The following is a 57,671-nucleotide window of genomic DNA, read 5'->3' as shown; positions in this document are numbered from 1 at the left end:
ATCGTGACCGTCGCGGGGCTCGTCCTCTGGGGAGTGCAGCTTTCGGGCGGCATGGTTCAGACCGGCATGCGCAACCTCGACTCGTGGGGGCTCTACATCACCATGTTCATGTTCCTCGTGGGCCTGTCCGCGGGCGGCCTCATCATCTCGTCGGTGCCCAAGGCGCTCGGGCTTCCGGGCTTCGGCGGCATCTCGAAGGTGGCCGTGTGGACCTCGATCTGCTGCACGGTGCTCGCCATCGGCTTCGTGGTCGTAGACCTCGGCCAGCCCCTGCGCCTGTGGGAGCTCTTCGCATACTCGAACCTGAGCTCCCCGCTCATGTGGGACATCGCGGTTATCGCGACCTACCTGGTTCTGTCGGTCGTCTACCTCTGGGCGACGCTTCGCCACGAGGCGGGCAAGGTGTCCGCCAAGGCGCTCCGCGTCGTCTCGGTCATCGCGCTCGTTACCGCCGTGCTCGTGCACAGCGTGACGGCGTGGATCTTCGCCCTGAATGCGGGTCGCGAGATGTGGCACACCGCGCTCATGGCGCCCTGGTTCGTCTCGTCGGCGCTCGTGTGCGGCACCGCGCTCGTGCTCGTCGTGGTGATCGCGCTGCGCCGCGCGGGCTACATGGAACTCGACCAGTCGAACGTCGTGAAGATGCTCAAGATGCTCGGCGCGTTCGTCCTCGTCGACCTGTACTTCTTCGGCTGCGACCTTCTCACCGAGGGCTTCCCGGGAGGTTCCGGCGCCGAAGTGGTCGCGATGCTCACCTCCGGTCCGCTCGCTCCGTTCTTCTGGGCGGAGGTCGTGCTCTGCGTATTCGCTGCGGTCGTGGCGTTCGTGCCCGCGCTGCGCAGGAACGAGCTGATCGTCGTTGCTTCGCTCGCCGTGATCGTCGCGATCTTCTGCAAGCGCGTCCAGCTTCTGGTCGGCGGCTTCCAGGTCGTCAACATCGATCTGCCCGGTCCTGTAACCTCCATGACGGTCACGAACTGGGAGTCCGGCATGGCGGGCGCCTACCAGGGCATGGTCTACTGGCCGACCCCGATCGAGTTCGGGATCGCGCTCGGCGTGTTCGGCCTCGGCGCTCTCATCCTGCTCCTCGGCCTCAAGTTCCTGCCTTTGAAGCCTACGGANTCTTCGCCGTCGACGCCGTCGCCCTGGCCGTCTACCTCGCGGCCGCGACCCCCGCGCTGACGGGCGTCGCCGTGCACGAGTGGCTCGGGATAGGCGTGTTCGTTGTGTTCTTCGTCCACGCCGTCCAGCACGCCGGCTGGGTCGCCGACACCGTGCGCACGGCTCTCAGCTCTCCCGCGCCCGCGCGCGTCGCGAACCTCGCGCTCGACGCGCTCGTCCTGGCCGCCTTCATGGTCGTGACCGTGTCGGGGCTGCTGATATCGGGCGCGGTGCTGCCCGCGCTCGGCCTCTACGCCGACGGCTACTACTTCTGGGACCCCCTGCACGCGATCTCGGCTAAAGCACTTTTGGCGTTGCTTCTCGTTCACGTGGTCGTTCATTGGAAATGGCTGTACAATTTCGTTAAGAAGCAAAACGAAGCCGCGCACGGTAGGCGCGGCGATACAGGAGGAACCGATGACTGAAACCGAGTCGAACCCGATTGATTGGCAGACCCAGGCGACGGCTTACGAGCTGCTCGCGTTCACCTTCCGCTACCCGGGACCCGAGCTTGCCGAGGCCGTGGCTTCGGGTGAGTGGGCCGACGCCGCCCGCGAAGTGGTGGAGGCCCTCGCGCTCGGGCTGCCCGAAGGGTGGGGCGAAGGGCTCGTCGGATACGAGGGGCGCGACGCTGACGAGCTGCTTCATGCGCTGCGAGCCGAGGCGACCCGCCTGTTCGTAGGCGCGCCCGAGCCGGCCGTGAGCCCCTACGAGGGCGTGTGGCGCGCCGCCGACGACGGGGTGCAGGCGCTTCTGTTCGTGAATCCCCACTCGATGGAGGTCGAGCGTTTCATGAAGTCGTGCGGGGTGGGGCGCCCCGAGGGCACCAACGAGCCTTTGGACCGCGCCGACACCGAACTCGAGTTCCTGCAGTACCTGTGCATGCTCGAGACGGGGCTCGCCGAGGCGCCCGAGGGTGTACGTGTCCCCGAGGACGGCTGGGCCGGCGCTCGCGCCCGCTTCCTCGAAGAGCATGCGCTCGCCTGGATGCCCCGCTTCGCCGAACGCGTCGCGGAGGAGTCCCGCGAGTCGTTCTACCGCGCCGCGGGCGAGCTTCTGGCTGAGGTGCTCGGAGATTCCTCGGTTTCCTCCTAAACCCCGAACCTTACACCAGCCTTACATTAGTGAAGATATTATCCCAGTTCGAATGCTGCGTGGGGGACGGGTGGGCCGACCCCCTATACTGACGGAAGCCGAATTCGGCAGAGGGGGTTCCGTGCGGGGCTCGCCTCGAAAGCCAAGGATGAGAGGCACGCAAAGAGCGCCTGTCCTCGGATGCCGAAATACGCGGGCACGTTCGGAAGGGCGGTGCTCCATTCGACGGGAAAGGGCGTGGGCCAGTGGCGATTGAACGTGTGCGAGCGGTTGCGCGCATCGTGGCGACTGCCTGCTTGTGCCTTGCGCTCGTCTCCCTCTTCTCCGTGCAGATGCGCTACAATGCGGCGCTCGTCGGTTTTTTGCCCGTGCCCCAGGCGAACGCATACGAAGAGGAATCTGCACAGCAGATGCAGGCGGGGGGTAGGGCTACGGTGCTCGCCTCGTACTGCAGCGAAGTGGTTGCCGCAAACGATGCCCAGAACAAATCGGGGCTTACCTCGACGGCGCTCACATTCGACGATGCCTGGTTTGCAAACAGCTCGCACGAATACAACCACGGCCTTGCCACGGCCTGCGCGATCCTGAGCGCGGTGTGCAATTCGGAATCGCAGTTTTACGGCAGCATAGACGGTGCGGTTCCCTATGCCGAGAAAACGCTTGGAGCGCTCGGGTTCGAAAACGTGCGCACCGAATCGTATGCGCTGAGAAGCCATCCGCTCGATCAGGTTGGTGCGTTTTTTGCGGGTTCCCATGACGTCGCCGCCTACGCCTTCGCCTCGAAAACGCTCCCAGGCGAGGGTGTCCAGCCCGATCAAACACTCGTTTTCGTCGGCATTCGCGGAAGCTATGGAATCGAATGGCTCAGCAATTTCAAGCTAGTTGGAGATGCGGGCGCGGGATCGGATCACTGGGGCTTCAAGATGGCCGAAAGCGAGGTCATGAATTCGCTTGAATCGTATGTCGATGAAATCGGAGCCGATCCCGCTCATACGAAGATTCTCGTTGCGGGGCATAGCCGGGGCGGCGCGATTGCGAATCTGCTCGCCGCCGAGCTCGACGACAGGAGCGAAACCGACGCTTCGCTCGCTTCTGCGGATTCGGTTTTCACGTACACGTTCGCTTCGCCGAGTTCGACGCAAGCGGAGGGACGTGCGAACTCGGCGTACGGAAACATCTTCAACATCGTGAACCCCTCCGATGTGGTGCCTGCTCTCCCATCGTTTTCCTGGGGATTCGGTCACTACGGAACAACGGTTGCGCTTCCCGACCCCGCCGACGAGGGCTTCTCCTCGTCGTATGGCGCCATGCAGGCGGCGTTTCTCGGCAACACGGGTTTCGAGAACCCGTGCGGCACCGAAGACCTTGAACGGCTCGATGAATTCGGGGCTCAGGTGGCCCAAGCCATACCCTCGCTCGAAGCCCTCATGAGCCCCGTCGGCATCGCGAGCGCGATCCAGACGGTTGCGGGGCTCGATCCGACGACGGCCCTTTCTGCCCACTATCCCGATACCTACATTGCGTGGATGCAGAGCATCGATCCCCAGAAGCTTTCTTTCTCACGATAATCGTGCATTCGAAGCGGTATACTCGTAACGATTAGCAAAACGGTTATTTTTACCACAGCAGGCGCGGGGTCGAATGCATCTTCCCGCGCAAACGCACATCGGATTACGTATCGGCACAGGCTCAAGGAGTATACGGGTGAACCCGCTTTTCGATAATGCCATCGAATTCGTTTCCGACACGGTTCGGCGGTTCTACGCAGGTGCGGGCATCGAGAAGGTGACCGAGCGCTTTACCGATGATTTCTGCTGGATCGGTGCGGGGGAGGTCGAGTATTTCACTCGGGCGGAAGAAGCCGTATCATATATGTCGGAGCGTGCGCCCCTTGCTCCTTCTTGCGAGGTGTTCGAAGAGGAATACTCGCTTATCAACGTGAAGGAGCGTTCCTGCACGGTTATGGGGCGCTACCGCGTGCGCACCGATCCGAGTTCCGGGATGGTGCTCGAGGAACACCAACGGTGCAGCTACGAGCTCGTTGATGCAGGTGGATCGCTCAGAATATGCCACGTGCATGTTTCGAATCCCTATCAGGCTATGAAAAGCGAATCGTATTTTCCCTTCGAGGCGGGATCCCATAACTACGACTACCTGCAACAGCTCCTTCGGGAAAAAACCGAAACGATCGACCTCATCACCGAGAACATCAACGGTGGCCTCAAGGTGAGCGAGGATGACGAATTCTACACCTTCGCCTACGTGAACGAGGGGCTTGCCCGCATTCTCGGCTATACGGTCGAGGAATTCCTGGAAATGTGCGGCGGAACGGCGGTGGGGGCCGTGTATCCCCCCGATTTAGCATCCGCCCTAGACGACGTCGCTCGATGCTTTGCGGACGGGCCCTCCTATGAAACCGAGTACCGTGTTCGCCGTAAAGACGGAACGTTGGCTTGGGTGCTCGATGCGGGCCACAAGGTGCAGCTGGCCGACGGATCGAGGAAAATCAGCAGCGTGCTCATGGATATCACGTCGCGCAAGCAGGCCGAAGAAGACCTTCGGCTCGAGCAGGAACGGTATCGCGTCGCAATGCGCAGCGTGACCGACGTCATGTTCGAATACGATATCGAGCAGGATACGCTCATCGAGTATCAGCGTCCGTCTAGCGCTCTGGATGATGAGCCTCTGCGCGAGCGACGTTACCCGGGCTACCGCCAGGAAATCGAATCGGGAAACCTCATCTATCGCGATGATGTCAAGCGGCTTTACGAAGCCCTGCAAAGCGAGGGGTCGGTGACGGTGGAGCTGCGCCATGCGTTTCCCGATCACTACGAAGGATGGCGTTGGGTTCGCCTCCATGCGACGATGATTTTCGATCAGGCGGGAAAACCCGTGCGAGCCATCGGCAGCTGGAAGGATGTGACCGATGAACATGATCGCATCACGAGGCTCGAAGACCAGGCGCGACGCGATCCGCTGACGAAACTCTACAACCACGTTTCGGCCGTCGATTTGGTGGAGCAATCGCTTCCGAGCTGTCTCGCTGAGGGCAAAGGAGCGCTGTTCGTCATCGACGTCGACGATTTCAAGGCGGTCAACGATACGGTGGGCCATCTTGTGGGAGACGATCTTCTCGTCTATGTTGCCAAGACGATTCATGAAACGTTTTCGCGCCTTGGCGGATTTTCCGCTCGCGTCGGAGGCGACGAGTTCCTGGCTTTTCTGTCTCATTCGAATCGCGAAGAGGCGCGCGAGGCGGCATCGAGTCTCGTCGGCGCTGTCGAGAGCGCATCCGCTTTGCCGCATGCCGTCACCTTGAGCGTCGGGGTGGCCTTGGTCGGCGAGCATGGCGAAACCTACGAGCGGCTGTTTGACGCAGGCGACCGCGCGCTGTATCGCGCCAAACGGGAGGGGAAGGATCGGATCTGCTTTTTCGAGTAGGTTCGGGCGGGCCGCCGGGCGCTCTTGCTCGTTTTCTGCTGGTTTGAGGCGATCTGCCGGGAGGAATTCGTCTCTGGTACCATGGGTTCATTCAAACGAAACTTCCGAGAAAGAGCAATACCGACCATGGCAGATTACATCGAAGGCAAGCGTCCGGTTATCGAAGCGCTTCGTACGCACGTGCCCATCAAGCGGGTTCTCATAGCCGACAACCTCACTCGCGACGGGCTCGTGGAGGATATCCTGCGCAAAGCCAAGAAGGTTGACGTTCCCGTGAAAACAGTGCGTCGCCGCGATCTCGACGACAAGTCGGAGCGCGGCAGCCATCAGGGCGTCATGGCCGAGACGAAGCCCTTCGAGTACTGCAACGTGCAGACCATTCTCGATGCGGCCGATGCGCATGCCGCCGACCACGGAGGCGCCGCACTCGTGATACTGCTCGACCACATCACCGACGCGGGGAATCTGGGCGCCATCGCCCGATCGGCCGAGGTGGTGGGTGCAAGCGGCATCGTCATCCCCAACAAGCGAAGCGCGCATGTGACCGCCGCAACTTACAAGAGCTCGGCGGGCGCCATCAGCCATATAAACGTGAGCCAAGTCGCGAATATCGCTCAGGTGATGGAGCGCCTCAAAAAGGAAGGCTATTGGGTTGCCGGCGCAAGCGAGCATGCTAAGGAAGTCGTATGGGATTCCAATCTCAAAGGCAAGATTGCGCTTGTGATGGGCAACGAGGGCGAAGGCCTCGCGCGGCTCACCCAGGAGACGTGTGATTTCCTGACGAAGCTGCCGCAGGCGGGCAACGTCGGATCCCTCAATGTTGCGCAAGCTGCGACCGCGTGCATGTACGAGTGGATGCGTCAGAACCGCGCGTAGTTCGATCATGGCAAAGAAGCGTAGGAAAATCCTCATCATCGACGGGTACAACGTACTCCGCTCGGGCAGCCGCTACAAGCGGATAGCCGGCCCCGACTACACCGACGATGCGTTCAACCGCGCCCGCGAGACGCTCATCAACGACGTGGTGAGCTATGCGGGACACGAGTGGGGAGCCGTCATCGTGTTCGACGGTGCAAAGAACAAGTTCTCAACGGGCGAGGCCGAGTCGATCGGCGGCGTGCGCATCATGTTTTCGCCTTCGGGCCAATCGGCCGACAAGGTGATCGAAAAGCTTGCGCACGATGCTCGCGAGCGCGGCGTCGAGGCGCTCGTGGTCACAAGCGATGCGACGATTCAGGATACGGTGTTCGGCGGGGGAGTCGATCGGATGAGCGCGAACGACTTCAGCTGGGAGATGGGCAACCTGCTTGTTGAAAACGAACTCGATGCGACCCCGCGCGTGTCCAGGAAGAACACGATCGCCGATCGCATTGACCCCTCCGTGCGTGCCAAGCTCGAAGCCCTGAGGGATTCCGCGAGCCGCTAACGCGAGCCGCGCCGCCGAGCGGCTTCGGCCGGCGCTTCGCGTGCGGCCTTAGATGGTGCCTCCGCCAGCGGTTCCAAACCCTCGCTGGCCCCCGTCTCCGCCCGCGGCCCCAAGCCCTCGCTCGTCCTCCGCCTTCGCCCGACGCTCCAGGACCTCGCCCGCCCGCTGCTCCGAGCTCTCGTCCGCTGTAACGCAGGTCGAGGCGGCCTCCCCCTTGCCCGAACGCTTTTGCTTGCGCGTCTAGTTTCATTTGCCGCAGGGGTCGAGCGACTTGTGGGGTTCGGGTTGACTGCTCTCGTGAAAAGAAGGGCGACCTGGGTGCAGATTATTTCGGTTTTGTGTGCCAAAATCTGAAGATGCGCTTTCCTTCTCGTCGGCGAGGGATCGTTTGCCCTGATGGGAAAGTAGGTCATTACAGTTTTGCTCACGATGGCGCGGTAATCGGCGTACAAAACCGAAATAATCTGCACCCGGGTCCTGCTTTTCTGCACGAGGGGGACTTTGAAAGCTCAGCGCAGTTGGCGGCGCATGATTTGCGATTCAAGGCTCTGCCGTCTTTCCGTCGAGTCGGATCTTGTCGAAGAAGTGCAGGACGATGGCCCCGTATGCGGTTATGGGTTAGGGCGTGATTGCTTTTCGTGTGGCGGCGCATTTGCGGATTGCGCGAAGCTCGTTGGCGAATCGGGGTTTCGTGAGCTCGCTGCCAAAAAAGATGCGAAGAGGGCCTTGCGCAATTCGTATCGTCTCGAGAGGGCGTTGTACGGTTGGCGGCGAACTTTACCGCCCATTTTTCTGATCAGCAGGTTTGCAACCTTTTCCAGTTCTCGTGCGTCGAGCACTTGAGCTTTCGTTACCGTTACGACGGTGTAGCCGGCGGCGAGCAGGGCGGCCCTGCGCTTCGAATCCCGCGCGATCTGCTCGGAGCCCGAATGACATAGGTCGCTATCGTATTCGACGATGAGGTTATGGGAGCGCCATACCATGTCTCCGCGGTAAAATGCGCCGCATGGGAAGGGCTTGCCTGTTGCTGTGCGATCGATGGCTCCGTTGAGCTCCGCTTGCCCCACCCCGAGCCCCCCTAATGAACGGGGGAGGCAAAGCAGCATGGCTTGAATCGATTCCATGGGCGAGGCGGAGTTGTCTTGCACGAAGCGCAGTGCCCTTCGTGCCGCCTTGATGCCAGCGAGGGGCGCGGCCTTGTCCACGAACCGCTGGATTGAAAGTGCGCTTGTAAGCGGAGGCCGCGTGCGAAACCCCCGATCTTCCGTTTCGCTTGGGGCGTAGCTGCCGCAGAGCTCGTAGCCCAGGAGAACGAGCTCTGCGAGGGGAAGACGGCGAGCCATCTGAAGGAATAGCAAGTTGGGAGAGCTGACGAGCACGTTGCTGCTGATTCGGAGGAAGGATCCGTCGGGGGGCAGCGCGCTGGCGGTATGGCAGGTCACTAATTTCGACTGGCTCCTTGCCGCTGCGTTTGCTACCACGAGGTGGATGGGGCTGCCCGAAATCCCGAAGCTGGGAAGGGCGGCAAGGCCGATGGCTTTGCGATCGGGTGCTTGCTTCGGCGAGGGGAGGGCGCGCGAGAACGACGGTCTTGCATCCGCATGTTCCGACCGCCAGAACTCCAAAGCCGATTCGTATCCGATGAAAATGCCCATGGTACGAGCTTATCACGTCGACCTTACCGCGGTTGAGCCGCGATCTGTCCGATTCCTTACACGAATCGGAATCGGGCCATCGTGGTAATGTATGAAGTTGAGAAAAGATTGTTTTCAAGCGAAATCCCATTTCACACGTGGTTGCAACCAGCGGTTGCGTAAAATGCTTACCAGACTTGCTGGTGCAACCGCCACCGCAACGGTACCGTTGGATGCGTCGACGAAAGAGAATCATCATGGCCCACACACCACGGAAGGAACCATTCATGAACGTCGAGATAGCACAACGGCTCGCCGAGCTGAGACGCGAGAAGGGATACAGCCAAGAAGAGCTCGCCGAGCAGCTCGGGCTTTCGCGTCAGGCGGTATCGAAATGGGAGCGCGCCGAATCCTCTCCCGACACCGGCAACCTTGTCGCCCTTGCGCGGCTCTATGGCGTTACGCTCGACGAGCTTTTGCGTTTCGACGAGGATATAGAAGACGACATAAAGTACGAAGCGCAGGATCGCACCAAATCGGCCGAGACGAAAGCCCAAGACGCTGCTGAGAAGGCAAGCGTGGCTGCTGCGCAGGCGGCGGCAGCGGCTGCCCAAGCGCAGGCGGCTCAGACTGCCGTGCGCGCGGCTCAATCGCAGCAGCCTGCGGCATCGCCTTACTACGCGGTACCTTCGCAGCCCCAATCGGCTTCTGCAGGGCAAGGTCCGCAAGCGGGCACGGTGCCGCCTCCCCCCACAGGGGCGCCTGTGCCGCCGTACGCCGGGGCGCCGGCGATGCCGCAGGATCCCGCGGATTATCCCATGGGAAGCAAGCAGTGGGAAGACGCTTACGTCGATCGCGAGATGCGCAACGCCATGGGCGATATCAACGACGGTGCTCGCCGTCGGGGCGCGTGGTCAAGCTTCCCCTATCCCGTACTCTGCGTGATCGTGTTCCTGCTTTCGGGATTCTTCTGGGGAAATTGGCATCCGGCATGGATCGTGTTCCTCACGATCCCCTTGTACTACTACATCGCCCACGTCATCGAGAATGACCCCAACAACAGAAGGTAGGACCCGCCATGGCACGGTTGACAGGGGCGTCCTACGCCAAAATTACAGTTGCAATCCTGCTCGGCGCAGTTCTGCTCGCCGTAGTCGGATTCGGTGCGAGCTGCTCGACGTGGCAGCCGAGATTAGGAAGCGACACTATGATAGGAAGCGCAAGCGTTGCCGCAAGCGACGTCGAAAACATCGAGGTTGACTGGGCTGCGGGTTCGGTTCAGATGCACGTGGTCGATACTGCCTCCGACGAGATCGAGCTCATCGAAACGGGCGACGGGATCACGAAGGGCAGGGAAATGCGATGGAAGGTTTCCGGCAATACGCTTTACATCGACTACGGCGGATGGTTCACCTGTTTCTCGTGGGGCCACAAGAGCCTTGAGATCCGCGTGCCCCAGAAATACGCGAGCAGCCTTGGCGCGGTGGACATCGACGGCGCATCGGGTTACTACAACGTGACCGGAATAGGATGCGACAGGCTCGATGTCGATCTGGCCTCCGGCGAGTTCGAGGCGAACGAGTTTGCGGTGCGCGAACTCGCAATCGATGTGGCGAGCGGAAAGTCGTACGCAAACGGGGAAGTGACCGATACGCTCAAGGCGCATGCGGCTTCGGGCAGGATCGAAGTGGTGAGCACGGCTTGCCCGAACTCGATCGATGCCGATATGGCAAGCGGCACGATTGCCATATCGATTCCCGACAACAACGGCTTCACGGCGTATGTCGACAAGGCATCGGGCTCGTTCGAAAGCCAGTTCGAAACGACTCAGCGCGGCGATGGCGTGTACGTGCATAAGGACGGCGGCGCAAACTTCGACATCGACATGGCGAGCGGGAAGTTCATCCTGAATCGTCTGTAGCTTGGCCGAGGTATGCGCGCGTCGCGCTGCTCAATGCGACGCGCTCGGCATGCGAAGAAAAGACCCAGCGGCCCTGAAGCCCTGGGTCTTTTCTTCTTGTCGTTCGCCTTGGAAGCCGAGGCCCTTACCGCCTCGCTCGCCCATGCGCTACGAAAGATCTACCGCAACGCCGTCGTTGGGCTTCCAGGTAACGGTATCCCACGTCAGGGTGGTTATGAACGCTTTGGTCGTCGCATGCGAGATCGACCACTCGTCACCGAAGAAGCGAAGCTCGCTTACCGACCCGTCGTTTTGGGCGAGCAGCGCCAGTGCGCGCTCGTTCGGGGTCGCGCCGTCCGTTAGGAGGATGGGCGACTTGTCGCGTCCCTGCAGCGCCCCGCCCGTGAGCGAGTCGGCGTGCTTGTCGCCGCGCGCGATAGCGGGCTTGCTCCACGCGAGCCTTTCGGCGTCGCCGCGCTCGGGAGCGGTCGTCCAGCTCGCAACGAGCGTGGAGGTGTGGTAGCGGTCTTCGCCGCCGAGGCGGATGATCTGTGCATCGGGTACGCCGGCTGCGGCCTTCGCCTGGGCAACGACCGAGGCGGGCACGGAGTACTCGTCGCCGAGCACGAGGATTCTGTCAAAGCCGCCTTGCGCCAGCGCTTCTTTGGTTTCGTCGGTCAGGCTGGTCTGGCCGAACTCGGTCAAGAAGATCGGGCTTTTGGTGGCTGCCGACCACGACGATATCGTCAGCGAATCGGGGAAGTCGCTCGATTTGGCGATGACGGCCGTATTCGAGCGCGCCGCGCCGACTTCGCGGTTGATGACCTCGGCGGTTTCCTGGCGGTCGTCTCCGCCAAGGCGCTGCACCTCGGTTACGTTCGGAAGCGCCTTGACCGCGCTCTCGACGTCGTTGGATATCGCGTACTGATCGCCGATGACGATAACCTTCTTGGCGGCGAGGTCGCCGTCGATCGCCGCTTGGGCGTCGGGTGAAAGCGAGTCGGTTGCCGTGAGCACGATTGGCGCGTTGCCGAGATGCCCCGAAAGCGATGAAGCCGTCAGCGCATCGGGAAAGTGCGCATCGTCGCCCGAAGCGAGGATGATGGTTTCCTCGGTCGCGCGCTCGTAGGTCGAGACCTGTCGCGACGTCTCGTAGCGGTGCTCGCCGAACAGGCGGGCTACGTCGAGCCCTACCTCGGCGGGCGCATCGGTATAGCGCGCGTACAGGTGCATCTCGCCGTCGTCGAGATCGGCGGTTTGGGCGGTGAAGGTAGCGCCTGGGAGGATGAGCGTTTCGCCCTCGACTTCGTTTTCGGTTGTAGCCCATCCGGCGAGCCGCATGTTCTCGGGCGCCTCGTACGAGCCGCCGAGATCCGCAAGCCGCTTCGCCGTAACGTCGGTGAGCATGCCGTGCACGCCGTCGGGGTCGGTTACCTGCGTCGAGCTGTCGGTATGGTAGATGAGCGTGACCTGTTCTTCCCAAAGGGGCATAAAGTAATGGTGGCTGCCTTGGATGACGTAGTCGTCATCGGCGAAGATTGCGCTGTCGTCGTAGCCGTACGCCTTAAGAAGCTTGTCGTTCACACCGTAGGATACGACGTAGGGCTCGGTGCCGTACCCCTCGAACTCAACGGGCACTCCGCCCGAGGTGAGCTCGCCGATGGGGAAAACCCAGCCGAGCAGGCGCTTGCCGTCTTCGTGGGTTGCCACAGCTCCTCTGCTCTCAAGCAGGCCCGAGACCGTATACGTTCCCGAGTTGAATACGCGCTGAACATCGGTTCCCTTGTCGCTCCATATCGTTCCCGTCCCCGGTGTCAGGAAGTACGTCGTGAACGCGATGCACGAAATGTCGTAGTTGTTCATGGCGTGGGTGGGGGCGACCATGGCATCGGGAGCCTGAGCTGTGATGCCGGTGATTCCCGTGACGTTCGCTTTGTAGTGGGCGGCGAGGGGGGAGAAGACGAGTCCCGATGGAATGCAGGATCGCGGGTTGTCGAGATCCCAGTTAAGCTGCTTGGTCGCGGCGTAGTTGTCCTCGAAGTACGCTCCTTTGATGGTGAAGTAGGTGTACGGGTTGCAGCGCATCGCCCCGCCGTCGCCGTTCGTTGCGCTGTTGCTGATGAATCTCGCGTCGATGAGGGCGAATCCTTCGCCGGACAGAGCCCCGCCGCTCGGCGCCGAGTTGTTGGTGAAGGTGCATCCTTCGAGGACAGAGTATTTGTCGTATCCGAGGCCGTTCTGGTAGATTGCACCCCCGGTGAGCATGTATGCGCCCGGGTCGACTCCGGCAGTGTTGCCGTCGAAGGTGCAGTCGGTGATCGTGTGATTCCCGTTTTGCACCTGGATTGCGCCCCCGCTGTCGCCCGCGGCGTTGCCGTTGAACGCGCAGTTCGAGAGCGTAAGCGTGCTAGAACCCTGGGAGTTCGACAAAACACCGCCGTAGCCTGCTGCGTAGCAATCGTCGAACGTCGCGCCGGATAGGTTGTGGGCGCCGCGCGAAAGGAGCGCAAAGCCGCCGTTGCCGCCCGAGCGCGTTCCGCTTGCAGAGCCGCCGACCATTGTCAGGCTTCCGCCGTAGCTTATGGATGGGGTTCCCGAGGAGTAAAACCCGCCGCTTGCGGTTGCCGATACATCCTCGATCGTGCAGTCGTTCAGCTTCACGGCCGATCCGTAGTTGAAGATGCCGCCGCCGCTTCCGATGCCGTGCACGCCCGTCATGACGACGTTGTTCCAGATAAGCGTCGTGAAGTTTCCTCCTACGTGCATGCCGCCGCCTGCCGTGCGCGCATCGAGCGCCGTGCTCGGGTCGATGCCTTCGTTGTGTCCGACGAGCACTGCGTTGGCAAGCGTGACCGTGCGGGAGGCGCTGCCGTCCACTTCGGCGTCGAAGTGAAGGCCGTCGTATCCGTCGGCGAGTCCAATGCGATACCCGTTGCCGTCGATGGTGATCGCCGTGAGGGATCGGGGAATGTAGATGGGGACGTCCGATGCGTCGGACCAGGTGCCCGCTTGCGGATCGAACACAAGGCCGTTGCCGTCGAGGACGATGTCCTGCGTGAGTTCGATCGTGTCGCCGTTCGAGGCGCCGATGAGGGCTTCTTGCAGCTCCTTTTGCGTGGTGATGTCGGTCGAGAGGGTTCCGATCGAAGCGTCGTCGCTTACGATCGGGGCGCCCGCGTCGGGCATGGCCGAGAGGGGGGCGATCGGTTCCCCGTCGTAGGCCGGCAGTTCGATTATCTCTTCGGTGGGATACCCGTCTGCCGAAACGAGCGTATCGTCAATTGCGATCGGTTCGGGGGGGGCGCATATTTTCCCTCGTCAGCCTGTGCGGGTGCCGCCCAGGCGAACGAAAGCGCCAGCATGCCCGCAAGCATGACGGCGCACGGTTTTCGTAGTGCGGTTGTCATATCTAACCTCCTGCGTTTCCGTAACTAAAAAGTCAATTAGTTACATTAATACTGGCAGAAGTATAACATCATGCATAAATTTATGTAAGATATTTCATTATAAGTCGACCAGCGGTTTGGCGAAATCGCCCGTTTGCGTTGTTCGAAATAGGGCTCCATCCGAACCGGCGAGCGCGCTTGGCGTCCAGATGCGGCACTGGGATTTGCCTGCGCGCTTTGCTTCGTACAGCGCCTCGTCGCTTCGTCTGATGAGCTCGTCGATGGAGAGGATTCCTCCCTCGTCGGCGGCTATGCCCATCGATCCCGTCGTGCGTCCCGGCGCGCTGTCTTCCGCGAATCGCGTGCGGATCGCATCGAGGCACGCATGCGCCCGACCTTCGATGGATCCGACATCTTGCAGTCCGAAGATCGCGACTACGAACTCGTCGCCTCCCATGCGCACGCAGGTGTCGTTCGGGAACGCTTCGACAAGTATGCTGCTCGTTTCGACGAGCATGCGGTCGCCGCGCTGGTGTCCGTAATCGTCGTTTATGGATTTGAAATCATCGAGGTCGAGGTAGACGAGCGTTACCGGGCTGCCGAGGTGGTCCGAAAGGCGTTCGTAGAGGTATCGTCTGTTGTAGAGTCCGGTCAGGTAGTCGGTATTGGCGCTTTTGAGCACGCGCTGCTCGAGTTCGCGCTCCTTCGTCACGTCGCGATAGATGCGCAGCTGCCCGGTTTTGTTTCCGAACACATCGACGATGTCGCGCTGATTCACCTCGAAGGTTTTCTCTCTTTCCCCGATCACGGCGGTGAAGAAACTCGAATCGGAAAAATCGTGCGAGTTGACGACGGCGTCTCCGAGTACAAGTCTCCTCCACCGGTCGAAATCGCCGTCAACCACGGAACCGCGCTTCACCCCGAAGTACTCTTCCGCTTTCTCGTTGATGTTGATGATGGAGTTTTCGGTGTTGAGGACGATGATTGCGTAAGGCATGCTGTTGATGAAGATTTCGAGTTCGGTTTCTATGTTGCCGAGGTCGGTTACGTCGTGCGCGATGCCGACGGTGCCCATGACCGATCCGTCGTAGTCGAACAGCGGCGATTTGTAGGTCTTGAACTGCCTCATGCCGTGGGTCGCTTTGATCTGTTCGTCGAACAGACAGGTTTTGCGCGCGGTCATGGTCTGCTCTTCCGATTCGAGGCAAACGTATTCGCCTTGGGAATATTCTTCGGGCGTGATGTTCCAGATATAGTAGTGCCCGCGTCCCTCTATCTGCTCCTTGGTCTTCTCGACGGTCTTGCAGAAGGCGCTGTTGACTTTGAGGTGGGAGCCGCGCGCGTCTTTGAACCATACGAGCTCGGGAATCGAATCGATTGCCGTATCGAGGTATTGCCGAGCGAGCGAAAGGTCCGCGAGGTTCTTTTCGCCTTCGATGATCTTCCTGAAGCGGAAGGCGACGAGCGTGGGCGGCATGGGTTTGAGCCAGATGTCGTGCAGGATCGCAAGATCCGCATCGTCGAGTTGGGCCGCTTCGATCTCGGTAGCACGCAGGACGACTTTGAGACCCGTTTTGACATGAGGAAGGAACGTGCCCGGGTGCACCAGTTCGGGAAGGTCGAGTATCGCGATATCGCTGGCTGCGAACGCATCGGCGTCGAATGCGGAGTAGGCGTCGAACCTGATTTCGAAACGATCGGGGCAGGGTACCGAGCGGATTGCTCTGCCGGCTTCGTCGTCAAGGCCGAACAGCGCAACGTGAAGAGTTCTGTGGTACATCGGTGCCCTTTCCCCGAGTGCGCCGTCGCGCAGAATTATTGATGATTGCATTGGTCGTATTATGCTCCAAATACGACAATTGGGAAGGGGTCTATGTCGTTTCAGGTCGAATCAGTGAAAATCACACCGATCGAACGGGCTATGCTGCATGTTCATTGCTGCGATGCATTTGCGAGGGCGGGTTTCAGGGGGCTTCGGAAGGCGAAGCCCCGCAGCGGCATTGCCTTTACGCGCGGTCGGATGGATGTCTTGCGGCTGCTGCCATCTGCGTCACCCGCGTGCGCTGCACCCCCCCCTCGCAAACACTGCGAATCTGCCGCCAAGGCATCAAAAAGTCATATTTGCGAAAGCCCAGGTCGCTCTCATAAAATCAAAAAATCAACACACTTTAAAAAACTTTTTCTTGACGAGAGGGTAACGGGGAAGTATTTTTAGAAATTGCGACTTTTTCGCAGTTTACCTGATTCTCATGAAGGAGGAACAGCCTCGTGGCTCAAGCAAAAAAAAGTGCTCCCACCAGCCTTTATAGGAATCGCAGAAGCTTTGCCAAGATCCCTGACGTCATGGACGTCCCCAATTTGATCGCCATTCAGACGGATAGTTTCGAATGGTTCAAGAGCGAGGGTTTGGCGCAAGCATTCGGCGATATCAGCCCGATCGAGAACAGCACGAAGGACATGTGCGTCGAATTCGGCAAGCACGAGTTCGGCGAGCCGAAGTTCACGGTCGACGAGTGCAAAGAGAAGGACGTCAGCTACCAAGCGCCGCTCTTCGTTGAGATCCGCTTCATCAACCGGGAAACCGGCGAGATCAAAGAGCAGGACGTGTTCATGGGCGATTTCCCGCTCATGACGCCGCGCGGTACCTTCATCATCAACGGCACCGAGCGCGTCGTCGTCTCGCAGCTCGTCCGCTCGCCCGGCGTGTACTTCGCCTCCGAGCGCGACAAGACCTCCGATAAGACCATATACAACGCCAAGGTCATTCCGTCCCGCGGTGCCTGGCTCGAATTCGAAACCGACAAACGCGACATTCTGTCGGTCCGCATCGACCGCAAGCGCAAGCAGCCGGCCACGCTGCTTCTGCGCGCCCTCGGCCTTGCCGAAAGCCGCGAGGAGATCATCGGGCTTCTCGGCAGCGACGAGATGGTGCTGCGCACCCTCGATCGCGATCCGGCAACGACCAAGGAAGAGTCGCTGATCGAACTCTACAAGCGCTTCCGTCCCGGCGAGCCGCCGACAATCGATTCGGCGCGCACGCTGCTCGAGGGCCTGTTCTTCAATCCGCAGCGCTACGATCTGGCGAAGGTGGGTCGCTACAAGATCAACAAGAAGCTCGGATTCGATCCCGATTACGAAAGCTCTACGCTGACCGACGAAGACATCATCCGCTCGATGCAGTACATCGTGGGGTTGCACGCCGGCCAGGAGGGTTTTTCGACCGACGACATCGACCATTTCGGCAACCGCCGCATCCGCACGGTCGGCGAGCTCATCCAGAACCAGTTCCGCATCGGGCTCTCGCGCATGGAGCGCGTGGTGCGCGAGCGCATGAGCATGCAGGAACCCGACGAGATCACGCCGCAGTCGCTCGTGAACATCCGCCCCATCGTGGCGGCCATCAAGGAATTCTTCGGAAGCTCTCAGCTCTCGCAGTTCATGGACCAGACGAATCCCGCAGCGGGCATCACGCACAAGCGTCGCCTGTCGGCCCTTGGACCGGGTGGTCTTTCCCGCGAGCGCGCAGGCTTCGAAGTCCGCGACGTCCACACTTCTCATTACGGCCGCATGTGCCCGATCGAGACGCCCGAAGGCCCCAACATCGGCCTTATCGGCTCGCTCGCAACCTATGCGCGCATCAACCCCTACGGCTTCATCGAGACGCCGTACCGCCGCGTCGAACATGGCAAGGTGACCGACATCGTCGATTACCTAACTGCCGACGAGGAGGAGAACTTCACGATCGCGCAGGCCAATGACGAGTTCGATCCCGAGACCCGCGAATTCGGCCACACTGACGAGAACGGCAACTTCATCAAAGCCACCCGCGTGCTCTGCCGCACCAAAGACTCCAACGGCGTCTTCGGCGAGCCCGACGAGGTGCCGGTTGACCTGGTCGAGTACATGGACGTGTCGCCGCGTCAGATGGTATCGGTTGCAACTTCGCTCATCCCGTTCCTCGAGCACGACGACGCGAACCGCGCCCTCATGGGTTCGAACATGCAGCGCCAGGCCGTGCCGCTTCTGCGCCCGTCGGCGCCGCTTGTGGGCACTGGCATCGAGCACCGCATCGCGGTCGACTCCGGCGAGATCCTCGTCGCCCAGAATCCGGGCGTCGTCGATTACGTTGACGGCCAGACCATCATCATCCTGAACAACGATGGCGAATACGATGAGTACCTGATTCCGAAGTTCCAGCGCTCCAACCAAAGCGGCTGCATCAACCACCGCCCGATCGTCCGCAAGGGCGACGAGGTGCAGGCCGGCGACGTGCTCGCCGACGGCCCCAGCTGCGATGGCGCAGAGCTCGCGCTCGGTCAGAACCTCATGATCGCCTACATGCCGTGGGAAGGCTACAACTACGAGGACGCCATCATCGTGTCCGAGCGCGTGGTTGCCGAAGACCTCCTCACGTCCATCCATATCTCCGAATACGAGATCGACGCGCGCGACACCAAGCTCGGTCCCGAGGAGATCACCCGCGAGATCCCCAACATTTCCGACGATATGATCTCCGACCTCGATGCCGACGGCATCATCCGCATCGGCGCCGAGGTGTTTCCGGGCGACGTGCTCGTGGGCAAGGTCACCCCGAAGGGCGAAACCGAGCTCACTGCCGAAGAGCGCCTGCTGCGCGCCATCTTCGGCGAGAAGGCCCGCGAAGTGCGCGACACCTCCCTCAAGGTGCCCCACGGCTCAGGCGGACGCGTCATCGGCATCAACCGCTTCTCTCGTCTCGAAGGCGACGAGCTGGCGCCGGGCGTCAACGAGCTCGTGCGCATCTACGTGGCTCAGAAGCGCAAGATCCAGCAGGGCGACAAGCTCTCCGGCCGCCACGGAAACAAGGGCGTCATCTCGCGCATCCTGCCCGTCGAAGACATGCCCTACCTCGCCGACGGCACGCCCATCGACGTCATCTTGAACCCGCTCGGCGTTCCGTCCCGTATGAACGTCGGCCAGCTGCTCGAATGCCATCTCGGTTGGGCGGCGAAGTGGGGTTGGGCGGATGACGATAACTCCGACGAAGTTGTCGAGGGACCGATCCATGTTGCAACACCGGTATTCGACGGCGCAACCGAGAAGGAAATCTCGGATGCGATCCTCAAGGCGAACCGCAACCTCATCAACATCAACCATGCCAAATACGGCGAGCATGCCTGCGACGATTTCGTGCCGCAGCTTACCGAAACCGGCAAGGCGTGGCTCTACGACGGACGCACGGGCGAGAAGTTCCGCGAGCCCATCACCGTCGGTCAGAGCTACATCCTGAAACTCGGCCACATGGTCGACGACAAGATCCACGCCCGTTCGACCGGCCCCTACAGCCTCATCACCCAGCAGCCGCTCGGCGGTAAGGCTCAGTTTGGCGGCCAGCGCTTCGGCGAGATGGAAGTGTGGGCGCTTTACGCCTACGGTGCCTCCAACGTGCTCCAAGAGATCCTCACGGTCAAATCCGACGACACATCGGGCCGTGTGAAATCCTACGAAGCCATCGTCAAGGGCGAAAACATTCCGGCGGCGGAGGTTCCCGAGAGCTTCAAGGTTCTCGTCAAGGAAATGAAGTCGCTGTGCCTGAACGTCGAGCTCGAGGGCGAAGATCACCACGCCATCGACATCACGCAAGAGCACGAGAACGAGCAGGATGCGGGAGATGCCGCGCTGCTTGCGGCGCTGCAGGCCGACGCTAAGAAGACCGAAGAAGACGACGCGGCGTTTGCACTCGAAAACATTGCCGCTGAACTGGGAGATTTGATGAAAGACGTAGCGGACGGCTACAGCGATACGAACGACCTCATCGGTAACGGGGAGGAGGAATAATGACGACGGAATTCGACGTAAACAATTTCGACGCCCTGCGCATCTCCCTCGCTTCCGCCGAGGACGTGCGCAGCTGGTCGCGCGGCGAAGTGAAGAAGCCCGAGACCATCAACTACCGTACGCTCAAGCCCGAGAAAGACGGCTTGTTCTGCGAGAAGATATTCGGTCCCACGAAAGACTGGGAATGCGCGTGCGGCAAGTACAAGCGCGTTCGCTTCAAGGGCATCGTCTGCGAGCGCTGCGGCGTCGAGGTGACCCGCTCCAAGGTTCGCCGCGAGCGCATGGGCCACATCGAGCTTGCCGCTCCGGTCAGCCATATCTGGTATTTCAAGGGCTCGCCTTCGCGTTTGGGCTACCTCTTGGACATTCCCCCCAAGGAGCTCGAGAAGGTTCTGTACTTCGCCAGCTCCATCATCACCTCGGTGGATAAGGAAGCGCGCGAGGAGGACGCCGACGAGCTGCGTGACGAGCTGGCAGCCGATCTCGAAGAGCTGGACGCCGAGCGCGACCGCCTCATCGAGGCGACCCGCCGCCTGTCGACCGACTACGTGCCGGAAGACGACGATTTCGTCGACGACGTCGACGAGGACGAGCGCATGTCCCCCGAAGAGGTCGAAGAGGAAATAGCCGACATCTACGAGGAGTTCAACGAGCGCAAGGCGCTGCGCTCCGACGCGTTCGAGGCGTTCATGAAGATCGAGCCCAAGCAGCTCGTTCCCGATGAGGCGCTCTACCGCGAGATGCGCATGAACTACTCCGATTACTTCAAGGGCGGCATGGGCGCCGAAGCGGTGCGCGACCTGCTCGATGCCATCGATCTGGCGAAAACCGCCGACGAGCTGCGCGAAGTCATCTCCACCGGCAAGGGTCAGAAGCGTGCGAAGGCCATCAAGCGCTTGAAGGTGGTCGATGCGTTCTTGAAGAGCGTCAACAAGCCCACCGACATGATCCTCGATGTCATCCCGGTCATTCCGCCCGATCTGCGCCCGATGGTGCAGCTCGACGGCGGCCGCTTCGCAACGTCTGACCTGAACGATCTGTATCGCCGCGTGATCAACCGCAACAACCGTCTCAAGCGCCTGCTCGACCTCGGTGCTCCCGAGATCATCGTGAACAACGAGAAGCGCATGCTGCAGGAGGCCGTGGACTCGCTGTTCGACAACGGCCGTCGCGGCCGTCCCGTCACGGGGCCGGGCAACCGCCCGCTCAAATCGCTCTCCGATATGCTCAAGGGCAAGCAGGGCCGCTTCCGCCAGAACCTGCTCGGCAAGCGCGTCGACTACTCCGGCCGTTCGGTTATCGTCGTCGGTCCGCAGCTGAAGCTGCACCAGTGCGGCCTGCCCAGCCAGATGGCCCTCGAGCTCTTCAAGCCCTTCGTTATGAAGCGCCTGGTCGAGCTTGAGTACGCCGCTAACATCAAGGCTGCGAAGCGCGCGGTCGACCGCGGCGCGAGCTACGTGTGGGACGTGCTCGAGGAAGTCATCACCGAGCATCCGGTGCTCCTTAACCGCGCACCCACCCTGCATCGCTTGGGCATCCAGGCGTTCGAACCCGTGCTCGTCGAGGGCAAGGCCATCAGGCTCCATCCGCTCGTCTGCACCGCGTTCAACGCCGACTTCGATGGCGACCAGATGGCTGTGCACGTGCCGCTCGGCAACGAGGCGCAGGCCGAGGCTCGCGTGCTCATGCTGTCGTCCAACAACATCAAATCGCCCGCCCACGGCCGTCCTTTGACCGTTCCGACGCAGGATATGATCATCGGCTTGTACTACCTGACCGCTGCCCGCGAGGGCTTCGAGGGCGAAGGCAGGTCGTTCATCGACTTCAACGACGCCATGAACGCCTATGACGCTCGCGCCGAACTCGACCTGCAGGCCAAGATCTGGGTGCGTCTCGAAAGGGACACCATGGTCGCAACCTCGTACAACGAGTTCGAGGAGCACAAGGCCGGCGAGCGCATCGAAACCACGATCGGCCGCATTACGTTCAACAACGTTCTGCCCGATGATTATCCGTATCTCAACTACGAGATGAACAAAAAGGAGATCAGCCGCCTCGTCGAGGATTGCTGCAACCGCTACGAGCTTTCCGAGATGCCGGCCATACTCGATGGTTTGAAGGATGCGGGCTTCCACTATGCAACGCGCGCCGGCGTCACCGTTTCGGTGTACGATGCGACCGTGCCGCCGGAGAAGGGCGATATCCTCGCCGCCGCAGATGCGAAGGTCGATGCGATCGACGAGGACTACGAGATGGGCCTCATGAGCCAGGAGGAGCGCCACAAGCAGGTCGTTGACATCTGGAACGAAGCCAACGAAGAGGTCGGCGAGGCGATGGCCGAGAACTTCGACAAGTTCAACCCCATCTACATGATGGCGTTCTCGGGCGCTCGAGGCAACATCAAGCAGATCCGCCAGCTTGCGGGCATGCGCGGTCTTATGTCCGACCCGAAGGGCGAGATCATCGACCGCCCGATCAAGGCGAACTTCCGCGAAGGCCTGTCGGTGCTCGAATACTTCATCTCGACGCACGGCGCTCGTAAGGGTCTCGCCGACACGGCGCTCAGAACCGCCGACTCGGGGTATCTGACCCGCCGTCTCGTGGACGTCGCGCAGGATGTCATCATCCGCGAGATCGATTGCGGCACCACCGACGGCGTGCCTTATCCCATCTACAACGAGAAGGGCGATCTGGACGAGAACCTCATCGGCCGCTGCCTGCTCGAAGATGCGGTCGCGCAGGACGGATCCATGATCGTGGCCGCCGGCGAATACGTGACGTCCATGGCGCAGATCAAGGCGCTCGAGGACAACGGCATCGAGGAAGTCACCATCCGCACGGTTATGACTTGCCATGCCGACCAGGGCGTATGCCAGAAGTGCTACGGTTGGGATCTTGCGACGTCGCGCCCGGTCAACATCGGCACCGCGGTCGGCATCATTGCCGCCCAGTCGATCGGCGAGCCCGGCACGCAGCTCACCATGAGAACGTTCCACACCGGCGGCGTCGCCGGCGAGGACATCACCCACGGCCTTCCCCGCGTTACCGAGCTTTTCGAAGCCCGCAAACCGAAGGGCCAGGCGGTGCTCGCCGAGATTGCAGGTACGCTGCAGATCTCGGGCGACAAGCAAACCAAGACGATCACGATCCACGACCAGCAGGGCAACTTCCGCGAGTACGTGGTTTCCGCCCGCGCCCAGATGCTTCCGGGCGTGCTCGACGGCAGCCAGGTGAAAGTCGGCCAGCAGCTCACCAAGGGTTCCGTGAACCCGCACGACCTTCTGCGCCTCACCGATCCGAACACCACGCTGCGCTACATCGTGAGCCAGGTTCAGGGCGTGTACGTGAGCCAGGGCGTCGATATCAACGACAAGCACATCGAGGTCATCGCACGTCAGATGCTGCGCAAGGTCGCCGTCATCGATGCGGGCGAATCCGATTTCTTGCCGGGTCGCCAGGTGAACCGTTTCGAATTCGAGAAGGTTGCAAACAACCTCGTGCTCGATGGCAAAGAGCCGCCGGTTGGCCAGCCTTTGCTGCTCGGCATCACCAAGGCATCCCTTGCGACCGATTCTTTCCTTTCGGCAGCGTCGTTCCAGGAGACCACCAAGGTTCTCACCGATGCCGCCATCGAAGGCAAGATCGACAACCTTGCGGGCTTGAAGGAGAACGTCATCATCGGCAAGCCCATTCCGGCGGGTACGGGTCTGCCGCGCTATCGCAAGGTCGGCCTCACCTACAAGGGCCGCCCGGTCGATCGCGTGACAAGCGATACGCTGCCGGAGTTCGCCCCCGAAGCTTTGCGCGATATCGAGGATCTTCTGCCCCAGCCGCAGGATTGGTCGCTTGACGGCGATAGCTACCTCAACATGGGTACGAATTACACGAACTACTACAGCGGCATGTCGCTCGGGCATCGCACGCCCAACCTGACCGACGAGGATGCGCGTCTCTACATCTACGACGATTTGGGCGTGTCGCAGCGTTGGGCCAACAAGTTCTCCGAAGCGGGCATCGAGACGGTTGCCGATCTCGTGGGCCACACGGAAGAGGATCTGCTGCGCATCGAAGGCATCGGCGTGAAGGCGATCGAGGAGCTCAAGGAGGGCTTGGAGCAGCACGACCTGCTCCATGTCATCGAGGACGACCTCACCGCTACGAGCGATGACATGAGCCAGCTGCTCGACATGGTGTTCAGCCCGGATGATACGATTCTCATCGGCGGCGACGAGCCCCCGACGTTCAACACCGAGGGCGAGGACATGCTCGGCGAAGCACTGCCGCCGCGTTCGTACCAGCGCAACCTCGAAGAGCTCGATGCTCTGCTCGGCTCTGTGGGTTCGTTCGGGTTCGGGTTGTCCGAGAGCGAAGACGGAGACGGAAACGGCTCCGACGACGACTCGGGCTCCGACGACGAGGAATAAATCGATCAGGGGGCGCGAACAAGCGCCCCCTTTCATATAAGGACGTATTCCATGGTTGAGAAAACCTTCATTCCCGAGGGTGTCGAGCCCCCGGCATCCCAGATCGGCGCAACCATCGAGGCGCTTGTCGGCACGATTGCGGCGCGCCGGGAGGCTGGCGCGGAAAGCTATACGCATCGATTGCTCTCCGAGGGCGAAGACTCGGTGCTGAAAAAGGTTGCGGAGGAAGCGACCGAGGTCGTGCTGGCGGCAAAAGACATCGAGTGCTGCATGCTCGTCGCGCAGGAGTCGGCCGAGTCGTCTGCTATCGCCATGGGGCAAGACGAGGATGCCGTATGCGCAGAGCTTCCGGCCGAATACTACGAAGCGGTCGATCACCTTCGCTACGAGGCGGCCGATGTCGTGTACCACCTGCTCGTCGTACTCGAGCGCTACGGAATCGGAATCGACGAGTTCGCCGCCGAGCTGAACAGCCGCATGGCGGATGGGGAGCGTCCTTCGGGGGGAATCTTGCTGCACGACGAGTATATCCAAAGGGGGAAATAATGGCTCGACTGTTCGGTACCGACGGCGTTCGCGGCATCGCGAACAAGGAATTGACCTGCGAGACGGCTTTCAAGCTCGGGCAGGCCGCCGTGGCGTTTTTGGGGCGCAACATCGTTATCGGGAAGGATACGCGCCAAAGCGGCGATATGCTCGAGTCTTGCGTGATGGCGGGCATCATGAGCATGGGCGGCACGGCGTTTTGCGCGGGCATCGTTCCCACGCCGGGCGTGGCGCTGCTCGTTCGCGAACTGTACTGCGATGGTGGCATCGTGATATCGGCGTCCCATAATCCTCCCGAGTACAACGGCATCAAATTCTTCGACGCACAGGGCTACAAGCTGCCATGCGATCTCGAGGACGAGATCGAGGCGTTTGTCGTAGAGGGTAAAGCCGACAGGATGGAACTTCCGACGGGCGGCGCGGTAGGCGTGTCGATCCCTGTCGAAAACGCGGCCGAGCTCTACATCGAGCATGCCGTCGAGAGCGTTGCGGAACAGGGGATTCGGTTCGACGGACTCAAGGTGGCGCTTGATGTGGGCCACGGCGCCTCGGCTGTCTCGAGCGCCGAAGCGCTCATTCGGCTCGGAGCCGACGTGCGGGTCATCAACGACGAATTCGACGGCACCGATATCAACGTGTCGTGCGGATCGACTCATCTGGAGCCGCTGCGCGAACTTGTGGCCGAGATGGGCGCCGATGTGGGCATCGCCCATGACGGCGATGCCGATCGAGTCATGTTCGTCGATGCAGACGGCACCGAAATCGATGGCGATGTTGTAGAGGCGGTCTGTGCGATCGACCTGGCAAACCGCGGCCTTCTTCCCGGAAACGCCGTCGTTTCGACGGTCATGTGCAATCTCGGCTTCACGCATGCCATGCGCGGTGCGGGCATTGAGGTCATCCAGACCCAGGTGGGCGATCGTTTCGTGCTCGAGGCCATGCGCGAGCGCGGCCTGGCGCTCGGCGGCGAGCAAAGCGGCCATATGATTTTTCTCGAGCACAACTCAACAGGCGACGGCCTTGTGACCGCGTTGCAGTTTCTTGCCGCATGCCAGCGCTCGGGCGGCACCGTGGCGCAGGCTGCGGCGGTTATGCAGCGGTATCCGCAGGTGCTTTTGAACGTGCAGGTTGCCGACAAGCATGCGCTCGACGGCAACGAGGCCATCGCGCGCGCCGTTGCCGATGCTTCGGCCGAGCTTGGCGACGACGGTCGCATTCTCGTGCGCCCAAGCGGCACCGAGCCTGTCGTCCGCGTGATGGTAGAGGCTTCCGACCATGAAACGGCCCAGCGCTACGCCGATGCGGTAGCCGAGGTCGTTGCGGCCGAGCTGTAACGGAGCTGTAGGACCTTTTGCTTCGAATCGATCGGCGCCCGCGGTTTTCCGCAGGCGCCGATCGCATTTTCCGGGCAAGGGCGCCGATCGCGCATCCCGCCTTTTCGCGCAAGGGCTCCTTTGGGGCTATACGCTCGGATAGAGCGCGGCGCGCAGCAGCGAAAAGAACGCCGTCCGATCTTCCCGACTTGCTCCGAAAGCGCCGACGATGCTTTTCAGGACAAGGGAGCAGAGCTGTTCGACATCGATTTCCTTCTCGATTCGCGCACGGTCTATGGCAGCGTCTTTCTCGTAGGCGCGCATGAGGCCCTGCCGCATGTGCTCGAAGCTCTTCGATTCGCGTTCTTTCCCCTCGGCGCGCGCCCGCATTCCCAGCGCGTGGATTTCGGGAAGCCAGTCCGAGCGAAACGACGAGAGCGCTTCATCCATGGCCGAGGCAGCCCGTTCGGCGAAGTCGACGAATCCCCGATTATCGCAATCGGGTTCGAGATCGGGGCTGCCATGGATCACCTCCTGCCAGAATACGCCGACAACATCGATGATCAGGCTGTCTTTCGAGGGATAGTAGTTGTAGATCGATCCGATGGAGACGCCGCATGCGGCGGCGACGCTGCGGACGCTCACGCTTGCGAGCCCCTGTTCTTTGGCAAGGCGATATGCGGTTTCAAGTATGTCCGCTGCGTCGATGCTGCGATGGGCTCCCATGGTTTGTCGACACCGTTCCTCTCAATAGCCGTACGTTGCGCGCGATTGGTTTTACGAATGCGATTCCATGATAAACCGAGATGCCTGCATTGCGGGCGAGACGGCACCTCTAACGCGCAATGCGATGCCTGTCATGAGGGCGGCGCAATACGAGCAGGGCGGCTAGGGCCACGACGACGATCGATCCGATACCCGCCTGAAGGTTTTGAAGGTGGAGGACCGGGATGCCCTGCAGCACGCCAAGGACGTAGGGCATGAGCCAAAACAGCCAGACGAGTGCGCTGAAGGTATGGAATCTTCTCATGCCCTTCTCATTTTTCCGAGCGAAGGTGACGGTTGCCCAGATGGCATGGACGGCCATGAGGGCGATGGCGAGAACCCCCGAGGCCGCGTGCATGCCGAGTGCGGTTCCGCCGTCCTGGGCCATGACGGTCATCAGGGTAGTGCCGGTCGTATCGAGGGCGAGACCGATCCAGAAGAGGGATAGGTTGCCCTTGGTGAGCGCGCCTCGCTTCCGTTCGCTGAACACTCCGGCGGTGTAACAAACGAGGGCGAGCGATATGGCGGTCGTTGCCGCAACGAGCGTGATATCCATTGCAGATCCTTTCGCTAGATTATGAACACCGTTCATTAAATGAACAACGTTCATAATAGAGTGCGCCGAATCGAAGTCAAGCGAAAGTGAACAATGTTCATAATTAGGTTATCAATCTGTTGCCGTTGGGGCGTATAGGGGAACGGGGCTCTGGTTCGCAAGGGACCCGAGCCCCGTTTTTTGATGGGTCGCAGCGCCGATGGGGCGATGCGACGGATGCCGATGAGGTCGTTCCGAATCGCGTCGACCGGAATGCGAAGTCAGGTCGAGCCATCGGCACCCATTGCCAGGATGGCGATGCAAAATGGGCTTTTACTTCCCCAAGCCAAGCAGGCGCGAAATCAGGCCGCGTTTCTTCGGCTTGCCGCCCTCGACGAACACGATGCCCGCAGGGGAGATCTCGATCGCTTCGCTTTGCGTCTTCGCCCTCGGACGGTCGGGCTGTCGCTCGTCGATTGCAGGTGCTTCGGAGCCGCCTGCGAAAGCGCCGTTCGGTGCATCCTCGGAGCGGTCGGCGCAATCGCCCTGCACGGCATCCTCGCGCTCGTCGGATCGAGCAGCCGGCGCCGGTGCGTTTGCGGCTGCGGCGGCCTTTTCGGCTTTCGCGCGATTCGCGTCGCGTACGGCGGTTTCCGCAGCGGCGGCGAGCTTGCGCGCCTTCGCATCTTCGATGAAGTACTCCTGCGAATCGAACAGCTCTTTTTCGCCGTTCTCGTCGGCGGGCGCGAAGAATCCGAGGGGCGTGTAGCTCTTGTCGGGCAAAAGCTCGCGGAGCTTCGCCGTGTCTTTGAGCGAAACGTCGATGTAATCGGTGATCTCGCGCCGCAGGCTTTCGCCGAGCACCGGCCAGGCGATCTCGATGCGTTTTTCCATATTGCGGGTCATGAGATCGGCGCTCGAGAGATAGAGGTCCATCGCATCGTGCGGTCCGAACCCGTAAATGCGGCTGTGCTCGAGCAGCCGGCCCACGATCGAAACCACCCGCACGTTGTCGGTGTAGCCCTCGATTCCGGGAACGATGCACGAGATTCCGCGCACGAACAGCGTGACGGGCACGCCCGCCTGCGACGCCTCGGCTATCTTCTCGATGATGTCCTTGTCGGTGATCGAGTTGGTTTTGAAGAACAAGCCGCTCGGCTCGCCTGCCTGCGCCCGTTCGATCTCGCGGTCGATGCGGGCGATGATCATCGGCTTGATCTGCAACGGGGCGACCCAGAGGATGTCGTAGTTGTTCGATGCGTTCTCAAGACCCATGTTGCGGAAGAATTCAGTCGCATCCCGCCCGATCGTCTCATCGGCGGTGATGAACGAGAGATCGGTGTAGAGCTTGGCGGTCTTCTCGTTGTAGTTGCCGGTGCCGAGCTGCGTGATGTGCTGCACGCCGCGTTCCGTCTGCCTCGTGATGCAGCAGATCTTCGAATGCACCTTGAAATCGCGGAACCCGTAGATGACGTTCGCCCCCGCCTGCTCGAAGCGCTGCGACCACGCTATGTTGTTGCTCTCGTCGAATCGCGCGCGAAGCTCGAACAGCGCGGTGACTTCCTTGCCGTTCTCGGCGGCGGCGATGAGCGCTTCGGCCAGGTGCGATTGGCTGGCCAGGCGGTACAGCGTGATTTTGATCGAGATGACCGACGGGTCGGTCGATGCCTCGCGCAAAAGCTGCACGAACGCGTCCATGCTTTCGTAAGGGTAGGAAAGCAGCGTTTCCGCTTCGGCAACCTGTTCGATGATGGGGCGGTTGCGGTCGAGGTCGGCGGGCCACTGGGGCGAGAACGGCTGGTTGACGAGTTTGGCGGCGAGCTTGGCGTCGATACGGCCGGCGAGTCCGAACGTGTAGCTCATATCGAGCGGGCAGCTTGTGGCGAACACCTGATGGGGTTTGAGATCGAGGCGCTCGAGCAGGAAGTCGGATACCGTCTTCGAGAGCTTCCGTTCGCTTTCGAGCCGGACGGGAGCCAGGCGCGAGCGCTTTTTGAGAATGCGTTTCATGTGCTCGCGGTAATCCTCGTCGTTCTCGTCGGTGCCCTCGGTCGAATCGAGGTCGGCGTTGCGCGTGACGCAGATCACATTGGTGTGCTTGACGGTGTACATCGAGAACACGTCGGCGGCGATGAACTCGAGCGCGTCTTCTATGAGGATGAACGGGAAGCCTTCGCCGGGAAGCTGGATGACGCGCTCACACTGTCGAGGCATGGGGATGATGCCGAGCGTCACGCCTTCTGCGGCAAGGTTTTTTGCCTTCTTGGTCTGCTTCGCGGTCGCCTTGCCGACCTTGTCTTCCTTTTCGATGCGGTCGTTTTTCTCGGCTCCGTCGGCGGCGTCTTTCTTCTTGTCGGCGGCGGCTTCGTCAAGGCGGACGACAACGTAAAGCGCGCCGTTTTCCAGGTGGGGGAACGGGTGGCGCGAGTTGACGATCTGGGGCGAGAGAAACGGCATCACGTTGAGTTCGAGGTAGCGGCGCAGAAACGCGCGCTGCTCCTCGTCGAGCGACGCCTCGGTAAGGTGGCGGATGCCCGCTTCGGCGAGTAGATCGCGTACCTGGGCGAATGTCTGCTCCTGAATGGGATAGAGCTCGTGGCAGCGTTCGTAGATGGCGTCGAGCTGCTCGGAGGGCGTCATGTTGGTTTTGCTGTCGATGATGCGTTTTTTCACAAGCGAAAGGTCGGTCAGACTGCCGACGCGCACCATGAAGAACTCCTGGAGATTGCTCCAGAAGATCGAGACGAAGTTGAGCCGTTCGAGCAGAGGCACGGTGGGATCGGCTCCCTGGTCGAGAACGCGCTGGTTGAATGTGAGCCACGAGAGTTCCCGGTTCTGCATGAACGGACTCGCGGGAACGGGAACGTGATCGCCGCCTTCGGGGGAGATGCTGCTTTCCGAAAGCATTTCGGCGACGGTGTTTCCGTCTCCGAGCGAGCTGACGGTGCGCATGTTTGCGTCGAGTGGATCCATGGTTACCTCCCGTGCTTATCGGTGCCTGTTCTCGCCTGACCGGAGCCGGTGTTGCCGGCGCCGTTTCGGCCGCTGTGCGATTCGCCGCCCGTTCCGATTCGCTTGCCTTCGCGGCCGAAATCGCTTCTGCCGCGAAGCATGCGCTCGATCAGGTAGCCCTCTCGAACGCCTTTCTTGCATATGACAAGCGAGCTTGCCCCGGTATCGCGCAGGAGCCGGCGGATGATCAGGCACCCCGGAACGAGCGTATGGATGCGGTCGGGCGCGGCTTTGAGGGCGGTGTGGGCGAAGGCGTCGGGGTCGGCGAGGCACGATCCGATGATGGCGTCGAGGTCTTCGGGCGTCAGCCGCTCGGGGCGCACCCCTTGACCGTAGGATTCCGCGCACATCTTCGCGGCGGCACGCACGCTTCCTCCGATGCCGTAGAGCGTATCGCAGCGATAACGGCTCGCGTCGATGGACCCCAGCCGATCCTCGAGCGCGTCCTCGATCGCCCGAGCCTCGCTCTGGGTCGGCAGAATGCCGCGCACGTGCGCGGCGAACGACGAGAGCGACCCCTGTCCGATGCTTACGTTGTCATGGTCGGCGCCTCGGGCGATGCGGGTGAGCTCGGTCGAGCCGCCCCCGATGTCGATGAGCGTGCCCCCCTCGATAGCCCGGTCGCACGTGGCGCCCACGAATCCGAGGTGGGCTTCGTCTTCTGCGGACAAAAGCGTGATGGAAAAACCGCTGCCCTTTTCGATGGCGCGCACGGCGGCAGACGAGTTCTCGCAGTTGCGCAGCACGGCGGTGGCGAACACGTCGGTTCTTTTGCAGTCGAAATACTTGAGGCGTTTGGCGTGGCCTGCGAGCACGTCGAGTGCGTGGTCGATGCCCTTATCGGTGAACGAGCCGTCCGCAACGTGGGCCGAGAGGCCCGCCATCACTTTGTTGTTGAGCAGCGTTCGGAAATCTTTGCGGGTGTAGGAGCGCTTCGAGTCGTCCTTGACTTCGTAGACGCATAGGCGGATCGTGTTCGATCCCAGGTCGATGACTCCGTAATTCGGCATGGACGCTCCTCGTTTTCTTTGCTGCTCGCTACCGTTATTGTAGCGTTCCCGCAGGATGCGAAGCGGGATGTATACGCAGCGTTACCGCGATTTTACTCTGTGCTATGATGAACCGACGCGCCGGGGGCGAAGCGGCCCCGGCCGTGCCGAAGGCGTGCATGCCGATAGGCTGTGCCGCCGCGGTGCGGGGCGAAACGATACGGAGGAAGCCATGCTGGAGACGGTCGAGCTCGGATTGGACAAGCTTTCGAAGGCGGATTACAAACCCATCTACGACGGTTTGGTGAAGCGGCTCGTGGTTCTTCAGCAGGAAGCGCGAGCGAAGGGCGTCGGGCTCGTGGTGCTGTTCGAGGGCTGGAACGGCGCGGGGAAGGGCAGCCGCATCTCCGATTTGCTCTACAATCTCGACGCCCGAGCCACTTCGGTGTACGTGACCCCCGATATCGATACGCAAGAGGCTCGCATGTTCGCCGACATGCACGAGGGCGTGACGGGGTACTACCCGCTCATGCAGCAGTTTTGGAAAGCGCTCGGCCCGCGCGGCGATATGACGTTTTACGATCGCGGGTGGTATACCGCGGCGTTACAGCACATGCTTTACATCGAGTCCGGCGAAGCGCCTGACGAAATGACGGCCGCCAAGCTCGAGAAGGGGCGCGCTTCGGTCGCGGCGGACGAATACGTGGCCTCGATCGAGAGCTTCGAGCGCCAGCTTGTCGATGACGGCTACGTGGTCGTGAAGTTCTTCCTCCATGTATCCCAGCAGGCGCAGCGAAAGCGACTTGCCAAGCTGCATGGCGATCCGGCGACGAGCTGGCGCGTGAGCAAGGCGAAGCTCAAGAGCGCCGAAAACTACAAGCGGGCCTACAAGCTCTACGATCGCCTGCTTTCGGGCAGCGATTTCTCGTTTGCGCCATGGACCCTGATCAGCGGGGAGGACAAGCGGCGCGCCAATCTTGACATCGCGGCTACGCTCGTCAGCGCATTCGAAGTGGCGCTTGCGCGCGGCGACGACCCGGACGCTGCCGCCGCGGCAGAACGGGCGCGGGCCAACTCTGCCGGGATCCTTCGAGAAGGCGATCCGCGCGCTCGAAGCGCCGCAGATCGACAGGCTATCCTCGAGGCGGCCGGGCGCGAAGCGGATGCCTCGTCGCGGCTTGCCCCGCGCGCATCGCGCTTCGAGATCGCCGAAGGCGTTCCCCGTCTTGCCGAAGTGGATCACTCCCTTGTGCTCGGCGAAGGCGATTACCGCCGCCGCCTCAAGTACGAGCAGAAACGCCTTGCCATGCTTGAGCAGGAGATGTATCTGGCACGCGTCCCTCTCATGGTGATGTACGAAGGATGGGATGCTGCGGGGAAGGGCGGTGCCATCAAACGGGTCGCCCAGGCTCTCGACGCCCGCGCCTACACCATCTTCACAAGCCCTGCACCCACCAAGCCCGAGTTGGCCCATCCTCATCTGTGGAGATATTGGACGCGGCTGCCGAAGGCGGGGCACGTGGGCATCTACGATCGCAGCTGGTACGGGCGGGTGTTGGTCGAGCGAGTCGAAGGTTTCGCCTCGGCAACGGAATGGTCACGCGCCTATGACGAAATAAACGAGTTCGAGCGCGAGTTGCAGAAATGGGGGGCCATCCTCATCAAATTCTGGGTCGATGTCTGCCCCGATGAGCAGCTCTCCCGGTTCGAGGCCCGCGAGGCGGATCCTGCGAAGCAATGGAAGATCACCGAGGAGGATTGGCGCAACCGCGAAAAGTATCCGCAGTACAAAGCGGCTGTCGAGGATATGTTCCGCCTGACGTCGACTCCGTACGCGCCGTGGCGCATACTCGAGAGCGATGATAAGCGCTACGCTCGCGTGAAGTCTCTTCAGATCATTAACGATGCGTTAACAGAGCGCTTGCGCGAAAACTGATGCCGCGTTACTATTGTCGCTGTATTATTTAACGACGCGCCTGGCACTGAAGGCGGTGCTTGAGCAAAGGGGTATAAAGCATGGAAACTTTCTTCGGAACCATTCCGATCGAGGCCGTTTGGGTCATCGTGGCAATTATCGTTCTCATCATCGTCATCTTCATTGCAAAGGGTTTCTTCGACGAGATGAAGAAGTAACGCATGCGGCCATCGGCCGTGGATATTACGTACAGAACCGCATGTGCGCCCTCATCGCGGGGGCGCTTTGCTTATTATGAAGTTGAACTGAGATAAGGGGAGCGTTGGCGCGGCATCGATGCGCAACGCTTTCTTGTTTTACATGAGCTGCTACCGAAAGGTCATTATGGCTGACAACCGGCACAATCAAGACGCATCCCCCCGGGCGCGCCATGCCCAGCCTGACGCGAACTCCGGAATGCCGCGCGATGCGTATCCCCAAGCTTCGTCCCGCCAACCCCAATCCCGCCCCGGCGCGCAGGGCGGACAGCCTCGCACCGGGGCTTCGGGCCAGCAGCCTTCCGTAGATGCGCAGGGCCGGCAGCAGGCGCGAAGCGCTTCGTCGCGCCCCAGCGTGCAGCGGCAGGCGCAGGGCCGCAGGCCGGGCCAGCAGGGTTATGCGCCGGCGCAGGGCGGGGCGCGCTACGGGCGCGATATGGTCGGCAAACAGAAGAAGAAGGGCGGCCCGTGGCGGGTCGTCTTCTGGATCGCCCTCGTTGTTTTCATCGGGGCCCTTATCGCACTCGGCGTAATCGCCTTCAGCTATTGGCAGGGGCAGGACAAGTACAGCTCCATCGCCACCGAAGCGTTCGAGGAACCCGCGGACATCGAGGCCACCGCGCTTTCCGATGTCGTCATCGATTGGGATGCGCTCAAGGCCATCAACCCCGATACGGTGGGTTGGGTTTACGTGCCCGGCACGATGGTCAACTATCCGATCGTCCATACCGATAACAACGACAAGTACCTCAAGACCGATTTTCTCGGGGAGACGAACTGGCTTGCCTCGTACGGCGCCATCTTCCTTGCCGCCGAGAATGCGGCTGATTTTTCCGACGCGAACAACATCGTGTACGGCCACCACATGAACGACGGCTCGATGTTCGCCCAGTTCGCCGATTTTCGCGACGAGGGCACGTTCAACGAACATCGCACCGTCTACATCTTCACGCCCGAGCGCAACTACAAGCTGACCACGTTCTCGCTCGTGGTGGTGGATGCGAGCGACCCGCTTGCCCAGCCGAGTTTCGCCGATGCCGAAGAGCTGCAATCCTACGTTCAGGACAAGATGGACCGCAGCACGGTCACGCCCGATCCCGCCACGGTGGCGGCCGACGGCGTCGAGAAGATGTTCGCGTTCGTCACCTGCGCCGATTACTCGGCGACCAACGATCGCATCGTGCTGTTCGCAAACGTTGCCGACAGCGCGGTCCCCGCGAACGCGAGCACACCCGAAGACGATGCGGGCGGATCGATCGATCCCGAAGATGCGGCAGCTGCCGAAGACGCCGCGGGAGACGTCGCATGAGCCAGTCTGCGTTTCCCGGGGAAAGGCCCGATCGACCTGAAGAGGAATGTGCCGTTTTCGGCGTGTACGCGAAGGGCGAAGACGTTGCCCGCATGGCGTGCTTCGGCTTGCAGGCCCTGCAGCATCGCGGGCAGGAAAGCGCGGGCATCGCCGTCGGCGATGGCGAGACCATCACGGTTGCAAAGGATCTCGGGCTTGTGACGCAGGTGTTCGACGAATCGACCCTCGCCGCTCTCGACGGGTTCGTGGCCGTGGGGCATGCCCGCTATTCGACAAGCGGGGGAGCGGCCTCGTGGGAAGCCGCGCAGCCGCACATTTCCGCCATCGACGACGTGCTTATCGCGCTTGCCCACAACGGCACGCTCGTCAACACCAACGCCATCCGCACGAGCCTCATAAGCGAGGGCGTGCAATTCCGCTCGCATACCGACAGCGAGGTGGCCGCGAAGGCCATCGGCTACGTCACCCAGCAGACCCATCACCTGAGAAACGGCATCCGCCATGCGATGGAAACGCTCGAGGGCGCCTATGCTATGGTGCTCGCAAGCCCCGATTCGCTCTATGCGTTTCGCGACCCGAACGGCATCCGGCCGCTGTGCGTCGGGAGGCTTCCCGACGATCGCGGGTGGGTCGTGTCAAGCGAAACCTGCGGCCTTGATATCGTGGGAGCAGAATACGTGCGCGATGTGGAGCCGGGCGAGATCGTGCGTTTCAACGACGAGGGAATGCACTCCGAGCAGGGGGTTGCCCCCCGCAGGCGTGCCGCCTGCATTTTCGAGTATGTGTATTTCGCGCGACCCGACAGCGTTCTCGACGGCATGAGCGTGTACCAGGCTCGCCGCAACATGGGGCGCGTTATCGCTCGGGAATCACCCGTCGAAGCCGATCTCGTGCTCGGCGTGCCCGATTCGGGCGTGCCCTCCGCGATGGGCTACGCAGCCGAGAGCGGCATTCCGTACGCCGATGGCATCGTGAAGAACCGCTATGTCGGACGCACGTTCATCCAACCGACTCAGGCCATGCGCCAGCTCGGCATCCGTTTGAAGCTCAATCCGCTGCCGTCGGTTATCGCAGGCAAGCGGCTCGTCGTGATCGACGACAGCATCGTGCGCGGCAATACGTCAAAAAAGCTCGTGGACATGCTGCGCGAAGCGGGAGCTGCCGAAGTGCATCTGCGCATCGTGAGCCCCGAGGTTTTATGGCCGTGCTTTTACGGCATCGACACCGATTCGCGCGACCAGCTGATCGCCGCCAACATGACCAACGCCGAAATGTGCGAGTTCATCGGTGCCGATTCGCTTGCCTTCATCACGCTCGAAGGCCTGCGCGATTCGATCCGGGCGAACCACGAAGGTTTCTGCGAAGCGTGCTTCACGGGCGAATATCCTGTGGACATTCCAGAGTCCATCAGCAAGAATAGTTTTCTGACCAAAGCCGATTTTGCGGAAGCGTCGGGATTGCAGTAAATGCCATGCGCCTGGGCAGCGGGCGAGGTTTTTCGTACAAGGAGATGAGATGACAGAGAGAATCACCGTAAGCGCCGTCGAAAGGGACGATGCGCCCGCCATGCCGAGCTGGGCACAGGGTGCGACGACCTACGCTCAGGCCGGGGTCGACACCGCCGAAGGGGCTCGTGCGGTCGACGCCATCAAAGGCGCCGTCCATGAAACCTACCGTGACGAGGTGATCGGCGACATCGGCGGATTCGGCGGCTTGTTCTCGATTGCTGCGGCTAAAAACATGGCCGATCCCATCCTCGTTTCCGGCACCGACGGGGTAGGTACGAAGCTCAAGGTGGCGCAGCTTGCAAACAAGCACGATACGGTGGGAATCGATCTTGTGGCCATGTGTGCCAACGATATCCTCGCAACCGGCGCGGAGCCCCTGTTCTTCCTCGACTACGTCGCCATCGGCAAGCTTCGCGCCGAAGCGGTCGCCGAGGTTGTTTCGGGCATTGCAGAAGGATGCAAGCAGGCGGGCTGCGCGCTCATCGGCGGCGAGATGGCGGAGCACCCCGGTGTCATGGATCCTGATGATTACGACCTTTCGGGCTTCTGCGTAGGGGTGGTCGACCGCCCCGAGATGCTCGATCCCAAGCGCGTGCAGGTAGGAGACGTGCTTGTCGGCCTCGCTTCGAGCGGCCTCCACTCTAACGGTTACTCGCTTGCCCGCAAGGTGTGCGTGGAGGGAAAGACCCACTACGAGCTGCGCCTCGAGCGCGAGGAACTCGGCGGCTTGAGCGTGGAGGAGGCGTTGCTCGCCCCGACGCGCATCTACGTGAAGCAGGTGCTTTCGGTGCTGAGGAAGCATCCCAAGGCGGTTCGCGCCCTTGCGCACATCACGGGCGGCGGCATTTCGGAAAACCTTGATCGCGCGCTTCCCGATACGGTCGATGCAGAGGTGGAGCTGGGAACTTGGGATGTTCCTCCGATCGCGACATTCGTGTGCAACGCCGCCAAGCTCGATGAGACCGAGGCGCTCAAAACGTTCAACATGGGGCTCGGCATGGTGCTCATCGTCGATCCGGCGAAAGTCGGCATCGTCGAGGAGGCGCTCGCCGCAGCCGGCGAGAAGACCTACCGCGTCGGTCGCATCGTCGAAGGCGAGGGCAAGGTCGTCTATGCGAACGAAGGCTGCCTGTTCGCCTCGAACGACGCCGAAGAGCCTGAGGCGGATTAGGGCAAAGGCATTGCGGTCTCGCCGAATCGACAGCTGGCGCATGGCGCGGAAAACCGCTTTTCGGCCCTTGCGCGCGCTGCCTTCGCCCGAAGGTCCGATGAAGCGCATCGGGTCGGTGTACTATGGAAGTTGACGGAAGGGGTGCGAAATTGACCGGTAAGCTCAAAATAGGCGTATTGCTCAGCGGCAGCGGCACGAACCTCGCTGCGATCATCGATGCGATCGAAGAGGGGAGCCTGAACGCCGAAATCGTCGAAGTCATCTCGTCGAGACCCGAGGCGTACGGCCTCGTGCGCGCCAAGGAGCACGGCATCCCCACCTGCTCGCTCAACAAGGACATCTACGCCGACCCGGCTACGGCGAACGAGATCATAGCCGCCGAACTCAAGCGGGCGGGTGCCGAGTACGTGGTCATGGCCGGCTACATGCGCAAGCTGACCGAGGAGGTTCTGCTTGCCTATCCCGATAAGGTTTTGAACCTGCATCCGGCATTGCTGCCCTCGTTCAAGGGAGCCCATGCCATCGAGGACGCTTTCAACGCCGGCGTCAAGGTGACGGGCATCACCGTGCACTTCGCCAACGCCGAGTACGACAAGGGGCCGATCATCGCCCAGCGCGCCGTTGCGGTCCGCGAAGACGATACGCTTGAAACGCTTGAGGCTCGCATCCATGAAGCGGAGCACGAGCTGTATCCCGAGGTGCTGCGCTGGCTTGCCGCCGGGCGCGTCTCGATAACCGAAGAGAGGAAGGTGCGCATCAGTGAATAGGGAAACGCTGACCAGGATCATCGGGGACCTCACCGAGGGCTTGACGCCCGAGCTTACAGCCGAGGACTTCCCGTGCTTCTCGGCCGAGGCGACCGAGGGCAACGAGCACGTTTCGCCCGATTACCTCGACGTCATCGCGAGAAGCCTGGACAAATCAGACATCGCCACGTTCGAGCGGGCGGCTAAGGCGATGGACGACGGTGATCTGGCCTGGATCGGCTTCAAGATCGTCTACGATCCCGAGGCCGCCATGTCCAACACCGATAACGAGGTGACGAAGAAGTACGGCGACGAGGGCTCGGCCGACGGCGAGCCGCTCGTGTTCTTCTGCAACGATGCGAAAGAGTGCGTCGCCTCGCGCCCGTATTCGCCGCGCGATTTCTTCCAAATGAAGGACGTGACTCGCGGTCCCTCGATGCACAACGAGCAGTTCGAGGGCCTCACGTGGGCAAGCGTGCCCCTATTCGATTCGGTTCGCGTGTGGCTGCTTGGGGCAAGCGACGCTTCGAGCGAGGTTGCCGCGCTCGCTCATCATGTCGGCTTCGATGTGACGGTTGTGGATTACGACCCCGCATATGTGAACGAGAGCCGTTTCCCCGATGCTCATCGCATCGTTCTTCCGGGTTTCGACGAGCTCGACAAGATCAAAGCAGATGATTCCGATTACGTGTGCGTGCTCACGCGCGGGCATATGTTCGACCCCGAGGGCTGCGTTTGGGCGCTTGCGAACAACGTGCATTACGTGGGGATGATGGGATGCGCCGGCAAGAACGAGCGCGTGTACGAACTGGTTCGCGAAGCGGGGATGACCGACGCGGATTGGGAGCGCGTGAAGCGGCCGATAGGTTTGAAATTCGGTGCGAAGACACCCGCCGAGCTGGCTATATCCATTGTGGCCGAGCTTGTGGACGTCAGGTACCGGCAACGTTACAGCGAAGAGGCCCGTGCGAAGCACGAAGCCAGTTTGGGAAGGAGCTAAGGTGAAAGATCCGAAGGTCAAGCGAGTGCTCATCTCGGTTACCGATAAGAGCGGGGTAGTTCAGTTCGCGTCGGCGCTCGCAACCGAGTTCGGCGCAGAGATCATTTCGACTGGCGGCACAGCGCGCGTGCTTGCCGAGGCGGGCGTGCCTGTAACGCCCATCGACGACGTGACCGAGTTTCCCGAGATGATGGACGGCCGCGTGAAGACGCTGCACCCGAAGGTGCACGGAGGTCTGCTCGCCAAGCGCGATAACGCCGATCACATGGCCCAGGCTGCCGAACACGGCATCGAGATGATTGACATGGTGGTCGTGAACCTATACGCGTTCACCAAAACGGTCGACTCGGGCGCCGATTTCGATACGTGCATCGAAAACATCGACATCGGAGGCCCCTCCATGCTCCGCTCTGCCGCGAAGAACTTCGAATCGGTCGCCGTGGTGACGCGCCCCGATATGTACGACGAGATTCTCGATGAGATGCGTGCGAACGGCGGTGCCACCAAGCGCAGCACCCGTCTTTCGCTTGCGTTGCAGGTGTTCGAGACTACGAATGCCTATGACGGCTCCATCGCCGCATGGCTGGCCCAACAGATCGCGGGGGATGCCGATGCCGAGTTTCCCGCTCGCATCGATTTGGCTCTTTCGAAGGTTCAGGATTTGCGCTACGGCGAAAACCCGCACCAGAATGCCGCGTTCTACCGTCGCGACGCCTACAAGATGGCCGATCATAGCCTCGCGAACGCCCGCCAGCTTCAGGGCAAGGAGCTTTCGTACAACAACTACCTCGATCTCGATGCGGCGTGGGCTGCGGTGCGCGAGTTCGATGAGCCTGCGTGCGTGATCGTCAAGCACCTCACGCCGTGCGGCGTGTGCGTGGACGACGATATCGTCGCGGCGTACAAGAAAGCGCATGAGTGCGATCCCGTCTCCGCATACGGCGGGGTCATGGCCTTCAACCGCCCCGTCACCTCCGACATCGTGGTTGCGATCTTCGAAAACAAGCAGTTCGTCGAAGCCATCATTGCCCCCGAGTTCGCAGGCGATGCGCTTGCCATGTACGAATCGAAGCCCAACGCGCGCCTGCTCGCCACGGGTGGCGTGAATCCTGCGGGCAAAGAGGTCGAGTTCCGCTCGGTTGAGGGCGGCCTGCTTTGCCAGGACTCCGATGCGGTTGCCGAAGACCCGGCGGCGTTCACGGTTGCCACCAAGCGCCAGCCCACCGAAGCCGAGATGGAGGAGCTTGTTTTCGCCTGGAAGGTGTGCAAATCGGTCAAGAGCAACGCGATTCTCATCGCGAAGGGCCATGCGACCGTCGGCGTGGGCGGCGGACAGCCGAATCGCGTGAATTCCGCTCGGATCGCCGTCGAGCAGGCGGGCGAGAAGGCTGTCGGGGCCGTAGCCGCTTCCGATGCGTTCTTCCCGTTCCGCGATGGCCTCGACGCTTTGGCGGAGGCCGGCGTCACGGCGGTCATCCAACCGGGCGGCTCGATCCGCGACGAAGAGGTCGTGGCTGCTGCCGATGAGCACGGAATCGCCATGGTGTTCACGGGGCACCGCCACTTCCGTCACTAAGCCGCGCCGCACGCGGGCGCGCGATGGGCGGCCGCATGCGCGAAGGCGCGCAGATACGCGAAGGCATGCAAACGGAGTTTTAAAGCGGGTGCGAACGAATTGGTTCGCACCCGCTTTTGCGTGAGGGTCTGAGCGTGCGCGCGTCTTTGGGCAGCGGGTGACACGGCTTCATTGCAATCTGGCTGAAAAATCCACTTTGGGCAACGATAATCACAATAATCAGCGATTTGCGATTGCGATCCGCAGCAAACGCGCAGGTCGCGCAAAGACAGGCTGCCGGTTTGATTGCCCAAAGTGGATTTTTCAGCCAGATTCGCACCTTGCTCTGNGGGCGGGGGCCGGCGGCACGGCGGTCATCCACCCGGGCGGCTCGATCCGCGACGAAGAGGTGGTGGCTGCTGCCGATGAGCACGGAATCGCCATGGTGTTCACGGGGCACCGCCACTTCCGTCACTAAGCCGCGCCGCACGCGGGCGCGCGATGGGCGGCCGCATGCGCGAAGGCGCGCAGATACGCGAAGGCATGCAAACGGAGTTTTAAAGCGGGTGCGAACGAATTGGTTCGCACCCGCTTTTGCGTGAGGGTCTGAGCGTGCGCGCGTCTTTGGGCAGCGGGTGACACGGCTTCATTGCAATCTGGCTGAAAAATCCACTTTGGGCAACGATAATCACAATAATCAGCGATTTGCGATTGCGATCCGCAGCAAACGCGCAGGTCGCGCAAAGACAGGCTGCCGGTTTGATTGCCCAAAGTGGATTTTTCAGCCAGATTCGCACCTTGCTCTGCCATCTTCCGGTGCAGTGGCGCTCGGGTGCCCTTGTCGCCCCGCCGAGCCGCCCCGTCGCCCCGCCGCGCTGTTCCTGTCGCGGTTTCGCAACGGCTCGATGACTGTTGCGCCCGCTCGCTTGAACAGCCGAACGGCCAACCATACACTCGAAGCATGGAAAAGAGTGCGCACAAGAATACGGAGCGGCTCCATGCTCTGTGGACGCGTTTGGCGGCGTGGGTCAAGCGCCCCTATACGAACCTGTACCGCATCGCTTTGCCGATGCTCTTCTTCGGCGGCCTGTGCCTCGCGCTTCCTCCTTGGGTCGGACTCGTCCTGTTCGCGCCGCTTGCCGTCGTCCTCGGGTTCAAAACGGCTTTCGCAATCAAAAGCATCGTGTCGCTCGATCTGGTGAGCTTGATCGACGACGCGGGCGTGCCCTGCCTCGACACGCGAAAAGATCGGCTGCAGCGTGCGTGGGCCCTCGGTTGCGCGGGCATCGCCGTCGCCGTTTCCCTCGCGCTTGTTTTGCGCACGGTGCTCGGAACGTTTCCCCAGATCGAAATTCCCGAAGCCGTGCTCACGTACATTTCCTTTACAGCGGTTCTGATCAGCGGGTTCATCCTGTTCTACTTTCTGGCGCTGCGCTTCGACAAATCGGTTCTGCGCGGTTTGACGAGCATCACGGTTACACTGCCCGCCTTTTTCATCGTGGTCGTGGTGGCGAGCATCCTTTTGTCGTGGGCCATGCGGGCGTTGGCGGCGTTCGGGATATCGGCCGAAGGCATGTTGCAAGACGGATTCGATTGGCTCTACGAGGTGCAGCGCATCCTCGGAATGGCAACCGATTATTTCCTCAAGCAGGATTCGATCATCATAGCCGCCTCCATCGTGCTCGCGGCGCTCCTGCTTCTGCTCTACACCTATTCGGTTCCGTACTACTGGATGAGAAGCGTGTCGCGGTGGCTCAAAGGCATCAGCCTCGTGGCGGCGGCGTTCGGCGCTGCGGTCATCGTTTTTGCGGGCGTGTGGCTTGCCGATGTGCAGCAGTTCGCGGCCGAAAGCGCATCGGGGCAGCTCGCTTCGGCAATCGATTCGAGCGTGCTCGACAGCCAGGCGAGCTCTCTTTCCCAGTACAAATCAGATGACCTCATCGCGCTCATCAAGGCGTTCGTCCTGCCCTACACCGTGGGCGTGTTCGTTGCGAATGCGGTGGTGGCGCTGCGCAAGGGGAAGGCGAAAACGGTTTCGGACGGTATCATCGATCGGTTCGCTGCCGACGGATCGGTTGACGAAGACGAGCTTCCAGCCTTGAAGAAGCGCTATCTGTACTACGGGGGGAGCCAGACGCTGTGGGACATCGCGCTGCGCTCGATCGGCCACGATATTCCGTTGCCGTATCCGTTTGCGCCGCGCAAGCTTTCGATCAAGGAGCGCATCACCGGCGAGTTGGAAGATCCGCCGCCCGCGCACCCGCACGATGATGAGGCTAAGGCTGCCGAGACGCGCTCCTAGCCCGTGCGTTGTAGGACCTATGTCGCGCGCGTGTAGATTTCCTACATAACGGCAACGGGACCTCGGTTTGCGCGTCGCTATTGCGATGCCGATGCGTATAGTGGATGCATGAAGAAATCAGAAGCACTGCGAATTCTCGGTCTTCAAGATGGGGCGACCGACGATGAGGTAAAGAAAGCCCATCGTGCAAAGGTGATCGAGCATCACCCCGATAAGTACGCCCAAGATCCCGAGAAGCACGCTTGGGCCGAAGAGCAGACCAAGCGCATCAACGAGGCGCGCGATGTGCTCATCTCGCGCAAGTGGGAGCCCGAATACGGGCGAGGCCCGTATGCGAACCCCTACAATCCCTACGGAAACCCCTACGGCGCAAGTCCCTCTCGCGGCCAAGGCGGCCAAGGTACCCCCGGTTCGTCGAATCCTTACGGCGATCCGTTTTCGGGGTGGCCGTTCGGCGGCGGGCAGGGTCAGTCCACGTGGGTATGGACCTCGTGGGACGGTGCTGCGCAAGCCGGAAACCCCTTCGATCCGTTCGGCGCGACGCAACCAAGGAAAACCCCTGCCGAACAGAAAGCCGATGCGGAAAAAGACCTGCGTACCGAAATCGGCGTCATCGCCATCAAACTCGTGTGCCTTGCCGTTCTGAGCGTGTTCGCCTCGGTCGCCTCGGGTTTGTTCCTCTACGTGGCGGCATCGATCATCTACGGGCTTTGGAAACGCCTCGGCAGCTGCCTTATCGCCTTCTTCTTCCCGATTGCGCTTGTCGGCGCACCGTTTCTCATGCTCATCGCGCCCCGCGCGGGAGCGGTGACGTTCGGCCTTGCGATCTTCTTCGCGTTGGCGGTGCTGTTCGACATCGTGAACATGCGAAATGCCGTCGGCGTCTACCTTGCGGCAAGGAAAGCGGCTTCGTCTGCGAAATAGCTCGAACGGCGAACGGGCGGAAGGGCTTGTGCAGCCGGTCTGTTTGCGCCCCGGCTTCGATGCGCTCGGTTGGGCGACGTGCGTTTTGGGCATCCGTAGACGGGCGGCTGTGCGCATACGGGCCTTCGCGAGCCTTCCGTGCCGCGCGAATCGCGCGATGATTGCTATAATGTGACTTTCGTTCAATTGCAGGAAAGGATACCTGGTGAAGAAGGCGTTGCTGCTCGTCTTGGGCATTGTGACCTGCTGCGTGCTCATAGCAAACGCCGATTACCTCGCCGAATTCGTTCGCACCCTTCAAACGGGCGCCCTTCTGCCCATCGCCGTCTCGATCGCGCTTATGCTCGGGCGCCATATCGTGCAGGCGCTCTCCTACGATGCGGCGTTCGCGGCAGTGGATTTCAAAACGGGGCTTTGGCACAATATCGTGCTCATCTTCTCGCTTGTGTTCATCAACACGTTCTGCCTTTTCTCGGGAGCTACCGGCGTGGCGTTCATCATCGACGATGCTCACCGCAAGGGGGCCGATGCGGGCACGGCCACAAGCGGGGCGATCCTCTCGCAGATCGGCTATTTCGCCGCCGTCCTCGTAATTTCGGTCATCGGGTTCGTCACCATGCTCGTTTCGGGGACGATGAACACGCTTTTCCTGATAGGCGGGCTTTTGCTTGCGGGCGTGCTCCTCATCCTTTCCAGTTTGTTCGTGGTCGGGTACCGCAAGCCGCGCGTGCTGTTCCGCGTGTTTCTGATTGCCGAAAAAGCCGTCAACGCCGTGCTCGGCATCATCAAGAAGCGCATGGCGGCAGGATGGGGCAGGCGCACCGCGAGCTCTTTCATCGATTCCGCGGGCATTCTCGCCCATAACCCGGTCGGGACGCTTATCACGGTTGGGTACGCGTCGCTTTCGGCCGTTCTCAACATGGCCTGCCTCGTGGCTATCGGCTACGCGTTCGGCTTCGAGAACGTCTCGGCGCTTGTGGCGGCGTTCGCGGTTGCGGCGATTTCGGTGATTTTGAGTCCGACCCCGCAGGGAGTCGGCGTCGTGGAGGCGGCCATCGCGGCCATCCTCACGGCGCACGGGTGCTCGCTTGCCACGGCGACCGCCATCGCGCTCGTGTACCGGGGCATTATGTTTTGGATCCCGTTCTGCATCGGGGCGGTTCTCCTTTCCCAATCGGGGTTTTTCGCAGGGAAGAAGAATGCCACCGAAGAACAGCGGGCGAAGGACATCGGTTGGATTTCAGGCACGCTCGTGGGTATCGTGGGGCTGGTGAACATCGGGCTCTCGCTTATTCCGAAATCGTTCGAGCCCTACATCGCCTTGACCGAATGGATCGACATCGGCACGTTTCTGACCGGGCCTTTTCTGATCGGCGGCAGCATCGTGCTGCTTGTCTTGGCCGTGGGGCTCGTGCTGCGCTTTCGCACGGCGTGGGCGCTTTGCGTGACGTTGCTGATCTTGATCGCGGGCGGCGAATTCCTTTTCGTCGACACCGCCAAGGTAGCCATTGCCATCGTCGTGCTCGTTTTGTGGCTGTTCTGGAAGCGCGCGGCGTTCGATCGGCCCTTGAGCCTGCCGAAGCGCCGAGGGCCGCATGCCGATGGCGGGGGAGCTGCTCGTGCGAGCCGTTTTGCCGCTCGCCCGCAGCGCGGCGACGCGCCTTGCGAGGGGTGCCCGAAAGACGAACCGGAACCCTCGTGGCAGGAAAAAGCCGAGGTCGGGGCGAACATCCGTCAGCAAGCTCACGACGAGGGCTCTCTGGCGACCGCGTCCGACAAGGCGGCGGTGCAGCCGATGAGGAAGGCCTCTGCCGAGCGCCGTGCTGCGAGGCGGGAGAGGCTTGGGCGGGAAAAGGACGATGCCCGAAGCGAGACGGCCGATCTTGACCCGCACGCCGCCCGTGATAGGATGGCGGGACGGGCCCGCGAGCCGATTTTCGGCCAAGCACAGCGAAACGAAAGAACGAAGCAGCTGAAGCGCCGGTCGCGCGACGCTGCGCCGACGAAGCGCCCGAAGCAGCGCTCGGGCGATGACAAGGAGGACACCCGATGATAGTGCTCGAAGAACCGTTTGTCTCGGAAACCCTGATCGAATGGCTGGTGTCATCGAAGCATCCGGTTCTCGACAACGCGATGGCGCGCCGAATCGCCGCCGCCCACGACATTGCGCTCTGCCCCGAAAGCGAGGCCGTCGATCGCATCGAAGCGGGCGAGCGGCTCTACACGAGTTCGGAAAACGCGCTTGCCTGGGTTTCCTCCCATGTGAAGGCGCCGGGTATCGTGCGTCCCATAGAGGTGTTCAAAGACAAGGCCCTCATGCGCACGGTGCTTGCTCCCCTTGATCCTGATTTCTTCTTCATGTCCTGCTCGGCCGACGAGCTTTCCACGCTCGACTTCGCCGAGCTCAAGCCTCCGTTCGTGCTCAAGCCGTCGGTCGGCTTCTGCAGCGTCGGCGTGTATCCTATCGCGGATGAGGGGGATTGGACGGCAGCCCTCGCCGATATCGAGAGCAACGCCGCGACGTGGCGCGACATGTATCCCGAAAGCGTGATCGGCGCAAGCGAGTTCGTGCTCGAGGGCTATATCGAGGGCACCGAGTACGCCATCGACGCGTATTACGACGCCGAGGGGAAGACGCATGTGCTCAACGTCTTGCGCCACGATTTCGCGAATGCGGCCGATACGAGCGATCGCGCATACTGTACGAGCGTTGCCATCGTGTCCGAAACGGCTCCCGTGTTCACGGCGTGGCTCGACCGCGTGAACGAGTACGTGGGCGCTCGAAACTTCCCCGTCCACGTTGAGGTGCGCGTGAGAGACGGAATCGTGCGCCCCATCGAGATCAACCCGCTTCGTTTCGCCGGCCTCGGCGGAACCGATATCAGCTGGTTCGCGTACGGGTTCAGGACCTACGAGCATTATCTGGAAGGCAAGACCCCCGATTGGGAAAGCTTGGCTGCGGGCAGGCAGGGCAAGCTCTACGTGATGTCGATGCTCAACGGCTGCCCACCCGATTTGACCGGCGACGAATCGTTCGATTACGAGGCGTTTTGCGCGCGGTTCGCCCGGGTTCTCGCCCTGCGGAAGATGGACTATCGGAAAACGGCGAGCTTCGGGTTCCTGTTCTTCGAAACCGATGAGGACGATCCGACCGAATTGACGTTTCTCATGAACACCGATTTCAGGGAATTCATAACCGAATAGCCTTCTCGCCCATCCTCTGGTTGTACCGTGCGCGGTCCAATCGAAGGTTTGCCGATCTTTGCCCGGATTGTCTCTCATATAGTCTACAATGAAGCTCATATATAATTGAGTTGATAATAGATTAGCCGAACGAAGGGCGATGAAACTGTGCTTCGCTTCGGTAGACAGGGGGGTATGTCCTATGCGAATCGGTATGAGGACGTTCGTCGCCGCAGCGCTTTCGGCGCTGCTTGCTCTTACGGGTTGCTCGTCGGCGCAGGAGCCCGCTTCGGAGCAGCAGCTCGATCCGGCGAATCCTGTGCAGATCGAGGTGTGGACCTACTATGCCGGCCACCAGCAACAGGCGTTCGAAGATCTCGTTGCGGAATTCAACGCGACGAAGGGCAAGGAAGCGGGCGTTTCCGTTACCCATGCCAGCCAAGGAGGCGTCAACGACCTGGCCGCCGCGGTGACTGCTTCCGCCGAAGAGCTTGTCGGATCGGCGCCGATGCCCGACATCTTCCTCACCTATTCGGATACGGCGTTCGTTATCGACGGGATGGGCAAGGTCGCCGACCTTGATCCGTATTTCACGGCCGAGGAAAAAGGCGCGTTCATCGACAGCTTTCTTGCCGAAGGGGATTTCGCAGGCGACGGCGGCCTGAAGGTGCTGCCCATCAGCAAGGCGACCGAAACCATTCAGATCAACATGACCGATTGGGAAACGTTTGCCCGAGAAACCGGCTCGTCGCTCGAAGAATTCGAAACCATCGAGGGGATTACGGCGCTTGCGCAGCGCTATTACGAGTGGACCGATGCCCAGACGCCCGAGGCCGATGACGGCAAGCCGTTCTTCGGTCGCGATTCCATTGCGAACTACCTTCTGACCGGCTCCAAGCAGCTCGGCCATGAGATATTCGCCGTGAAGGACGGTGTCTGCACGCCCGATATCGACAAGAACACCATGCGGGCGCTATGGGACAACTATTACGTTCCGTTCGTCAACGGTTATTTTTCCGCCGAGGGCCGCTATCGCTCCGATGCCATCAAGACCGGTGATCTCATCTGCTACATCGGCTCCTCTTCATCGGTTGTGTACTTCCCGGCCGAGGTTACCGTCGACGATCAGACGAGCTATCCCATCGAGTTCGGCGCCCTTGAGGCCCCGCGCTTCGCGGGGGGCGTTTCGTGCGCGCCGCAGCAAGGGGCGGGGTTCGCGGTTGCGAAAAGCGACGAGCGCACCGAGCTCGCATGCGTCGAGTTTCTCAAATGGCTAACCGAAAAGGAGCAGAACACGAGCTTTTCCATCGAGGCCGGCTACATTCCGGTGACCAAGGAGGCCTGCACGTACGAGAACATCGAAGCGGTTGCAAGCGAGACGGGGAATACGCACGACAACTACCTCGTCAACCTCGAGGCGACGCTTGAGACCGTCTCGGATGGCGTGTACGCGAACGCTCCCTTCGAGGGGGGCGTCGAAGCGCGCGTCGTCCTTGAGAAATCGATGGCCGACAAAGCTGCCGCGGATCGCGATCAGGTGGTTGCCGCCATCGAATCGGGGGAGAGCCGCCGGGATGCGGTAGCGCGATTCGACACCGACGAGAACTTCGAAGCGTGGTTGGAGAGTTTTACCGCTGATTTGACAGCGGCTATCGGCGCATAGCGGCAAGCGCCCCTCGGACCGAGTGAAGCATCGCATGAACAGGCAGAGGCAACGGCAGCGGAGCTCATCGGAGAAAACGAGGGCTTCGCAGAGAAGAGGCATCCCCTTCCGGATGCTTGTGGTCGCGCCGCTCGTCGTCGCCCTCGTGCTGCAGGCGTTCGTCTGCTATTTCGTCATCTTGCGCAGCGATAGCCTGACCATGCTCGAGGAAGATACGTACGGCCTGCTTTCGGAGCGCGTGAGCAGTCGCGCGGGCTATCTTGAAAACGATATGGTGCTCAGGTGGTCCGAGACGGGCGAGACTGCGCAGAAGCTCTCGGAAACCGTTTCGTCCGTTCTTGCCGAGCACGGGGCGTCGGCCGCCGATATCGAGACGGCTTCGCCTTTGGCTCTCGAGATCATCGACAGCGCCGCCGACGATGTGCTTTCTTTCGTCAGGCGCTCGGAAATCGACGGAGCATACTTCATCCTCATCGATGGCTCGCAGGATGGGCTGTCTGGCGAAGGGCCGCGCCGCAGCGCCCTCTACGTGCTCGATTCGAACCCCGATGTCACCCTGGAGAACGATTCGGATCTTCTGCTCGCGGCTTGCCCGATCAGCTTGGCGAAGAGAACCGACATCGCGCTTGCCAGCTCATGGGAGGCGACGCTGACCATGGGCGCGAATCCGGACGAGACGGCCTACTACGAAAAGCCGCTTGCCGCCGCCCTCGAACACCCGGATGCCGCAGTCGATGATCTGGGCTATTGGGGTTTGCCCGTCGATATCGGATCCACGGGAAGCCGTTCGATTACCTACAGCATGCCGGTGAAGGACGAAGGCGGGCATGTGGTCGGCGTGTTCGGCATCGAGGTGAGCGTGAATCGGCTCGTTACGTTTTTCCCGTACCGCGATCTCGACGAAGCAGGCCAGGGTTCCTACATTCTGGCGATCGGCGATGAATCTTCAAGCGGTTTGGCTGGCTCTGCGGTTTCGGGAGATCGGTTTTCCCTCGGCGTCATCGCGTCGACGGGCGCCGTGCAGAATCTCTACACAGACAGCAATTCGCTGGCGGTTTTAGCCGATGATCGGGGCTATTTGACCGCATCGGCAGACGATGCGACGGGCAGGGAGGCTGCGGTTGCCGCTTCGAGCGTGATCAAGCTTTACGATTCGACTTCTCCGTTCTCATCTCAGCAGTGGTATCTTGTCGGCCTTGTCCCCGAGAACACGCTGTTCCGCGCATCGCAATCGCTCGAGACGAACCTGCTTGTCATTTTGGGGGTTTCGTTCGGAGTCGGCGTTTTGCTGGCGGCTGTGGCAGCATGGTTCTCGTCTTCGCGCCTGCGCCGCCTTATGGGCGAGGTTCGCGGCGTGGGCGAAGCTCGCGGCGTCGATCCTGCCGAGCGGTTCGTGTTTCGGGAAACCGGCGTGCGGGAGATCGATGAACTCGCCGACTCCATCAGCTTCTTCGGCTCGGGCCTCGCTTCCGCGGGGCAGAGGCTCTCGCGCATCATGGCGTTGTCCGACCATGCCGTCGGCGCGTTCGAGTACAACAGGAAGACGGGGGATATCACCTATACCGATCGGTTCTTCGAAACGCTGGGGGCCTACGATTTCCCCGGGCTTCCGAAGGGCATCGCGCAGCGCGATCTTCGGCGCGGTACGCTTTCGCCTGAGGATTTCGAACGGCTGATGGATGCGTACGATCCGTATGCGGAAAACGACGCGCAGGGGGCGAAGATCATCTCCCTTCCTCACCGAGAGCGTTTCCTGCGCTTCGTCGTGACAGACGATGCGGCCGAGGGCAGCGCGTTCGGCATCGTGGAAGACGTGACCTACGAGATCCGCACGAGGAGAAGGATCGAGCATGAGCGCGATCATGACATTTTGACGGGTCTGCTCAACCGCCGCGCTTTCGAACAGGAGCTTGCAGGCATCTTCGCGCGGGGCGATCTGGAGTTCGCCGCTATGGGCATGCTCGATCTCGACAACCTGAAGTTCATGAACGATTCGTTCGGCCACGATTGGGGCGATCAGTACATACAGGCCGCTGGCGCGGCACTTCAATCGGTCGTGCGGGAGGGCGATGTGTGCGCCCGCATATCAGGCGACGAGTTCCTCGTGTTCGTTCGGAGCTGCACCACCGAAGAAGAGGTGGCGCAGCGGTTCGAAGAACTGAGGGGACGCCTGTCTTCGGCGGTGATCGAAGCCCCTGACGGGCGGATGCTCAAGGTTCGGGGGTCCATCGGCGTTGCGCTGTATCCTCGAGACGCTTCCAGGTACGATCAGCTGCGCGACTACGCCGACTTCGCCATGTACACGGCGAAGCACTACCGCAAAGGCGAGCTGTGCTTCTTCGAGAAGCGACGCTACGACACGCAGTCGTCGCTGCTCGACAAGCGGGAGGATTTGAACAAGCTCCTCGACGAGATGCTCGTCGACTACCACTTCCAGCCGATCGTCGATGCGCGCACGGGCACCGTGTTCGCCTACGAGGCGCTTATGCGCCCGCTGCTGAAATCGTTCGACTCTCCGGCGGTCGTCGTCGATCTCGCCCGCATGCAATCGAAGCTCTACCGAATCGAGCAGATGACCTTCTTCCGCTCTCTATCCGTCTTCGAAGAGCGCGATCCGGGCACCGGCGCGAAGCTGTTCGTCAACAGCATAGGAACGCAGAGCCTTTCGCTTGAAGACGAACAGGACATCGAGCGTCGTTTCGGCTCGCTGCTCGACCGTGTGGTGATCGAGATAACCGAAGGCGATTTCGGACGCGAGCTGTTCGGCTACAAAGAGTCGCTTGCGCGTAGATGGGGATCGTGCTTGGCCATCGACGATTTCGGCGCGGGCTACAACGGCGATGCGACGCTCCTCGAGCTCCAGGCGGCATTCGTGAAGATCGACATGTCGATCGTCCGCGGCATCGACGCCGATGTGGACCGGCAGGACATCCTCAGATCGCTTCTCGGCTACGCCCATGATCGCAATGTGCGCGTAATCGCCGAAGGCGTGGAGACCGAAGGGGAGCTTGCCGCGGTCATTCGGCTCGGCGTGGATTACATCCAGGGCTTTATCGTGGGAAAACCGTCTCCGACGCCTTCCGATGCGATTGCCGGAATGGATGAGGTCATCAGGAACCTCAACGGCCGATCGTGAACGCTCTGTGAACTTCCTGTAGGCATTGGGTTCAAATTTGCGCCGATCCGGCGTTGCTTTGTTAAGCTACCGCCTAGTGTCTACGAAAAGTGACGCTCAATCAGGAGGTTGTATGAGAGAGCAAGCAGCACCAAGCCGCATGAAGAGAGCATGCACGATGGTTCTCGCGGCGGCCCTGGCGATATCGCTCGGGGCTCCGGCCATGGCTTTTGCAGAGCCGACGGCGGCCGATAAGCAGGCAGAAGCAGAAACCGCGCTCGCGCAGCTGAACGCGATGCAGGATACTTTGAATAAAGCTTCCGACGATTACTTCACCGCACTCGACGAACTGGAGCAGGCTCAGGCCAGCATGGAAGACGCGCAGGCCCGCATAGACGAGGCCAATGCGCAGATATCCGAGCTCCAAGACAAGCTCGGCACCCGCGCGAACAGCATGTATCGCAGCGGCAGCGTCACGTTCATCGACCTCCTTCTCGGAGCGTCTTCGTTCGAGGAGTTCACCACCAACTGGGACATCCTCAACAAGATGAACCAAAACGATGCCGAAATGGTGCAGCAGACCAAGGATCTCCGTTCCGAGGTGCAGGCTGAAAAGGACGAGTACGCCCGCCAGGAAGCCATTGCGAGCGAGAAGACCGAGGAAGCCAAGCAGATCAAGGAAGAGGCCGAAGCAACGGTTGCTTCCATGCAGGAGACCTACGACTCCCTGAGCGCTGAAGCGGCCGAGCTGCTCGAACAGGAGCGCGCTGCCCAGGAGGCGGCTGAGGCTGCCGCGGCGCAGGCCGTGCTCGACCAGGCTGCCGCCGAGGCGGAGCAGAGCAACAACAACTCGAACAACAGCAATAACAATTCGTCGAACAACAACAACTCGTCGGGCGGCGTCGAGCCTCCTTACAACGCCGTAACGGGCAACGCCGTGGTCGATCGCGCGTACAGCTACGTCGGCAACGCCGAGTACGTGTGGGGCGCTTGCTCGCCCGGGCAGTTCGACTGCTCCGGCTTCGTGAGCTACTGCCTCACCGGCAGCTACTCGCGCCTCGGCACCACCTATACCTTCCTCAACTGGCCGCGGGTTTCCGATCCGCAGCCCGGCGACGTGGCGGTGAACTCGGGCCACTGCGGCATCTACATCGGCGGTGGCCAGATGATACATGCTGCCACCTACGGCGTCGGCGTCGTCATCGGCCCCGTGCAAAGCGGCATGGTGTTCGTGCGCTACTAGTACCCAAGACGCGCAGGACGGCATCTGTCCTCGATCAAACGGGAAAACGAGAAGGACCCGCCATTCATTCGTTTGATGGCGGGTTCTTCCTTTCGGCATCGATGCGCCCGTCGACCGCGAAACGCGCAGCCGCCCGCTGTGTGCTTACTGTAAGTATTCCTGTCAGCGTCGATCATGGATGGCGCCGTTTTGGTAAGCTGTCTTTATGTGTGCCTCTGAGCAAAGCCGTCCGATCGGGAGGTCGTATGAGGGGATATGAGGAGCAAGGCCGGGCCAGAGCAGCGTTTCGGCTCGTAATCGCTGCGGTGCTCGCAGCAACGTTGGGTCTTCCCGCTGTGGCGTTTGCGGAGCCGACGGCGGCAGATAAGCAGGCCGAAGCGCAAACGGCGCTCGTCACGCTCAACGAACTCCAGGACAAGCTGAACCAGGCTTCCAACGACTACGCCGAAGCGCTGAGCGAGGTCGATACCGCCCAGGCGAGCATGCAGGAGGCGCAGGAGCGCATCGACTCCCTTACCGTCGAAATCGCGGATCTCCAAGTCAGGCTCGGTGATCGAGCCTGTTCCATGTACCGTTCGGGCAATTTCACGTTCCTCGATCTTCTGTTCGGCGCAGCCAGCTTCGAAGAGTTCGCAACCAGCTGGGATATGCTCGAAAAGCTCAACCAGAACGATGCCGATATGGTGCAGCGGGCGAAAGACCTGAGCGATCAGGTTGAAGCCGAGAAGGACGAGTACGCGCGCCAGGAATCCATTGCAACCGAAAAAGCCGAAGAAGCCCGCGCGTGCAAGGAAGAGGCCGAGTTATCGGCTGCCGCCATGCAGCAGACCTACGATTCCCTCAGCGCCGAGGCGGCTGCCCTGCTTGCCGAAGAGCAGGCTGCCCAAGAGGCGGCGCGTGCAGCTGCGGCGCTCGACGCCATCGAGCGAAATGCGCAGACGTCCAGCGAAAACAGCGGCGGCAACGGCACCTCGGGCAACGGATCTTCTTCGGGCAACGCGGGCGTCGAGCCCCCTTACAACGCGGTCACCGGCAACTCCGTGGTCGATCGCGCGTACAGCTATGTCGGCAACGGCCAATACGTTTCGGGCGCGTGCGCACCCGGGCAGTTCGATTGCTCCGGCTTCGTGAGCTACTGCCTCACCGGCAGCTACTCGCGCCTCGGCAGCACCTACACGTTCCTCGGCTGGCAAGAGGTCTCCAACCCGCAGCCGGGCGACGTGGCCGTAAACGCGGCGCATTGCGGCATCTACATAGGGGGCGGCCAGATGATTCATGCGGCCTCCCCGGGTCAGGGCGTGGTCGTCGGCGGCGTGCAGTCCGGCATGATCTACGTGCGATGGGGCTAGGCGGTAGGCACGGCGTGTCCATGAACTGGGATTCGGGTTTCATCGCAGCGCTCGGCATCGAGTTTACAGAAACGTCCGCAACGCGGATCGTCGCCACTATGCCCATCACGGCCGCCATTCTGCAGCCCCATGGCTTCGTGCATGGCGGTGCGACCATAGCCCTGCTCGAATCGGTAGCCAGCGCAGGGGCCGAACAGAGCGTCGATCTTGCGCTTGAGAGGCCTTTCGGCATCGACGTGCACGTGCGGCACAGGAAAAGCGGCGTAAGCGGCACCCTGACGGGCGTCGCCGAGCTCGACCGCGTCGAGCGGTCGAAGCAGTACTGGAGAGTCACGGCTTTCGACGATGCAGGCGATGTGGTGAGCGACGGCGTGATCGTTACCAAGATCGTATCGCTTGCCCGCCTCGCCGAGAAGGAACGAGAACGGGAAGCGGCCAAGGACGCGCGCTAGCCGTTCGGCGGGATTCGCACCGAACGGCGCTTGATCAGCGAGCTTGTTTGCGCAGGAGCAGAGCGAACCCGCAGGCGATAAACGCGAGCGCCGCCGTGCCCGCAACGGGGCTCGGCAGGGGGTCGCCGACTTTGGCCAAGGCCTTCGCTTTCGCACGCGAATCTTCGCCGCCTCCCTCTTTCCGCTCGCCCTCTTCGGGCGCCGGTAGGGGCGTGGGATCGACGGGGGGAACGGCAGCATCGGAATATGCGATCGCGTAGCGCGAGAATCGGTCGGTTGTAACGGTTACCGAAGCTCGGTCGGCTGCGTTTTCATCCGGCAGAAGCGAGGCCGTCCAACTGCCGTCGTCTTCCTGATGGGTTCTCGCGATGGCGAAGGTTCTCGCATCGCCTGATTCCGATGCGACGGCGTCGGGGATGGCGAACGTCATCGTGATGCCCTTGCCGAGCGAATGGATCTGCTCGCTTGCCAAGGGGATGTCGTCGGTTCTGCTCTTGAACGTCTGCTTCGTTACCGTAACGCTGAAGTGCTTCCCGAGGAGGTACTCTTCTCCCAGCTTTGCGTCGAGCGCCGCGCGCTCGGCTCCTTCGGCATCGACGATATCATCGTTGATCACCGCTTTTATCTTCAACAGTTCGGCGCTTCCGTTTCGAAGCGCCTGAATCTCGTCTTTTCCGAATTCGTAGACGAAGTGATGGAGACAGCCGTTCTCGATGGTGGCGATCTCGTCGGCCGAACCGCCTTCGCCGGCTACCTCCACCACGACCTCGACTTGGATTTCGGGAAGCTGGAGCAGGTCTTCGTGCAGCTTGTCGAGCGCGTCGGCATCGACGGGCGCATCGGGGTTTTGTTCGAGGTGCGCTTCGAGATCGAGTTTGGCATCGAGGATGGCGTTCTTGGTTTCTTCGGAAGCCGTGGGCACATCGGCCGCGTCGGGCAGGTTCTCGATCCGATCGTGGAGATCCTCCGTTTCGAGGGGGACGAAGACGGCGGATACCTCGCATGTATCGGTGCTGGGGGTAAACGTGTACGATACGGCGCGATCGCTTCCCGGGGCGACGTCGCCTGCCGACATGCCGTCGATCAGGATGCTTTCGAGCCGATAGCCGTAGTCGGGGACAAACGTGTAAGTTGCGGGTTCGTTTCGGTTGAATGCGTTGTCTCCCGGTTCGATCGTTCCGTGTTCGGCTTGCTTTGCGGTGATGGTGGAACCCGCCGCGATGGTCCAGAGCGTGCGGTTCTGTTGTGACGTTTCGTCCTTGGCGAGGTAATACCGCTGGGGGCGCGACGGATCGTCGAGCAGCACTTTCCCATTGCCTGCCCGGGCGAAATCGAACAGCGTCATGCCAGTCGTCAGCGTGCCTGTGGGATGCACTTCCAGCACGCCTTCGAGCGCGCTGCCGCTTGCCTCGTCGCCGATGATGGTCGCGCTTGCCGGCATGGTGATCGAGGCCGTGGCCTCGCCGCCGGAAGCGGGCGTGCCCGTGAGGTTGCCGTAGAGGATCGTCGGATTCTCGTTGTAGCCGACAAGGCTTCCCCCGCCTTCTATCGTCAGATCGTAGACGCCCATAAGATGGTAAGGTGCGCCTGAGCTGTCCGCCGATACGGTGCTGGGGGTGAACGTCGCGCCGTTGTGGATGAGGATATCGGTCTCGCCGATGTGGTTTGGCGAGTAGACGCCGCTGACGACCGTCTGCGTCGAAGTGCCCTTCTCATCGCCGATCTCGATGAGAAGGGTTCCTTTTTGATGCTCGGCGTAGATGAAATCCTTGCAGGTGGAGTTTCCCACGAAGGAGACGATATGCTTGCCTCCGATATCGGAGGCGCTCGTTGCGCCGATGTAGCCCTTGGCGAGCACGCTGTCGGCGAATACGAGCTTTGCGTCTCCGGTTATTCCCGAGCCTGCGCGCGGCATCGTTCCGTCTTGCGCGGGCAAGGCGCATTTGCTGAAGCGGCTTTCCACGTTGCCGTCGATCGTGCCGTTGCCATTGGTGTCGGAGAGGTAGGCGCCGCCGTAGAAATACTTTATATCGCAGTTCTCGAACGAAGACGATACACTTCCCGTAACCTGCGCCGTGCTTGCTGCGGTTTGGTCGCCAGCGATGTATCCGCCGTTCGAGAACACGTAGGCCGCATACCCCTCTTCGGCTGTAAACGTAACCGAATCCGCCCCCTTGTCGGAGCCTACGTGAACGTCGCCCGCGGAATTGTAAGAAACGTTGCCTGCTGCGGTAACCCATCTGCCGGTCAAGGTTGCATTTTTGCCCATCTCGGTATGGACGGATCCCGATGCCGCACTGCAGTCGGTCGAGTTGTAGTAAACGTAGCCTCCGCCGATGAACTGGCCTGCCGGCATCGTGTAGGTATCGCCGAAGTTCGTGGTGACGGATCCCTGGACATCGGTCGTGCAGCCCGTCGATCCGTTGTACGAAAAGCCGCCGCCCACAAAAGATTTCGTTGCGGTGCCATCGCCGAAATCCGTATTCACGTTGCCGAAGACGCTCGCTTCGCAATCGGCGGCCAAGCTGGCCAATC

The 57,671-nt window shown here is 61.3% G+C and carries 37 protein-coding genes (2 of these 37 running past the window's edge); 29 read left to right on the top strand and 8 right to left on the bottom strand.

Annotated features, from left to right (window positions below):
- The 7 genes from nrfD to C1719_RS12170 form a co-directional block, all read left to right on the top strand.
- A protein-coding gene (nrfD, locus tag C1719_RS12200) for an NrfD/PsrC family molybdoenzyme membrane anchor subunit (protein ID WP_102375362.1) crosses the window boundary here: on the top strand, positions 1-1,182 show its 3' portion. 93 nt of this gene lie to the left of the window's left edge; 1,182 of the gene's 1,275 nt are visible here — the last part of the coding sequence; the start codon falls outside the window, past its left edge; its stop codon occupies positions 1,180-1,182.
- Positions 1,183-1,193: 11 nt separating this feature from the next.
- Positions 1,194-1,586 carry a DUF4405 domain-containing protein gene (locus C1719_RS12195; protein WP_180963694.1) on the top strand — a complete coding sequence of 131 codons (393 nt, stop codon included), beginning with the start codon at positions 1,194-1,196 and terminating at the stop codon, positions 1,584-1,586.
- Positions 1,579-2,256: a TorD/DmsD family molecular chaperone gene (locus C1719_RS12190; protein ID WP_102375361.1), complete on the top strand. Its 678-nt coding sequence runs from the start codon at positions 1,579-1,581 to the stop codon at positions 2,254-2,256. The genes C1719_RS12195 and C1719_RS12190 overlap by 8 nt, the downstream gene beginning before the upstream one ends.
- Before the next feature lie 245 nt (positions 2,257-2,501).
- Positions 2,502-3,824: a lipase family protein gene (locus tag C1719_RS12185; RefSeq protein ID WP_245874510.1), complete on the top strand. Its 1,323-nt coding sequence runs from the start codon at positions 2,502-2,504 to the stop codon at positions 3,822-3,824.
- 136 nt (positions 3,825-3,960) lie between these two features.
- Entirely contained in the window at positions 3,961-5,697 is a 1,737-nt protein-coding gene (locus tag C1719_RS12180; RefSeq protein ID WP_102375360.1) for a sensor domain-containing diguanylate cyclase, read from the top strand.
- A 126-nt stretch (positions 5,698-5,823) separates the two neighbouring features.
- Positions 5,824-6,573, top strand: coding sequence for a 23S rRNA (guanosine(2251)-2'-O)-methyltransferase RlmB (rlmB, locus tag C1719_RS12175; RefSeq protein ID WP_102375359.1), 750 nt, complete (start codon positions 5,824-5,826; stop codon positions 6,571-6,573).
- A 7-nt stretch (positions 6,574-6,580) separates the two neighbouring features.
- Positions 6,581-7,123, top strand: a complete 543-nt coding sequence (locus C1719_RS12170) for an NYN domain-containing protein (RefSeq protein WP_102375358.1) — start codon at positions 6,581-6,583, stop codon at positions 7,121-7,123.
- A gap of 611 nt (positions 7,124-7,734) precedes the next feature.
- On the opposite strand, the gene C1719_RS12165 is transcribed toward C1719_RS12170, so the two are convergent.
- Positions 7,735-8,778 carry a hypothetical protein gene (locus C1719_RS12165; protein WP_102375357.1) on the bottom strand — a complete coding sequence of 348 codons (1,044 nt, stop codon included), beginning with the start codon at positions 8,776-8,778 and terminating at the stop codon, positions 7,735-7,737.
- A 266-nt stretch (positions 8,779-9,044) separates the two neighbouring features.
- Here C1719_RS12165 and C1719_RS12160 point away from each other — a divergent pair, with 266 nt between their 5' ends.
- Entirely contained in the window at positions 9,045-9,827 is a 783-nt protein-coding gene (locus C1719_RS12160) for a helix-turn-helix domain-containing protein (RefSeq protein WP_219717863.1), read from the top strand.
- Positions 9,828-9,835: 8 nt separating this feature from the next.
- Positions 9,836-10,678, top strand: coding sequence for a DUF4097 family beta strand repeat-containing protein (locus C1719_RS12155; protein ID WP_102375355.1), 843 nt, complete (start codon positions 9,836-9,838; stop codon positions 10,676-10,678).
- A 147-nt stretch (positions 10,679-10,825) separates the two neighbouring features.
- Here C1719_RS12155 and C1719_RS12150 read toward each other — a convergent pair whose 3' ends face one another.
- On the bottom strand, positions 10,826-13,843 hold the full coding sequence (locus C1719_RS12150; protein ID WP_102375354.1) for a cell wall-binding repeat-containing protein: 3,018 nt from the start codon (positions 13,841-13,843) through the stop codon (positions 10,826-10,828).
- Between the two features lie 318 nt (positions 13,844-14,161).
- Positions 14,162-15,823: a sensor domain-containing diguanylate cyclase gene (locus C1719_RS12145; RefSeq protein ID WP_180963586.1), complete on the bottom strand. Its 1,662-nt coding sequence runs from the start codon at positions 15,821-15,823 to the stop codon at positions 14,162-14,164.
- A 488-nt stretch (positions 15,824-16,311) separates the two neighbouring features.
- On the opposite strand from C1719_RS12145, the gene rpoB reads away from it, so the two are divergent.
- Genes rpoB through glmM form a run of 4 tightly spaced genes read left to right on the top strand, consistent with a single transcriptional unit; the run spans position 16,312 to position 26,164 of the window.
- On the top strand, positions 16,312-19,860 hold the full coding sequence (rpoB, locus tag C1719_RS12140; RefSeq protein WP_102375352.1) for a DNA-directed RNA polymerase subunit beta: 3,549 nt from the start codon (positions 16,312-16,314) through the stop codon (positions 19,858-19,860).
- A complete protein-coding gene (locus C1719_RS12135; protein WP_102375351.1) occupies positions 19,860-24,284 on the top strand; it encodes a DNA-directed RNA polymerase subunit beta' in 4,425 nt (1,474 codons plus the stop codon). The genes rpoB and C1719_RS12135 overlap by 1 nt, the downstream gene beginning before the upstream one ends.
- A 51-nt stretch (positions 24,285-24,335) precedes the next feature.
- Positions 24,336-24,830, top strand: coding sequence for a phosphoribosyl-ATP diphosphatase (gene hisE / locus C1719_RS12130; protein ID WP_102375350.1), 495 nt, complete (start codon positions 24,336-24,338; stop codon positions 24,828-24,830).
- Positions 24,830-26,164, top strand: a complete 1,335-nt coding sequence (glmM, locus tag C1719_RS12125) for a phosphoglucosamine mutase (protein WP_102375349.1) — start codon at positions 24,830-24,832, stop codon at positions 26,162-26,164. The genes hisE and glmM overlap by 1 nt, the downstream gene beginning before the upstream one ends.
- A gap of 126 nt (positions 26,165-26,290) precedes the next feature.
- Here glmM and C1719_RS12120 read toward each other — a convergent pair whose 3' ends face one another.
- The 4 genes from C1719_RS12120 to C1719_RS12105 all read right to left on the bottom strand — a co-directional run bounded on the left by C1719_RS12120 (position 26,291) and on the right by C1719_RS12105 (position 31,465).
- Positions 26,291-26,869, bottom strand: a complete 579-nt coding sequence (locus C1719_RS12120; protein WP_102375348.1) for a TetR/AcrR family transcriptional regulator — start codon at positions 26,867-26,869, stop codon at positions 26,291-26,293.
- Between the two features lie 109 nt (positions 26,870-26,978).
- A complete protein-coding gene (locus C1719_RS12115; protein ID WP_102375347.1) occupies positions 26,979-27,464 on the bottom strand; it encodes an HsmA family protein in 486 nt (161 codons plus the stop codon).
- Positions 27,465-27,776: 312 nt separating this feature from the next.
- A complete protein-coding gene (gene ppk1, locus C1719_RS12110) occupies positions 27,777-30,350 on the bottom strand; it encodes a polyphosphate kinase 1 (protein ID WP_180963689.1) in 2,574 nt (857 codons plus the stop codon).
- 68 nt (positions 30,351-30,418) lie between these two features.
- Positions 30,419-31,465: a Ppx/GppA phosphatase family protein gene (locus C1719_RS12105; protein WP_102375345.1), complete on the bottom strand. Its 1,047-nt coding sequence runs from the start codon at positions 31,463-31,465 to the stop codon at positions 30,419-30,421.
- Positions 31,466-31,676: 211 nt separating this feature from the next.
- On the opposite strand from C1719_RS12105, the gene C1719_RS12100 reads away from it, so the two are divergent.
- The 16 genes from C1719_RS12100 (at position 31,677) to C1719_RS12020 (ending at position 55,136) form a co-directional block, all read left to right on the top strand.
- Positions 31,677-33,380, top strand: coding sequence for a polyphosphate--AMP phosphotransferase (locus C1719_RS12100; RefSeq protein WP_102376059.1), 1,704 nt, complete (start codon positions 31,677-31,679; stop codon positions 33,378-33,380).
- 363 nt (positions 33,381-33,743) lie between these two features.
- Complete coding sequence (gene srtB, locus C1719_RS12095; RefSeq protein ID WP_245874509.1) at positions 33,744-34,925, top strand: class B sortase; 1,182 nt, start codon at positions 33,744-33,746, stop codon at positions 34,923-34,925.
- The gene (purF, locus tag C1719_RS12090; protein WP_102375344.1) at positions 34,922-36,391 is read left to right on the top strand and encodes an amidophosphoribosyltransferase; all 1,470 of its coding nucleotides are present in this window, start codon (positions 34,922-34,924) and stop codon (positions 36,389-36,391) included. The genes srtB and purF overlap by 4 nt, the downstream gene beginning before the upstream one ends.
- Before the next feature lie 49 nt (positions 36,392-36,440).
- Entirely contained in the window at positions 36,441-37,604 is a 1,164-nt protein-coding gene (gene purM, locus C1719_RS12085; protein ID WP_102375343.1) for a phosphoribosylformylglycinamidine cyclo-ligase, read from the top strand.
- A gap of 122 nt (positions 37,605-37,726) precedes the next feature.
- On the top strand, positions 37,727-38,371 hold the full coding sequence (gene purN, locus C1719_RS12080; protein WP_180963585.1) for a phosphoribosylglycinamide formyltransferase: 645 nt from the start codon (positions 37,727-37,729) through the stop codon (positions 38,369-38,371).
- Complete coding sequence (locus C1719_RS12075) at positions 38,364-39,350, top strand: XdhC family protein (RefSeq protein WP_102375342.1); 987 nt, start codon at positions 38,364-38,366, stop codon at positions 39,348-39,350. Before purN ends, C1719_RS12075 begins: the two co-directional genes overlap by 8 nt.
- Position 39,351: 1 nt before the next feature.
- Positions 39,352-40,926 carry a bifunctional phosphoribosylaminoimidazolecarboxamide formyltransferase/IMP cyclohydrolase gene (gene purH / locus C1719_RS12070; RefSeq protein ID WP_102375341.1) on the top strand — a complete coding sequence of 525 codons (1,575 nt, stop codon included), beginning with the start codon at positions 39,352-39,354 and terminating at the stop codon, positions 40,924-40,926.
- 940 nt (positions 40,927-41,866) lie between these two features.
- Complete coding sequence (locus C1719_RS12060; RefSeq protein ID WP_102375339.1) at positions 41,867-43,207, top strand: hypothetical protein; 1,341 nt, start codon at positions 41,867-41,869, stop codon at positions 43,205-43,207.
- 108 nt (positions 43,208-43,315) lie between these two features.
- On the top strand, positions 43,316-44,131 hold the full coding sequence (locus C1719_RS12055) for a DnaJ domain-containing protein (protein WP_102375338.1): 816 nt from the start codon (positions 43,316-43,318) through the stop codon (positions 44,129-44,131).
- A gap of 205 nt (positions 44,132-44,336) precedes the next feature.
- Entirely contained in the window at positions 44,337-46,184 is a 1,848-nt protein-coding gene (locus tag C1719_RS12050) for a lysylphosphatidylglycerol synthase transmembrane domain-containing protein (protein WP_102375337.1), read from the top strand.
- Positions 46,181-47,335, top strand: coding sequence for an ATP-grasp domain-containing protein (locus tag C1719_RS12045; RefSeq protein WP_102375336.1), 1,155 nt, complete (start codon positions 46,181-46,183; stop codon positions 47,333-47,335). The genes C1719_RS12050 and C1719_RS12045 overlap by 4 nt, the downstream gene beginning before the upstream one ends.
- A gap of 181 nt (positions 47,336-47,516) precedes the next feature.
- On the top strand, positions 47,517-48,977 hold the full coding sequence (locus C1719_RS12040; RefSeq protein ID WP_102376056.1) for an extracellular solute-binding protein: 1,461 nt from the start codon (positions 47,517-47,519) through the stop codon (positions 48,975-48,977).
- Between the two features lie 112 nt (positions 48,978-49,089).
- Positions 49,090-52,113 (top strand): bifunctional diguanylate cyclase/phosphodiesterase, encoded by a 3,024-nt coding sequence (locus C1719_RS12035; protein ID WP_180963584.1) that lies wholly within the window; start codon positions 49,090-49,092, stop codon positions 52,111-52,113.
- A gap of 112 nt (positions 52,114-52,225) precedes the next feature.
- Positions 52,226-53,335, top strand: coding sequence for a coiled-coil domain-containing protein (locus C1719_RS12030; protein WP_102375334.1), 1,110 nt, complete (start codon positions 52,226-52,228; stop codon positions 53,333-53,335).
- 245 nt (positions 53,336-53,580) lie between these two features.
- A complete protein-coding gene (locus tag C1719_RS12025) occupies positions 53,581-54,684 on the top strand; it encodes a coiled-coil domain-containing protein (protein ID WP_102375333.1) in 1,104 nt (367 codons plus the stop codon).
- Between the two features lie 20 nt (positions 54,685-54,704).
- Positions 54,705-55,136 carry a PaaI family thioesterase gene (locus C1719_RS12020; RefSeq protein ID WP_102375332.1) on the top strand — a complete coding sequence of 144 codons (432 nt, stop codon included), beginning with the start codon at positions 54,705-54,707 and terminating at the stop codon, positions 55,134-55,136.
- A gap of 34 nt (positions 55,137-55,170) precedes the next feature.
- Here C1719_RS12020 and C1719_RS12015 read toward each other — a convergent pair whose 3' ends face one another.
- Positions 55,171-57,671, bottom strand: partial view of a hypothetical protein gene (locus C1719_RS12015; protein WP_146007899.1) — the 3' portion only. The gene runs 844 nt beyond the window's last position; only the last 2,501 of its 3,345 coding nucleotides appear in the window; the start codon falls outside the window, past its right edge — the gene reads right to left on this strand; the stop codon is at positions 55,171-55,173.

The sequence above is a fragment of the Raoultibacter massiliensis genome (assembly GCF_900199545.1).
In the GTDB taxonomy this organism is placed as follows: Bacteria; Actinomycetota; Coriobacteriia; order Coriobacteriales; family Eggerthellaceae; genus Raoultibacter; species Raoultibacter massiliensis.
This window is presented reverse-complemented; position numbering and strand designations above follow the sequence as displayed.

Coding starts and splice junctions, on each gene's coding strand:
- C1719_RS12100 (WP_102376059.1), top strand. CDS start 31,677: ATGCTGGAGACGGTCGAGCTCGGATTGGACAAGCTTTCGAAGGCGGAT.
- C1719_RS12040 (WP_102376056.1), top strand. CDS start 47,517: ATGCGAATCGGTATGAGGACGTTCGTCGCCGCAGCGCTTTCGGCGCTG.
- C1719_RS12045 (WP_102375336.1), top strand. CDS start 46,181: ATGATAGTGCTCGAAGAACCGTTTGTCTCGGAAACCCTGATCGAATGG.
- C1719_RS12120 (WP_102375348.1), bottom strand. CDS start 26,869: ATGGGAGCCCATCGCAGCATCGACGCAGCGGACATACTTGAAACCGCA.
- purM (WP_102375343.1), top strand. CDS start 36,441: ATGACAGAGAGAATCACCGTAAGCGCCGTCGAAAGGGACGATGCGCCC.
- C1719_RS12190 (WP_102375361.1), top strand. CDS start 1,579: ATGACTGAAACCGAGTCGAACCCGATTGATTGGCAGACCCAGGCGACG.
- srtB (WP_245874509.1), top strand. CDS start 33,744: ATGGCTGACAACCGGCACAATCAAGACGCATCCCCCCGGGCGCGCCAT.
- C1719_RS12030 (WP_102375334.1), top strand. CDS start 52,226: ATGAGAGAGCAAGCAGCACCAAGCCGCATGAAGAGAGCATGCACGATG.
- C1719_RS12170 (WP_102375358.1), top strand. CDS start 6,581: ATGGCAAAGAAGCGTAGGAAAATCCTCATCATCGACGGGTACAACGTA.
- C1719_RS12165 (WP_102375357.1), bottom strand. CDS start 8,778: ATGGGCATTTTCATCGGATACGAATCGGCTTTGGAGTTCTGGCGGTCG.
- C1719_RS12055 (WP_102375338.1), top strand. CDS start 43,316: ATGAAGAAATCAGAAGCACTGCGAATTCTCGGTCTTCAAGATGGGGCG.
- hisE (WP_102375350.1), top strand. CDS start 24,336: ATGGTTGAGAAAACCTTCATTCCCGAGGGTGTCGAGCCCCCGGCATCC.
- C1719_RS12160 (WP_219717863.1), top strand. CDS start 9,045: ATGAACGTCGAGATAGCACAACGGCTCGCCGAGCTGAGACGCGAGAAG.
- ppk1 (WP_180963689.1), bottom strand. CDS start 30,350: ATGCTTTCGGAAAGCAGCATCTCCCCCGAAGGCGGCGATCACGTTCCC.
- C1719_RS12115 (WP_102375347.1), bottom strand. CDS start 27,464: ATGGATATCACGCTCGTTGCGGCAACGACCGCCATATCGCTCGCCCTC.
- C1719_RS12025 (WP_102375333.1), top strand. CDS start 53,581: ATGAGGGGATATGAGGAGCAAGGCCGGGCCAGAGCAGCGTTTCGGCTC.
- glmM (WP_102375349.1), top strand. CDS start 24,830: ATGGCTCGACTGTTCGGTACCGACGGCGTTCGCGGCATCGCGAACAAG.
- C1719_RS12060 (WP_102375339.1), top strand. CDS start 41,867: ATGGAAAAGAGTGCGCACAAGAATACGGAGCGGCTCCATGCTCTGTGG.
- purN (WP_180963585.1), top strand. CDS start 37,727: ATGGAAGTTGACGGAAGGGGTGCGAAATTGACCGGTAAGCTCAAAATA.
- C1719_RS12035 (WP_180963584.1), top strand. CDS start 49,090: ATGCTTGTGGTCGCGCCGCTCGTCGTCGCCCTCGTGCTGCAGGCGTTC.
- C1719_RS12105 (WP_102375345.1), bottom strand. CDS start 31,465: ATGCCGAATTACGGAGTCATCGACCTGGGATCGAACACGATCCGCCTA.
- rlmB (WP_102375359.1), top strand. CDS start 5,824: ATGGCAGATTACATCGAAGGCAAGCGTCCGGTTATCGAAGCGCTTCGT.
- purF (WP_102375344.1), top strand. CDS start 34,922: ATGAGCCAGTCTGCGTTTCCCGGGGAAAGGCCCGATCGACCTGAAGAG.
- C1719_RS12145 (WP_180963586.1), bottom strand. CDS start 15,823: ATGTACCACAGAACTCTTCACGTTGCGCTGTTCGGCCTTGACGACGAA.
- C1719_RS12135 (WP_102375351.1), top strand. CDS start 19,860: ATGACGACGGAATTCGACGTAAACAATTTCGACGCCCTGCGCATCTCC.
- C1719_RS12155 (WP_102375355.1), top strand. CDS start 9,836: ATGGCACGGTTGACAGGGGCGTCCTACGCCAAAATTACAGTTGCAATC.
- C1719_RS12150 (WP_102375354.1), bottom strand. CDS start 13,843: ATGCCCGACGCGGGCGCCCCGATCGTAAGCGACGACGCTTCGATCGGA.
- C1719_RS12020 (WP_102375332.1), top strand. CDS start 54,705: ATGAACTGGGATTCGGGTTTCATCGCAGCGCTCGGCATCGAGTTTACA.